At 69.2% G+C, this 53,712-nt stretch carries 57 protein-coding genes and 1 pseudogene (1 of these 58 only partly in view); 38 read left to right on the plus strand and 20 right to left on the minus strand.

What is annotated here, in order from left to right; translation table 11 throughout:
* Positions 1-849 precede the first annotated feature (849 nt).
* Entirely contained in the window at positions 850-1,557 is a 708-nt protein-coding gene (locus J5Y10_RS28915; protein ID WP_408901593.1) for a DNA-primase RepB domain-containing protein, read from the minus strand.
* Between J5Y10_RS28915 and J5Y10_RS28550 the strand changes: the two genes are divergently transcribed.
* Positions 1,507-1,638, plus strand: a complete 132-nt coding sequence (locus J5Y10_RS28550) for a hypothetical protein (protein ID WP_280855595.1) — start codon at positions 1,507-1,509, stop codon at positions 1,636-1,638. The genes J5Y10_RS28915 and J5Y10_RS28550 overlap by 51 nt on opposite strands.
* 190 nt (positions 1,639-1,828) lie before the next feature.
* Here the strand turns inward: J5Y10_RS28550 and J5Y10_RS19800 are convergent, their stop codons facing one another.
* Positions 1,829-2,323, minus strand: coding sequence for a hypothetical protein (locus J5Y10_RS19800; RefSeq protein ID WP_209375838.1), 495 nt, complete (start codon positions 2,321-2,323; stop codon positions 1,829-1,831).
* 319 nt (positions 2,324-2,642) lie between these two features.
* Entirely contained in the window at positions 2,643-2,906 is a 264-nt protein-coding gene (locus tag J5Y10_RS19805) for a helix-turn-helix domain-containing protein (protein ID WP_209375839.1), read from the minus strand.
* A gap of 126 nt (positions 2,907-3,032) precedes the next feature.
* Here J5Y10_RS19805 and J5Y10_RS19810 point away from each other — a divergent pair, with 126 nt between their 5' ends.
* On the plus strand, positions 3,033-3,497 hold the full coding sequence (locus J5Y10_RS19810) for a very short patch repair endonuclease (protein ID WP_209375840.1): 465 nt from the start codon (positions 3,033-3,035) through the stop codon (positions 3,495-3,497).
* Between the two features lie 74 nt (positions 3,498-3,571).
* Complete coding sequence (locus J5Y10_RS19815) at positions 3,572-4,075, plus strand: antitoxin Xre/MbcA/ParS toxin-binding domain-containing protein (protein ID WP_209375841.1); 504 nt, start codon at positions 3,572-3,574, stop codon at positions 4,073-4,075.
* Positions 4,076-5,043: 968 nt separating this feature from the next.
* On the opposite strand, the gene J5Y10_RS19820 is transcribed toward J5Y10_RS19815, so the two are convergent.
* The gene (locus tag J5Y10_RS19820) at positions 5,044-5,961 is read right to left on the minus strand and encodes a dihydrodipicolinate synthase family protein (RefSeq protein ID WP_209375842.1); all 918 of its coding nucleotides are present in this window, start codon (positions 5,959-5,961) and stop codon (positions 5,044-5,046) included.
* A 19-nt stretch (positions 5,962-5,980) separates the two neighbouring features.
* The gene (locus tag J5Y10_RS19825; protein ID WP_209375843.1) at positions 5,981-6,955 is read right to left on the minus strand and encodes a Bug family tripartite tricarboxylate transporter substrate binding protein; all 975 of its coding nucleotides are present in this window, start codon (positions 6,953-6,955) and stop codon (positions 5,981-5,983) included.
* Between the two features lie 130 nt (positions 6,956-7,085).
* On the opposite strand from J5Y10_RS19825, the gene J5Y10_RS19830 reads away from it, so the two are divergent.
* Positions 7,086-8,003: a LysR family transcriptional regulator gene (locus tag J5Y10_RS19830; protein ID WP_209375844.1), complete on the plus strand. Its 918-nt coding sequence runs from the start codon at positions 7,086-7,088 to the stop codon at positions 8,001-8,003.
* 195 nt (positions 8,004-8,198) lie between these two features.
* Here the strand turns inward: J5Y10_RS19830 and J5Y10_RS19835 are convergent, their stop codons facing one another.
* On the minus strand, positions 8,199-8,480 hold the full coding sequence (locus tag J5Y10_RS19835; protein ID WP_245214902.1) for a hypothetical protein: 282 nt from the start codon (positions 8,478-8,480) through the stop codon (positions 8,199-8,201).
* Between the two features lie 370 nt (positions 8,481-8,850).
* Between J5Y10_RS19835 and J5Y10_RS19840 the strand changes: the two genes are divergently transcribed.
* The 14 genes and pseudogenes from J5Y10_RS19840 to bdcA all read left to right on the plus strand — a co-directional run bounded on the left by J5Y10_RS19840 (position 8,851) and on the right by bdcA (position 22,149).
* Positions 8,851-9,225, plus strand: a complete 375-nt coding sequence (locus J5Y10_RS19840; protein WP_209375845.1) for a cupin domain-containing protein — start codon at positions 8,851-8,853, stop codon at positions 9,223-9,225.
* 651 nt (positions 9,226-9,876) lie between these two features.
* Entirely contained in the window at positions 9,877-10,482 is a 606-nt protein-coding gene (locus J5Y10_RS28790; RefSeq protein WP_209375846.1) for a GlxA family transcriptional regulator, read from the plus strand.
* A 212-nt stretch (positions 10,483-10,694) separates the two neighbouring features.
* Entirely contained in the window at positions 10,695-11,474 is a 780-nt protein-coding gene (locus J5Y10_RS19850) for a TetR/AcrR family transcriptional regulator (RefSeq protein ID WP_209375847.1), read from the plus strand.
* A 174-nt stretch (positions 11,475-11,648) separates the two neighbouring features.
* The gene (locus tag J5Y10_RS19855; RefSeq protein ID WP_209375848.1) at positions 11,649-12,431 is read left to right on the plus strand and encodes a cyclase family protein; all 783 of its coding nucleotides are present in this window, start codon (positions 11,649-11,651) and stop codon (positions 12,429-12,431) included.
* Positions 12,432-12,442: 11 nt separating this feature from the next.
* The gene (locus tag J5Y10_RS19860; RefSeq protein WP_209375849.1) at positions 12,443-13,225 is read left to right on the plus strand and encodes an enoyl-CoA hydratase/isomerase family protein; all 783 of its coding nucleotides are present in this window, start codon (positions 12,443-12,445) and stop codon (positions 13,223-13,225) included.
* 10 nt (positions 13,226-13,235) lie between these two features.
* Positions 13,236-14,225 (plus strand): Bug family tripartite tricarboxylate transporter substrate binding protein, encoded by a 990-nt coding sequence (locus tag J5Y10_RS19865; protein WP_209375850.1) that lies wholly within the window; start codon positions 13,236-13,238, stop codon positions 14,223-14,225.
* Between the two features lie 96 nt (positions 14,226-14,321).
* Complete coding sequence (locus J5Y10_RS19870) at positions 14,322-15,311, plus strand: Bug family tripartite tricarboxylate transporter substrate binding protein (RefSeq protein ID WP_209375851.1); 990 nt, start codon at positions 14,322-14,324, stop codon at positions 15,309-15,311.
* 44 nt (positions 15,312-15,355) lie between these two features.
* Positions 15,356-16,345 (plus strand): tripartite tricarboxylate transporter substrate binding protein, encoded by a 990-nt coding sequence (locus tag J5Y10_RS19875; RefSeq protein ID WP_209375852.1) that lies wholly within the window; start codon positions 15,356-15,358, stop codon positions 16,343-16,345.
* 5 nt (positions 16,346-16,350) lie between these two features.
* Entirely contained in the window at positions 16,351-18,732 is a 2,382-nt protein-coding gene (locus J5Y10_RS19880) for a xanthine dehydrogenase family protein molybdopterin-binding subunit (RefSeq protein WP_209375853.1), read from the plus strand.
* Complete coding sequence (locus tag J5Y10_RS19885; protein WP_209375854.1) at positions 18,729-19,562, plus strand: FAD binding domain-containing protein; 834 nt, start codon at positions 18,729-18,731, stop codon at positions 19,560-19,562. The genes J5Y10_RS19880 and J5Y10_RS19885 overlap by 4 nt, the downstream gene beginning before the upstream one ends.
* Positions 19,559-20,053: a (2Fe-2S)-binding protein gene (locus J5Y10_RS19890; RefSeq protein ID WP_209375855.1), complete on the plus strand. Its 495-nt coding sequence runs from the start codon at positions 19,559-19,561 to the stop codon at positions 20,051-20,053. Before J5Y10_RS19885 ends, J5Y10_RS19890 begins: the two co-directional genes overlap by 4 nt.
* A gap of 168 nt (positions 20,054-20,221) precedes the next feature.
* Positions 20,222-20,890 (plus strand): annotated as a pseudogene (locus J5Y10_RS19895) (transposase); the annotation flags it as partial.
* 163 nt (positions 20,891-21,053) lie between these two features.
* Positions 21,054-21,353, plus strand: a complete 300-nt coding sequence (locus J5Y10_RS19900; RefSeq protein ID WP_209375856.1) for an EthD domain-containing protein — start codon at positions 21,054-21,056, stop codon at positions 21,351-21,353.
* An 85-nt stretch (positions 21,354-21,438) separates the two neighbouring features.
* The gene (gene bdcA, locus J5Y10_RS19905; protein ID WP_209375857.1) at positions 21,439-22,149 is read left to right on the plus strand and encodes an SDR family oxidoreductase; all 711 of its coding nucleotides are present in this window, start codon (positions 21,439-21,441) and stop codon (positions 22,147-22,149) included.
* Positions 22,150-22,322: 173 nt separating this feature from the next.
* Here bdcA and J5Y10_RS19910 read toward each other — a convergent pair whose 3' ends face one another.
* Complete coding sequence (locus tag J5Y10_RS19910; RefSeq protein ID WP_432761259.1) at positions 22,323-23,279, minus strand: LysR family transcriptional regulator; 957 nt, start codon at positions 23,277-23,279, stop codon at positions 22,323-22,325.
* Positions 23,280-23,401: 122 nt separating this feature from the next.
* Here J5Y10_RS19910 and J5Y10_RS19915 point away from each other — a divergent pair, with 122 nt between their 5' ends.
* From J5Y10_RS19915 to J5Y10_RS19940, 6 genes are all read left to right on the plus strand, one after another.
* Positions 23,402-23,572 (plus strand): hypothetical protein, encoded by a 171-nt coding sequence (locus J5Y10_RS19915; RefSeq protein WP_209375858.1) that lies wholly within the window; start codon positions 23,402-23,404, stop codon positions 23,570-23,572.
* 3 nt (positions 23,573-23,575) lie between these two features.
* Entirely contained in the window at positions 23,576-24,475 is a 900-nt protein-coding gene (locus J5Y10_RS19920; protein WP_209375859.1) for an NAD(P)-dependent oxidoreductase, read from the plus strand.
* Positions 24,472-25,296 (plus strand): oxidoreductase, encoded by an 825-nt coding sequence (locus tag J5Y10_RS19925; protein ID WP_209375860.1) that lies wholly within the window; start codon positions 24,472-24,474, stop codon positions 25,294-25,296. The genes J5Y10_RS19920 and J5Y10_RS19925 overlap by 4 nt, the downstream gene beginning before the upstream one ends.
* Before the next feature lie 51 nt (positions 25,297-25,347).
* Positions 25,348-26,196: an alpha/beta fold hydrolase gene (locus J5Y10_RS19930; RefSeq protein WP_209375861.1), complete on the plus strand. Its 849-nt coding sequence runs from the start codon at positions 25,348-25,350 to the stop codon at positions 26,194-26,196.
* 60 nt (positions 26,197-26,256) lie between these two features.
* Positions 26,257-26,787, plus strand: coding sequence for a VOC family protein (locus J5Y10_RS19935; protein ID WP_209375862.1), 531 nt, complete (start codon positions 26,257-26,259; stop codon positions 26,785-26,787).
* 580 nt (positions 26,788-27,367) lie between these two features.
* Positions 27,368-27,586: an FAD-dependent oxidoreductase gene (locus tag J5Y10_RS19940; RefSeq protein ID WP_342452971.1), complete on the plus strand. Its 219-nt coding sequence runs from the start codon at positions 27,368-27,370 to the stop codon at positions 27,584-27,586.
* 147 nt (positions 27,587-27,733) lie between these two features.
* Here the strand turns inward: J5Y10_RS19940 and J5Y10_RS19945 are convergent, their stop codons facing one another.
* Positions 27,734-28,705, minus strand: a complete 972-nt coding sequence (locus tag J5Y10_RS19945; RefSeq protein WP_209375864.1) for a LysR family transcriptional regulator — start codon at positions 28,703-28,705, stop codon at positions 27,734-27,736.
* Between the two features lie 121 nt (positions 28,706-28,826).
* Here J5Y10_RS19945 and J5Y10_RS19950 point away from each other — a divergent pair, with 121 nt between their 5' ends.
* The 7 genes from J5Y10_RS19950 to J5Y10_RS19980 all read left to right on the plus strand — a co-directional run bounded on the left by J5Y10_RS19950 (position 28,827) and on the right by J5Y10_RS19980 (position 36,304).
* Positions 28,827-29,642 (plus strand): enoyl-CoA hydratase/isomerase family protein, encoded by an 816-nt coding sequence (locus J5Y10_RS19950; RefSeq protein WP_209375865.1) that lies wholly within the window; start codon positions 28,827-28,829, stop codon positions 29,640-29,642.
* Complete coding sequence (locus J5Y10_RS19955) at positions 29,635-31,779, plus strand: acetate--CoA ligase family protein (protein WP_209375866.1); 2,145 nt, start codon at positions 29,635-29,637, stop codon at positions 31,777-31,779. The genes J5Y10_RS19950 and J5Y10_RS19955 overlap by 8 nt, the downstream gene beginning before the upstream one ends.
* Positions 31,780-31,866: 87 nt before the next feature.
* Positions 31,867-32,841, plus strand: coding sequence for a Bug family tripartite tricarboxylate transporter substrate binding protein (locus J5Y10_RS19960; protein ID WP_209375867.1), 975 nt, complete (start codon positions 31,867-31,869; stop codon positions 32,839-32,841).
* Between the two features lie 22 nt (positions 32,842-32,863).
* Positions 32,864-33,265 carry a thioesterase family protein gene (locus tag J5Y10_RS19965; RefSeq protein ID WP_209375868.1) on the plus strand — a complete coding sequence of 134 codons (402 nt, stop codon included), beginning with the start codon at positions 32,864-32,866 and terminating at the stop codon, positions 33,263-33,265.
* A 23-nt stretch (positions 33,266-33,288) separates the two neighbouring features.
* The gene (locus tag J5Y10_RS19970; RefSeq protein WP_209375869.1) at positions 33,289-34,245 is read left to right on the plus strand and encodes a Bug family tripartite tricarboxylate transporter substrate binding protein; all 957 of its coding nucleotides are present in this window, start codon (positions 33,289-33,291) and stop codon (positions 34,243-34,245) included.
* A gap of 20 nt (positions 34,246-34,265) precedes the next feature.
* Positions 34,266-35,318, plus strand: coding sequence for an LLM class flavin-dependent oxidoreductase (locus tag J5Y10_RS19975; RefSeq protein WP_209375870.1), 1,053 nt, complete (start codon positions 34,266-34,268; stop codon positions 35,316-35,318).
* Between the two features lie 11 nt (positions 35,319-35,329).
* Positions 35,330-36,304 (plus strand): Bug family tripartite tricarboxylate transporter substrate binding protein, encoded by a 975-nt coding sequence (locus tag J5Y10_RS19980; protein ID WP_209375871.1) that lies wholly within the window; start codon positions 35,330-35,332, stop codon positions 36,302-36,304.
* Between the two features lie 155 nt (positions 36,305-36,459).
* Here the strand turns inward: J5Y10_RS19980 and J5Y10_RS19985 are convergent, their stop codons facing one another.
* The 5 genes from J5Y10_RS19985 to J5Y10_RS20005 form a co-directional block, all read right to left on the minus strand.
* A complete protein-coding gene (locus J5Y10_RS19985; RefSeq protein WP_209375872.1) occupies positions 36,460-37,842 on the minus strand; it encodes an FAD-containing oxidoreductase in 1,383 nt (460 codons plus the stop codon).
* Positions 37,843-38,046: 204 nt separating this feature from the next.
* Positions 38,047-38,634 carry a DUF308 domain-containing protein gene (locus J5Y10_RS19990; RefSeq protein WP_209375873.1) on the minus strand — a complete coding sequence of 196 codons (588 nt, stop codon included), beginning with the start codon at positions 38,632-38,634 and terminating at the stop codon, positions 38,047-38,049.
* Positions 38,635-39,104: 470 nt separating this feature from the next.
* Positions 39,105-40,064, minus strand: a complete 960-nt coding sequence (egtD, locus tag J5Y10_RS19995; protein ID WP_342452972.1) for an L-histidine N(alpha)-methyltransferase — start codon at positions 40,062-40,064, stop codon at positions 39,105-39,107.
* Entirely contained in the window at positions 40,061-41,278 is a 1,218-nt protein-coding gene (gene egtB, locus J5Y10_RS20000; RefSeq protein WP_209375874.1) for an ergothioneine biosynthesis protein EgtB, read from the minus strand. The genes egtD and egtB overlap by 4 nt, the downstream gene beginning before the upstream one ends.
* 284 nt (positions 41,279-41,562) lie before the next feature.
* Positions 41,563-42,252, minus strand: a complete 690-nt coding sequence (locus J5Y10_RS20005) for an alpha/beta fold hydrolase (protein ID WP_209375875.1) — start codon at positions 42,250-42,252, stop codon at positions 41,563-41,565.
* Between the two features lie 371 nt (positions 42,253-42,623).
* On the opposite strand from J5Y10_RS20005, the gene J5Y10_RS20010 reads away from it, so the two are divergent.
* Positions 42,624-43,193 carry a TetR/AcrR family transcriptional regulator gene (locus J5Y10_RS20010; protein ID WP_342452973.1) on the plus strand — a complete coding sequence of 190 codons (570 nt, stop codon included), beginning with the start codon at positions 42,624-42,626 and terminating at the stop codon, positions 43,191-43,193.
* Between the two features lie 30 nt (positions 43,194-43,223).
* The gene (locus J5Y10_RS20015; protein ID WP_209375876.1) at positions 43,224-43,925 is read left to right on the plus strand and encodes an aspartate/glutamate racemase family protein; all 702 of its coding nucleotides are present in this window, start codon (positions 43,224-43,226) and stop codon (positions 43,923-43,925) included.
* 115 nt (positions 43,926-44,040) lie between these two features.
* Here J5Y10_RS20015 and J5Y10_RS20020 read toward each other — a convergent pair whose 3' ends face one another.
* The 3 genes from J5Y10_RS20020 to J5Y10_RS20030 form a co-directional block, all read right to left on the minus strand.
* Entirely contained in the window at positions 44,041-44,787 is a 747-nt protein-coding gene (locus J5Y10_RS20020; protein ID WP_209375877.1) for a molybdopterin-dependent oxidoreductase, read from the minus strand.
* The gene (locus tag J5Y10_RS20025; protein WP_209375878.1) at positions 44,784-45,380 is read right to left on the minus strand and encodes a cytochrome b/b6 domain-containing protein; all 597 of its coding nucleotides are present in this window, start codon (positions 45,378-45,380) and stop codon (positions 44,784-44,786) included. The genes J5Y10_RS20020 and J5Y10_RS20025 overlap by 4 nt, the downstream gene beginning before the upstream one ends.
* A 122-nt stretch (positions 45,381-45,502) precedes the next feature.
* Positions 45,503-46,138: a hypothetical protein gene (locus tag J5Y10_RS20030; protein ID WP_209375879.1), complete on the minus strand. Its 636-nt coding sequence runs from the start codon at positions 46,136-46,138 to the stop codon at positions 45,503-45,505.
* Between the two features lie 138 nt (positions 46,139-46,276).
* Between J5Y10_RS20030 and J5Y10_RS20035 the strand changes: the two genes are divergently transcribed.
* Both J5Y10_RS20035 and J5Y10_RS20040 read left to right on the plus strand, forming a co-directional pair.
* Positions 46,277-46,783 (plus strand): RNA polymerase sigma factor, encoded by a 507-nt coding sequence (locus J5Y10_RS20035; protein WP_209375880.1) that lies wholly within the window; start codon positions 46,277-46,279, stop codon positions 46,781-46,783.
* A complete protein-coding gene (locus J5Y10_RS20040) occupies positions 46,780-47,553 on the plus strand; it encodes an anti-sigma factor family protein (RefSeq protein WP_209375881.1) in 774 nt (257 codons plus the stop codon). Before J5Y10_RS20035 ends, J5Y10_RS20040 begins: the two co-directional genes overlap by 4 nt.
* Positions 47,554-47,578: 25 nt before the next feature.
* On the opposite strand, the gene J5Y10_RS20045 is transcribed toward J5Y10_RS20040, so the two are convergent.
* Genes J5Y10_RS20045 through J5Y10_RS20055 form a run of 3 tightly spaced genes read right to left on the minus strand, consistent with a single transcriptional unit; the run spans position 47,579 to position 50,600 of the window.
* On the minus strand, positions 47,579-48,370 hold the full coding sequence (locus J5Y10_RS20045; protein ID WP_209375882.1) for an enoyl-CoA hydratase-related protein: 792 nt from the start codon (positions 48,368-48,370) through the stop codon (positions 47,579-47,581).
* Positions 48,367-49,596 carry a CaiB/BaiF CoA transferase family protein gene (locus J5Y10_RS20050; RefSeq protein WP_209375883.1) on the minus strand — a complete coding sequence of 410 codons (1,230 nt, stop codon included), beginning with the start codon at positions 49,594-49,596 and terminating at the stop codon, positions 48,367-48,369. The genes J5Y10_RS20045 and J5Y10_RS20050 overlap by 4 nt, the downstream gene beginning before the upstream one ends.
* Positions 49,593-50,600 (minus strand): Bug family tripartite tricarboxylate transporter substrate binding protein, encoded by a 1,008-nt coding sequence (locus J5Y10_RS20055; protein ID WP_245214903.1) that lies wholly within the window; start codon positions 50,598-50,600, stop codon positions 49,593-49,595. The genes J5Y10_RS20050 and J5Y10_RS20055 overlap by 4 nt, the downstream gene beginning before the upstream one ends.
* Positions 50,601-50,715: 115 nt before the next feature.
* Here J5Y10_RS20055 and J5Y10_RS20060 point away from each other — a divergent pair, with 115 nt between their 5' ends.
* Positions 50,716-51,675 carry a LysR family transcriptional regulator gene (locus J5Y10_RS20060; protein ID WP_209375884.1) on the plus strand — a complete coding sequence of 320 codons (960 nt, stop codon included), beginning with the start codon at positions 50,716-50,718 and terminating at the stop codon, positions 51,673-51,675.
* Between the two features lie 2 nt (positions 51,676-51,677).
* Positions 51,678-52,379, plus strand: coding sequence for an aspartate/glutamate racemase family protein (locus tag J5Y10_RS20065; protein WP_342452974.1), 702 nt, complete (start codon positions 51,678-51,680; stop codon positions 52,377-52,379).
* A gap of 94 nt (positions 52,380-52,473) precedes the next feature.
* Here the strand turns inward: J5Y10_RS20065 and J5Y10_RS20070 are convergent, their stop codons facing one another.
* Positions 52,474-53,109 (minus strand): TetR/AcrR family transcriptional regulator, encoded by a 636-nt coding sequence (locus tag J5Y10_RS20070; protein WP_209375885.1) that lies wholly within the window; start codon positions 53,107-53,109, stop codon positions 52,474-52,476.
* Between the two features lie 54 nt (positions 53,110-53,163).
* On the opposite strand from J5Y10_RS20070, the gene J5Y10_RS20075 reads away from it, so the two are divergent.
* Positions 53,164-53,712 carry the 5' portion of an oxidoreductase gene (locus J5Y10_RS20075; protein WP_209375886.1) on the plus strand. Its footprint extends 297 nt past the window's final position, so the window shows 549 of its 846 coding nt (coding positions 1-549); it begins with the start codon at positions 53,164-53,166; its stop codon lies beyond the right edge, outside the window.

The following is a 53,712-nucleotide window of genomic DNA, read 5'->3' on the forward strand; positions in this document are numbered from 1 at the left end:
CGTCGAGACCGGCAACGACAGCTGGCGGTTCAAGAACCGCGTCTGACTACCCCCTCAGCACGCCTCGCCAGAGGGGTCCCTATTGCGCGCCGATCCGGGGTCCCGATTCCGTGCCGATTGACAGGCATGCGACAGGTGGAGGCGGCCGGGGCTGAGCAGTTGTGATTGTTTGCCAAGTGCGCCGCACACGCCCCCTGTCCCGGCCAACATGGAAAGATGAATTGGCGGGAGAGAGGGATGCTCCTGCGCTTCTGGAAACCGGCAGGACTCATCTGAGTTGCCGTGGCAAACGGCCCGCCTCAGGTAGGGGGCTGACGTGAAGAACCTTCCCACGACTGCCGCCTCAAGGAGCGTCAGTGTCGTCCTGTCCAGCCCAGTTCAGCATCAACCGGTCATAAACAGGCCTCTGGATGAAGTCGACATCGGCGTGGCCGTGCATCAGGCGAGGACGTCCACCCCTCATGCACGGCAGGAGCATGACGACGGGCTCGCGGCAACAAGCCTCGCTCCGCCGCAAGGGCGCGGTGATAAGATCGGCAAGGCTCAGAGCCGGCCGTGTTCTTCATCGCGCCGGACTAGGCCCGTAGGCATGTTCTAGGACTGTGATGGTGACGTCGGGGTCTGGATCCAGCCTGCAGCCTTCGGAGAAGATCCCGATCCGGCGGCCAGGATGTTGCGGCTTCGGCGAGGCAGGTCGCGAGCCGCGAGCGGCCGCCGTGGTTCGGTGCTTTCATGATCTGACTCGCCCTCGGACTGCCGTTGGACGCTGACTCCCTCCGGGGCTGACCACTCCGGTCGGTCCCTCTCTTGAATCACCGCCAACCCGGGCGGGATCCGAATCAATACCTGTCACTTCGACGAACCGTCATTTACCGCCCTCCAAGCTGCCCGGGCGGTTCGTTGCGCATAGTCCTGGGCTGCCCCGGGTACCATGCTGCTCGCCCGCTCCCCGCTGAGGACGACGAGTACGATCTGTTCGATGGATGCGCCTCTGGAAGCCAGCCGGCGCGCGATGGCAAAGTCCACGCGGCTGCGGTCGAGCGTTCCCCCCGCTGGAAGGATAGACATTAGTCGTTCCATCCCGGCCGCATGCTCCGCGGCTGGGGAACGGCCTGACGACGAGGCCAGTTGTTTGCCGATAAGCCGGGTGGGCTCAGGCCGCCTCCCGTCTTGAATTACGCTCGCCTCCTGCAGCAGCGCGGCGCCTCCTGGGCAGAAAATCGGTCCATCGGCGCAAATCAAGCGGGAGTAGGGCCAGAGGCCTGTCTCCCTCGAGAGGTGTCGAGGCTTTCGGTTCGTGAAGCCAGGTATGCGGCCTAGCTGGGAGGCCCGCGCCGCACAGAGGTCACCGCCGTATCGTCGGGCCAGCACCTTGGCGGCCGCGTCGGCCAGGGCGGGGTCGACCGGAGTCTCGGAAATTGTGATCCAGGCCTGGAGGGAGCCCGGCGAGGACGCGACGACGGCGGCCGGGCGGTGATGGCGGCGGAGGGCGGATAGGGCGTCGGGGTGAAGGTCATCGATGAGGACGTGACGCGGATCAACCGGACGGCCGATGATGTGGTGACCAACTGTATTCAAGCGCCGGAGCCAGGGAATGGCGCGGAGGAGCTGATCCAAGTCCCAGGAGCGCCGGTGTGAGGCTGGGCCGGTAGCAGGATCGGCCGGAACGGCGGTGATCGCGTAACTGGCAGCGGGAAGGCTGCGGGCCCATCGCGAGACGGACTCGCGCGTGAGGTCCTCTCCGCGGCGCGCGGAGCTGGTGGTCGGGGACATTTAGAGTGGATCCTGAATAGGGGAGGCGGCCGGCGGTGAACCGGCCGCCAGGGTGTCAGGCGGCGCGGTGGGTGGGGCTGCGGGCCTCGTGGAGGGCGCCGACCCATCCGCCGGGCGGCGGTTGCAGCACGAGAGGTTCCCGTGAGCCTGCCGGCAGGGCGTCGCAAAGGAGGGTCTGGACACGCTCGCGGGAGGGGCAGCTACCATCGGGAAGCAGCGCGAAGGCCAGGATCACCTCGATCGGCGGTGAGTCGGCGACCAGTGCAGTGAGCACCCGGTCCGCCGCGCGCGACCAGGATCCCCCGGGCGCGGCGAAGGTGGCCGTGTGGACGGCGTGCGGCTTCAGCGCCGCCAGCGCGATGGCCTGCAGCGGCCCGTCGACGAGGACGAGGCGGGGACGGCAGGGGCCAGGGGTGTGGAAAAGGCTGCGCGTGCCCCCGCGAGTGAAGGCATGGCCACCGCCAGAACCTGCCTTGATTAGCTCCGAACCGGTCTCCTGGCCGGAGGCGTCACGGTGGCGGCACCAGAGACCGCCGGGGCTGCGGGACACCGCGTCGCCGAAGGGATGAAGATCAACACGTTGGAGCGGGATGTGCTCGAAGCCAGGCAGAAGCGAGAAGGCGTGAGTCGCGGGCGACGGGGGGCGAGGTTTACGTGAAGTGGAAGGGGTCAAGGCGCGTCTCCGAAAAACCGGCCGCGGGACCCCCCCGGTATCCAGGTCCGAATGGGCGAAGGCGGGGGGCGGCCGCGAGCGGCCCGCCCCCGCTGGCGCCATCCGGACCTGCACCTGATTTCTCGGGGCCGGCGGCCCCGTCGATCTCGATTCCGCCCGCTGGTCCTGTCCGTGCTCAATGCCGGCGAGGACGGGGTTAGGCGCCTGCGGGTAGGCTGAGCGAGACGCCGATGACGCGACCTTTCCGGCTCATCGTCACTCCCGAACCTGACAGGGCGCCTACGAGGCACTCGATCGTGGCAGCCCGCCCCCGGATTGGCTGCAAATCGGGCGAGAGCTCGACGGCCTTGATTGTTCTCAAGGACACGCCGGAGGCGGCGGCCAAGTCGGCCTGACTCCATCCGAGCAGGGCGCGCGCCGCCCGGAGATGGGCCGGCGTTGGGTTGTCGCTCGCAACCATCGGGCGCCCTCTTGATATCCGAACGGATTGCCGCACTTATAGTGCAGATTTCCGGCACGCCCCAGCTCGCCCGATCGGCTGCGGCCCGCCCCTTTTCCCACGACATCCTCCATCCGGAGACTACCCATGCCCCCACGCATGGCGCGGATTCCTGTCCGCGACACAAAGCCGGAGCGCTTGCTCCGCGCTGTTCTTGGCCGCATCGGCGTTGCCGATCTTGAATACAACGCGGCTCATCTGCCGGGCCAGCCGGACGTGGTCCTGCTGGCGTCACGCGTCGCCGCCTTCGCTCATGGCTGCTTCTGGCACCATCACCAGGGCTGCCAGCACGGGCGGGTGCCGGCCACGGAATATCCATGGGCGTCGAAATTCAAGTGCACCCGTGCCCGGGACGCCGCCACCCGATCCGCCCTTGTCGCGGCGGGCTGGCGTGTATTGACCGTGTGGGAGTGCGCTCTCTGCGGCCCCGATGCCCTTCCGGCCGGCGATCTCGACGGAGCCGTGGCGGGTTTCCTCGGCGGCACGACTGCGACCCTGGAACTGGAAGGGCACGGCGTCTCGCCGCTCGTCCGCCAGCCGCGGGCTGCCTGACCAGACGAGGGCCGGCAGCCTGGCACGGCCGGTCCTCAAGACCGATTAGGATCATCGACAAGGAGCAGGGCGCCATGGCGCGGAGGATGGACAAGGGAGCTTGTGTCCCTATCCCACAGGAGATGGCCGAGGCGCTCGGCCTGAGCGAGGGTAGCGAGCTGGATGTGAGGGTGAGTGGCCGGCACATCGTTATTACGCGGGCGGAGGATGAGGATAGGCCGTTCATCGGGTGGGGAACGCCGGACGTCCAATTTGCGGCGGCCGTTGCGTCGTTCGCGAACGACGACCTTCCAGGCCTCACCGCATCGATCGACGAGGGCATCGCCGAGATGGAGCTCGGATTTGTCGAGGGGCTCCGCCAAGGACTGGCCGGGCACCCCGTGGTTCTGGCGCGGTTGGAGCGGGTCATCGCGGCCACCATGGAGACGTTTCGCGATCCGAAGGTGTCAAGGGCGTGGGTTCTGCGTCCGCACCCCTGGCTGGAGTGGCGCTCCCCGATCGCCACCGCGATGACGGAGGAGGGTGCCCTCGTGGTGGAGGGGGTGCTCAGTCAAATCCTGTCTGGCCGAACGGTGTAGCTGGTGCGACCGATGCTGGAGCCCCCGACATTCATCGACGTGGAGGCGAGCGGGCTCGGACCTGCCGGCTACCCTATCGAGGTCGGAGTCGCGGTGCCCCGACAGGCAATTGGGGGAGGGTGGGAGGTAACGCTCTGGAGTGCACTGGTCAGTCCCCCTCCGGATTGGCTCGCGGGAGACGGAGGATGGGATCCTGAGGCGGAGCAATTGCACGGCATCTCCCAGGAGATGCTGGCGCAGAAGGGGCTGCCGCCTGCCGAAGTGGCCCGGCAACTCGACGCCGTCCTAAGCGGCCGGGTGGTGGTCTCAGACACGGGCGCCGACGGAAGGGATGGCGGCTGGATTGCCGAACTGGGGCGCGCTGCAGGGTGTGTGAGGTGGCCGCACTCGTGGACACTGGCGCCGGAGCAATCCGATGCCCTGATCCGGCAGCAAGCCCGGGTGGCTGGGGCGGGTGCCCGCCTGCTCGCCATCGTGGAGGCCACTCCGCCGCTGACCCACGCTGCTGCGGAGGATGCGTTCCACCACGCATGGCTCTGGTGCTCCGTCGCGGAGCGGGGAAACGGAGTTGTCGCAATCAGTCCCGCAAGTCGGTATCGACCCCGATGGCAGCGACGGGAGCTGGCCTGATAATGTCTGAAGATGAGGCCTGGCGGGCTGAAGCCAGTGCGTGGGATGGATTGCGTCGGACTACCCCGACCGAACGGCTAAACCAGCTGAGCAGGAAGGTGGCTGCCGGCTATCACCTACCCCCACCCGCCGCGTTGAGGAACAGCGGTAGGCGGAGAACGCCAGAGAAGATCGCACTCCTCGAGCGAATCGCGACATGTGTAGCGCCAGGGGATGCCAAGGCGCCCTAGATCCTCGACGACCTGCCAAGCCCCGGATCACTCCTTTGGGTTTGGCAGGTCGATCTCCAGGTCAACTTCTCGCCCCGGACACCGTCCGTTCACGAAGCACCGAGCGTGTCAGGCGGCTTCTTCGACCGTCTCATCCTGCAGGGCCTCGACTGCGGCGCGGATGGCGGCTTGCTGGGCCGGTGTCGCGGGCTTGGTGGGGCGGCGGCAGGTGCCGACCTCCATACCCTGGAGGGAGAGGGCGTACTTCGCCGTGGCGATGCGGTTGTCGGCGAAGATGGCGTTCCAGAGACGCAGCATCCTGCGGTGCAAGACCTGGGCCCGGGCGGTGTCGCCGGCCTGCACCGCATTCCACATCTCCAGGCACTGGCGCGGGGCGGCGGAGGCCAGCATGGAGATGACCCCGTGCGCGCCGAGCGACATGGAGGGGTAGAGCAGCGCGTCGATGGCGGCGTAGATGCGGTCGTTCGGGCCGGCCTCAAGGAGGAGGTCGGCGAGCATCTTCAGGTCGCCCGCGCTCTGCTTCACACCGATCACCCCGGGCTCCTCGCGCATCATGCGGAGGATGAGCTTCGGGGAGAGGTAGTTCCAGGGGATGACGTTGTAGACGATGATGGGAACGCCCGCCGCGTCGTAGACCTCGCGGAAGTGGCGGATCATCTCCTCCTCGTCGGTCCTGTAGATGTAGTGGACCGGGGTGAGCTGGAGGGCGGAGACGCCGAGGTCGGCGACGGCGCGGGCCTTCTCAATGGCGTCGCGCGTGCTGTTGGCGATGACGCCGGCGATCAGCGGGCGGGTGCCGTCCATCTCCTCGGCGACGGTCGCGGTCAGGCGGCGCAGCTCGTCGGTGGAGAGGTTGAAGCCCTCGCCGGAGCTGCCGCCGACCACCAGGCCGTGCACGCCCTGGCGCAGCATGAAGCGGGCGGCGGCGCGGAGCGCCCTCTCGTCGATGCTCTCGTCCTCGGCCAGCGGGGTGACGAGCGGGGGAAGGATGCCGGTGATCTCGGCGGGATGGAAAAGCTTGGGCATGGGATGCCTCCTGCTGGGCTCAGTTGGGCTCGACGCCGGCGATGCGGGCGAGCTCGGCGAAGTGGGTGATCTGCGCGTCGACGTAGCGGGCGAACTCGGCCGGGGAGGAGAAGGCGACCTCCAGGCCGAGCTGGTTCAGGCGGGAGGCGATCTCGGGGTCGGCCAGGGCCTTGCGGAGGGTCTCGCTGAGCGTCGCCACCACCTCGGGCGAAAGTCCAGCCGGACCGACCACGCCGTTCCAGGTGAGCACCTCGTAGCCGGGCAGGCGCTCGGCGATGGCGGGCACGTCGGGGAGCAGGGCGGAGCGGCTGAGGCTGGTGACGCCGAGCGGCCGGACGGTGCCGGCGGCGATCAGGGGCATGACCTCGAGGATGGGGTTGATCACAGTCTGCACCTGGCCGGCGACGAGGTCGTTCAGGGCCGGGAGGCCGCCGCGGTAGGCGACGGGCTCCATCCGCACCTGGGCCATGGAGCCCAGCATGGCGCCGGCGAGGTGGGGAGAGGAACCCTGGCCGGCGGTGCCGTAGTTCACCGCGCCGGGCTTCTCGCGGACGCGAGCGATGAAGGCGTCCAGGCTCTGCGCGGGGTAGTTCGGAGCGACGACGAGGACGCTGGGGCTGGTGGTGACGCGGGCGACGGGAGTGAAGTCCCGCCGCGGGTCGTAGGGCAGGCTGCGGGTGAGGCTGACGTTGGCGGCGAGCGGGCCGCTGCTGAGGAAGCCGAGGGTGTAGCCGTCCGGCTTGGAAGCCGCGACGGCGGCTGTGCCGATCGCGCCGCCGGCGCCGGTTCGGTTCTCGACCACGACGGGCTGGCCAAGGAGTTCTCCGAGCTTGCGGGCGACGATGCGGCCGGAGACGTCGTTGTTGCCCCCCGCGGCGAAGGGCACGACGAGGGTGACGGGACGGTTGGGATAGGGGGCCTCGGCCATGGCGGGTGTGGCCTGGAGGCTGAGCAGGCCGAGGAAGGCGCCCCTGACCCATCCTGAAGGTGACATCGTCCCTCTCCCTGTAAACCGGCCTTGAACGCCGTTCTTGTGTTGGGGGAGGTTAGGGAGCGGGAACTCGGCCCGTCTATTCGATTGTCAGACCCGCGTGTAAACCAGCAGGAAACACCGGGGGTCGCCCATGCTCCAGCATTTGCGCTTCCGCCAGCTCGAGATGGTGCGACTGCTGCTGGAGACTGGGAGCGTGCGGGCGGCGGCTCGGGCGATGAACATGACGCCGCCGGCGCTCAGCAAGAGCCTGCGCGAGGTGGAGGCGATCGTCGGCGCGGTGTTGTTCGAGCGCACGGCGCGCGGGATCGTGGCGACGGCGGCCGGCCATGACTTCGTGCGGCACGCGCGGGTGTTGCTGCAGGGCTTGGAGGAACTGCGGGACTGTGGCCGGGCCGTGGGCGGACGGGCACGGCCGGTGCTGCGGGTTGGGGCGGCGCCCTTCATCAACTGGCGCATCATGCCCGGAGTGCTGCGGCAACTGGCGCAGGCCGATGAGCGGCCGCGTATCCAGCTGATCGAAGGGCGGATCATCCCCCTCGCGGACCAGCTGGTGAACGGGGAACTGGACGCAATCCTGACGCTGTTCACGCCGGAGGCGCTGCAGGTGCTGGAGCAGGACGCGTTAGTGCTGGACCAGATCTACGCGGAGCGGATGCTCGTCGTGGCGGGCCCGGACCACTCGCTCGGCGGAGGGGAGGTTGGCTGGGCGAGGCTGGCCGAGGAGGACTGGATCCTGCCGCCGCCGACCTTCTCACAGCGGCTGATTGTTCAGCGCGGCTGCCTGGAGGCTGGGGTCCTGCCGCCCGAGCCGGCGATAGAGACGAGCAACATCCCGGCGATGCTGCGGATGGTGATGGCGGGGCTGGGCCTCGCCGTCACTTTCGGGTCCACAGTGCGGGAGGACCTCGCCGAGGGACGACTTCAGTTGGTGCGGACCGACGGGGAACTGCCCCCGGTGCCCATCGGGCTGGCGAGCCGGCGGACGCGGGCGGATCCACGACCGCTTCAGGCTCTGCGGGAGGCTATCCGGGCCTATGCAGCGCGGTAGTGCCCCTGGTGCCATGGCCAATCTGAGGTCGAACCGAAGGCCACGATCAGCCCTTCTTTTCCCAGGGCGGAGCCTAGTGGCGTGTGATCAGGACGCGCCTCAAGGGCGCGCCGACGGTTTGAATGGTTCTGGTATCAAGAATGCGTTCTCTTCCGATCCTGCAGCCGAACCGGTCAGGAAAACGCGCGTGACCCGTTAGTCTGAACCCAAGAGCCCGCGCGGCACCGACCCCTTCCGCGCCAGTAGGCGCTCGCCGAAGTCATCGTCCTCAAGGACCACCTTCGCCAGGGCATAGGTCACCAGTTCCGCGGGATCAGTGATGCCAGTCGACCTCATAGCGGCATCAACGAGCGGCTGTGGAAACTCGCCACCGAGAACGCGGAACTTCGGCCCATTCAGAAGGCCGGCGTCGGAGGCCATTTGCGACAAATCCGCCTGCTCAGGCGCGGTGCCGGGGCACGATACCGGTTCAGTCATGTTGCCCTCCGAGCGGCATCAGCTTGATTGGTGATCCTACGGGGTATGTAGTCAGACCATGAGGAGCAAGAGTCCATAAAAGATTGGACGCGGCGGCGGAACGCGTCCCGGCAAATCAAAGAAGAAGACCGGGATCTCGTCGGGTCCCAAACGGATCCGCACATAGGATGCCGTAGCTTGGCCGGAAGCGGAACGGCCGCTTCGGAAAGGGGATACGGAAAAGCGGCCGTCGGCGATGGCCGCCCTTGCCGACCACGTAAACCGCCGCCTAGACCACCTCCAGTAGCAGTTCGTCTGTTCGGCGAAGCCGGATCATCCCTGCAAACTCGCGCCGGCCCGGGCTTGGCTCTCTTCATCCTCGGAGGCTCAGATGCTGTCCCCCACCACGCTCGCTGCCGCTTTTGACCGGGTCACCGAACACTGGTCGCCGAAGGTAATCGGCCGGGTCAACGATCAGCTACTCAAGGTTGCGAAGCTGAAGGGCGAGCTTGTCTGGCACGCGCATGATGGCCAGGACGAGCTTTTCTACATCGTGAAGGGATCGTTACGTATCGAGTTTGGGGATGGTCCGGTCGATCTGGAAAAGGGCGACTTCCTCACTGTTCCAAGCGGCGTCCGCCATAATCCGGTCGCTGATGAGGAATGTTGGGTGCTGCTAATTGAGCCGGCTTCCACCAAGCATACCGGCGACGAGGTGACGCCGCGTACCCGCAGCCTTGAGGAGCAGCTTAGTTCGACCGATTGACGTCTGCTTTTGCAGCTCACCTCGGAGAACATCTGCTGGTTACGACCGCTTCCAGGGAACGGTGAGGCTATGGCGACGGCTGATTTGGGCGCAAAGCGGCCGTCCGCTTGGTTGAGCCCTCTTTTCCCTGGCGCAGCCACCAAGCCCCGGCCTGTGATCAGGAAGCGCGCCCTTAAGCGCGCCCGTCCGTCCAGGTCCGAGCCGACGCTGGAAGTTCCCCGATCCCGAAGGGCTCCCGATGACCCATCTCCATCCCGCAGCATCCGGTAGGCTGCGCGAGCGCTTCGTCGCCGACATGACCGTGCGCGGACTTACTGAGAAGACCCGCAGGAACTATCTCCGCACCGTCTAGGGCTTTGCCGCCTTTCTGGAATGCTCGCCCGGTACGGCTACGGCCGAGGACATCCGCCAGTTCCAGATCCGGCAGTCCGAGTAGGGCCTGCAGGCACCGTTGGGCTCAGGCCAGAACTACGGCCTCGTTGTACTTCTCCGAACCGAGCCGGAACCCGTATCGCCGTACCGCGTCGATGACGCCCGCCATCCGCTCCGGTGCTGGAGGCGCACCGCCCGACACCGTTACCGACTCCCCGATCTTAGCGAAGAACCGTCCCATTCCTGCGCGAGTAGGCCGGGCTGCTGGAGGTGCGTCGCGTGACGACGGACTGGGCCGTGCCGGAGGCGCTCGCCGGTCGCTGTCCCGCGGCGCGGGTCGAGCCAGATGCCATCCTAAACTTTGACGGGCCGCTCCGGACGGCCGCCGGGGTGACGGCGGGCCTCGACCTCGCCCTGGCGCTGATGGAAGAGAATTGGGGAGAGCTCGCGCGGCAGGCCGCGGCGCAGTTCGTCATGTTCTTCGGGCACGGCGGCGGGCAGATGCAGTTGAGCCGGCACGGCCTCGGCGCGCCGGTCGGGCGTTCCGCCTTGCAGGAGGTCCAGCGCTGGGTCGCCGCACATCCCGCCGAGGACCACGGCGTCGAGCGCCTTCCAGCCCGGACCGGGATGAGCCCGCGGCACTTCGTGCGCCTGTTCCAGGTCGAGACGGGGCTGATGCTGGCCACCTATGTCGAGGGCGTGCGGATCGAGGCCACGCGGCGGCTTCTCGAGAGCAGAGGCATGGCCACGAAGCAGGTCGCGGGCGCCTGCGGATTCAGGGACGCCGGCACTCTTTGGCGTGCCTTCGCCAGGCGGGCCGGCACGACGCCGGTGGAGTACCGGCGTTGCCAGGGCGGGACCGGCTTATGCCCATGGGGCGGGTAGGTGCCCTCAGCGACCGGCCGCTTCCTGGATGAGCCCGGCGACCGCCCGAGGATGGGAGATCAGGGCGACATGGCTGGACCGGAGCTTCACGGTCCGGGCGCTCATGGCGTCCCATTTTCCCCGCTGCGAGGCGGGTGGCCGCGACTGTAAACTTACCCGGGGACATGCCACGGCTTGATTGATCGATCAGTCGCCATGTGATCTAAGGAGCAATGACGAGCCGAGGCTTTTCGCTCGGCAGCCTGGCCGTTCTTGCCAGGTCCGTCCCTGGGCCGGCCGAGCTGCCGGGTCATGAGGAGGCAGCGATCAGCACACAGGACGTAATTTTGAATGCAGCCGAGAAGATCTTCGGCGAGCACGGCTTCGACGGCGCCAGCATGCGCGAGATTGCCCATTGCGCCGGCGTCGCCCAGGCGCTGCTGCACTACCACTTCCGCAACAAAGAGGCGTTGTACGAGGCTGTCTTCGAGCGCAGGGCGACCACCATCCGCGGCGTGCGCCGACAGCGCCTCGATGAGCTCTTCTCGAGCGGTCGCGCCGTCGCGATCGAGGAGGTGCTCGAAACCCTCTTCATGTCGCTGGAGGACCTCCTGGGCGAGCAGCGCGGCAACCTGCGGTACTACGTGCAGATGCTGGCCGAGGTGACCGTCTCGCCCGATGAGCGCTCAAGCAGGATCATGAAGCAGTTCTACGATCCGTCCGCGGAGCATTTCATCGCTGCTTTCCGCCGAGTGCTTCCGGACCTTTCCATGGAAGGCGCGGTCTGGGCCTATCTCTTTGCGATCGGCGCACGGATGCAGGCGCACTCACCGAGCGACCGGGCGGGGCGCCTCGGCGCCGGTTCCGATCCTGGGACACCTTACCGCCTCCTAGTGCCGTTCGTGGCAGCCGGGATCCGAACCACCTGCGCGCTTTCCGCGCTGCCTAATGGCCAGACGAGGGCCGCCCCGCCCCGCCCCGCCCGCCGCCGCCAAGTCCGCTCACCCGGGTAGTTCCGGGCGCCTCGGTCCTAACAAACCGTCCTTGGCGGCCATGCGGGCAATAGCCGCCGGGCCGCGCCGGAAATGAAATAGTCCAGCTCCCGGGCCTAACCCTCACACGAAATTCGAGTTGACTGATCAGTCAGTCAGCAAGTAGGTGTTGGCGAAGACACGGCGGGAGGGAACATGCGGCGCTTCATCGATATCTCCATGTCGATCGAGAACGGGGTCCCGTCCGATCCGCCGGGCTACGAGTTCAAGGTCGACTATGTCAGCCACGCCGACACGGTTCCGATGCTGCAGGGCCGCTACCCAGGCCTACAGGCGGAGGAGCTGATCGGCGGCGAGGCTTTCGCGCTGGAGAGCGTGCACCTTTCGACCCATAACGGCACCCATGTGGACGCGCCCTGGCACTACGCCTCCACCATGTCCGACGGCAGGCCCAGCCGGACCATCGACGAGATGCCGCTGGACTGGTTCATGCGCCCGGCCGTCAGGCTGGATTTCCGCGGGTTCGAGGACGGCTACATCGTCACTCCCAGCGACATCGACCGCGAGCTGGACCAGATCGGCTATACGTTGCGCCCCTACGACATCGTCGTCGTGAACACCTCAGCAGGGGCGCGCTTCGGCACGCCTGCATACCCGCAGAGCGGCTGCGGCATCGGTCGTGAAGCGACGCTTCACCTCACCGGAAAAGGGGTGCGTGTCGTCGGCACCGATGCCTGGAGCTGGGATGCGCCCTTCCGCTACGTGGCCGAGCGGTACGCGCGGGACCGCGACGCCTCCATCATCTGGGAGGGCCACAAGGCCGGGCGGGAGGCGGAGTACTGCCAGATCGAGAAGCTGCGGCACCTCGACCAGCTTCCGCCCCACGGGTTCCAGATCGCCTGCTTCCCCGTGAAGATCCACGCTGCCTCGGCTGGCTGGACCCGGGCCGTGGCCATCCTCGATGACGACAACGGTTGAGGGCGCAAGCCATGAGCATGACCCATATCGAGCGCGCGGCGACTACCTACGACAGCTACCGCGACCGCTTCCGCACGATCGCGATGACCCGCGAGGACGGCATCCTGGAGATGCGCTTCCACACGGATGGCGGCCCCCTGCAATGGAGCCTCCTCGCCCATAACGAGTTCGAAAGCGCCTTCCTGGAGGTAGGACGCGACCGCGGCAACGAGGTGGTCATCATGACCGGCACGGGCGACGAGTTCTGCGGCCCTGCCATCAAGCCGGGCAGCCATCCCAACCGAAACACGATGACGCCGGAGACCTACGACCCGATCTTCTGGGAGAGCAAGCAGCTTCTGCCGCACCTGCTCTCGATCGAGGTGCCGGTCATCGCGGCGATCAACGGGCCGGCCGTGCGCCACGCCGAGATCCCGCTCCTCTCGGACGTGGTGCTGGCCGCGGACGACACCTACTTTCAGGATACGGCGCATTTCCCGGGCGGCATGGTCCCCGGCGACGGGATGCACATCGTCATGCCGCTGCTGATGGGCGCCAACCGCGGCCGCTACTTCCTCCTGACCGGCCAGAAGATCGACGCACCGGAAGCCCAGCGCATCGGCCTCGTTAACGAGGTGATGCCGCGCGCGGCGCTGCTGGACCGCGCGCGCGAGCTGGCGCGCGAGTTCCTCAAGCAGCCGCGGATCGTCCGCCGCTACACCCGCACAGTGATGACGGAGGACCTGAAGGGCCGAATGCACGGCCTTCTGGCCTACGGCCTTGCCCTTGAGGGCATGGCGCGGATGAAGTCGTAGAGGCGGTGCCGTGATCCTCACCCGCCGCATGGCTCTCGCGGGCGCCGCCGGCCTGGCAGGTAGCCTTGTGCCCCGCGCCGGGGCGGCGGAGGAGATGGCGGGGTTCCCCTCCCGCACCGCCTTCATCGTCGTGCCTTTTCCGCCCGGCGGCGGGACCGACGTGTTCGGACGCCTCCTTGCCATGCACTTCGGCGCGGCGTGGCGGCAGAACGTGGTGGTCGAGAACCGCAGCGGCGCCGGCGGCCGTATCGGCACGCAGGCAGTCCAGCGCGCGCCGGCGGATGGTCACACCCTCCTCATCGGGACGACCGGGACGCTGCTGGCCATGGCCGGTCCTGGCGGTGACCCTCCCTTCGTGTCCCGGGACGAGCTCACGCCGATCACGCTCATCACAGCGCCGGGCTACGTCGTCACGGTCGCACCTTCCCTCGGGGTGCGCACGGTGGCGGAGCTGATCTCCGAAGGGCGGCGCCGTCCCGGCGGCCTTGCTTTCGGCAGTTCCGGCGCGGGGGCGGTAAGCCATCTCGCGGGCGAGCTCTTCGCCGCCATGGCCGGCATCCAGACGCTGCACGTGCCTTATCGCGGCACCGGCCCGGCGGTGGCGGACCTGCAGGGTGGGCGGATCCAGGTGATGTTCGCACCGCCGCAGACGGTGGCGGGCCCGGTGGCCGCAGGGCAGCTCCGCAACATCGCCATCACGTCGGAGCGGCGTTCCGCGCTGACTCCGGACCTGCCAACGGTGGCCGAGTCCGGCCTGCCGGGCTACGCCGCCGTGGGATGGTTCGGGCTTTTCGGCCCGCGCGGCATGCCTGGCGCCGTCGCCTCCCGCATCCACAGGGACGCGGCCCGCGCGCTGGAGCGGCCGGAGAACCGGGAGCGCCTGGCGGCACTCGGTGCGGAGCCCGAGCCAATGGAACCGGACGCCTTCGCCAGCCACGTGGACGGCGATGTCGCGCGCTGGCAGCGCCTTGTCCGGGAGCGCCGGATCCAACTCGAGTGAACCGCTGCCGGCCGTTCGTCGGCAGGCGCTGCAGCAACCTACCCGCGAATGGCCGGCACGCACCGGCCCGGGGCCATGCAGGGAGGATTCAGGATCATGTCCGCGATGATGTCCGCGCCAATGGCTCCGACCCGCCGAGCGCTCCTGGGCGCCGCAAGCCACGCTCTCGCGGCGCCTGCACTGGCGCAGGGTGGCTGGCGACCCCGCCGGCCGGTCCGGATCATCGTCCCTTTCGCGCCGGGCGGCTCCACGGACATCGTGGCGCGGCAGCTCGCAGGGCGCGTGGGCAATGCACTCGGCCAGCCCCTCGTCGTGGAGAACAGGCCGGGCGGCAACGGCATCATCGGCACCCAGGCGTTGCTCGCAGCTCCCCCGGATGGCCATGCCCTCATCATGGGCACAGCCGATACCCACACCATCCCGGCCATCGCCAACCCGCGCCTGCCCTATGACCTCGCCGCCTTCGTCCCGGTGACCGCTGTTGCCGGCACGGTCGCCGCGCTGGTGACCCGGATGGGGCTCGGCGCGACGGATGTCGCCACGCTGGCCGCCCTGGCCCGCCGGGCATCCCCGACGCTCACCTACGCCTCCTACGGCATCGGCAGCGTCTCCCATGTTGCGGGCGAGATGTTCGGGGCGGCGATCGGGGCGGAGATGACCCATGTCCCCTATCAGGGCTCGGGTCCCGCGGTGATCGCGCTGACGGCGGATCAGGTGGACCTGGCGCTGCTGCCGATGGCGGCGGTGCATCCGCAGCGCGAGCGGCTGCGGGTCCTCGCCGTCGCCTCGGCGGAGCGCTTCGGCATGGCGCCCGAGCTGCCGACCCTCACGGAGTCCGGGGTGCCCGTGGTGGCGGTGGGCTGGATCGGCCTCCTTGCCGCGCCGCGCACGCCGCGCGAGGTGGCCGACAGCCTGCACGCGGCGATGCACGAGGCCCTGAGCGCGGAGGATGTGGCGCATCGGCTCCGCACCTCCGGCTTCAGTCCCATGGACTACGGTCCCGACCGGTTTGCCGGGTTCCTGCACGCGGAGACGGAGCGCCTGGCGCCGGCCGTGCGGGCCGCCGGCATCACGGCCGACGGCTGACCCTTTTCGGGACAACACCAACAACAAGCCCATCGAGGAACGTCATGACCGGTATGCCATACACCAGCCGCGGCCCGGTGCGCCGCGCCCTCCTCTGCGCCGCCGCGCTCGCCCTTGCGGCCCCCGCCCTGGCGCAGGGGTCCTGGCGGCCTCGACGGCCGATCCGGATCGTCGTCCCGTTCTCGCCCGGTGGCGCCACCGACATCCTGGCGCGGCAGATCGCCCAGAAGGTGGGGAACGGGCTCGGCCAGCCGTTCATCGTCGAGAACCGGCCCGGCGGCAACGGCGTGGTGGGCACGCAGGTGCTGCTGACCTCGCCGCCCGACGGCCACAACCTCATCATGGCCTCCGCAGATACCCACACCGTGCTGCCATTCGCCAACCCGCGCCTGCCCTATGACGTGTCGACCTTCGTCCCGGTGAACGGCGCCGCCTATACCGTGTTCGGCCTCGTCGCGCGGTCGGGCCTTCCGGCGGCGGATGTCGGCGAGGTCGTCGCCCTGGCGAAGCGGGCTTCGCCGCCGCTCACCTACGCCTCCTACGGGATCGCCTCCACCTCCCATGTGGCGGGAGAGATGTTCAAGATGCTGACCGGGGTGGACATGACGCATGTCCCCTACCAGGGCTCGGGTCCCGCCACGATGGCCGTCGCCGCCGGCGAGGTGGATGTCGGCCTGGTTCCGATCGCCATCGCCCACCCGCAGCGCGACCGGCTGCGGCTGCTGGGCGTTGCGACCGGGGAGCGCTTCGCCATGGTGCCGGAGCTGCCAACGCTGGCCGAGCAGGGTGTGCGGCTCGTGGCGGATGCCTGGATCGGCCTGCTGGCCGCCCCGGGTACCCCGCGGGAGATCGCCGAAACCATCAATGCCGCCGTTTCCGAAGTGCTGGGCACACCCGAGATGCGGGCCTCGCTCCAGGCCGCGGGCTTCAGCGTCATGTCGCTCGGGCCGGACCGCTTCGCCGCCTTCCTGGCGGAGGAGTCCGGGCGATGGGGTAGCGTCGTCCGCGCCGCGCACATCTCCATCGCGGGCTAGCGCGGATGGACACCGACAGGGAGGCGGCGGGGAGCTGGGTCGGACGCTCCGTCCCCCGGCTTGATGGCGGGCGCTTCGTCGCGGGGGAGGTGCGCTACGCCGCCGACCTCATTCCTCCTGATGCGTTCCATGTCGCGCTCGTCCGCTCGCCCCATGCCCGCGCGCGCATCCTCGCGGTGGAGACGGAGGAGGCGCGCGGCATGGAGGGCGTGGTGGCGGTGGTGGACGGCGTCCAGGCGGAGTCGCTCGCCGTGCCGATGCCGATGGTCCTTCCCTTCCTCGGCCCGGGGGCGGGGCGCCCGATCCTCGGGCGGGCGCTCGCTGCCCGCCTCGTCAGCTTCGCCGGCCAGCCTGTGGCTGCCGTAGTGGCCGAGAGCCCGCATGCGGCCGATGCGGCGGCCCGGCGCGTCATCGTGCGCTACGAAGCGCTGGAGACGGTGCAGGACACCGAGGCCGCCCTCGCCGAGGGGGCGCCGGTCGTGCACGAGGGCTGGACGTCGAACCTGGTCGCCACGGACCACGTGCGGGCGGGCGAGGCCGCGGCGGTGCTGCGCGGGGCGCCACATGTCGTGCGCGGGGAGCTGCACCTCCGTCCCTCCACCGCGGCGCCCATGGAGCCCCTCTGCTATATCGGCGACTGGGAAACCCGCACCGGGCGCCTGACGCTGACCGGCACCTTCCAGAACCCGCATGCGAGCCGCTGGCTGGTTGCGACGGCCCTGGGGCTCCGGGAATCCGATCTGCGCGTGGTCGCGCCGGCCATGGGCGGCACCTTCGGTTACAAGATGTCCGGGCACACGGAGGAGGCGCTGGTGGGCCTTCTCTCGCGCCTGCTCGGCCGTCCCGTTGCCTATGTCGAGAGCCGGCGCGACTGCTTCCTCGGCCATTGCCGCGAGCAGCACCACCGCTTCGAGATCGCGGCCGACGGGGAGGGCCGGATTCTCGCATTCCGCGACACCTTCGTCGCCGATGTCGGCACGATAGGGCCCGGGAACGGCTGGACCATGCCGCTCGTCGCCGCGACGGTTTTCCCCACTCTCTACGACGTCCCGAATGTCGAGGTTTCCTGCACCCTCGTTGCCACGAACAAGGCGCCGTGGCAGCCGGTGCGCGGCTACGGCAAGGAGGTCGCCAACCTCGTCATGGAACGCGCGGTGGACCTGCTGGCAGCCGAGCTTCGCCTTGATCCCGCCGAGCTGCGAGCGCGCAACCTTCTGCGCCGCGCGGACCTGCCGCGCCGCCTGCCCTCCGGCCTCAACCTCGACAGCGGCGATTATCCGGAGGCACTGACGAGGCTGAAGGCGCTGTTCGGCTACGATGCCTGGCGTGCGCGCCAGGCGGCGGCGGCCGATGGCCGGCGCATCGGCATCGGCATCGGCTGCGAGCTGACGCCGGAAGGCGGCGCGCGCCCAGGGGCTTTCCCGAGCGGGTTCGAGACGGCGAGCATCCGCATGTCGCCCACCGGCGACGTGCAGGTCGCGGTGGGCGTCACATCCCCGGGCAGCGGCAACGAGACCGGGATCGCGCAGCTCGTCGGCGGGGTGCTGGGCCTGACGCCCGCAGCAATCCGGGTGGTGCAGGGCGACACCGACGCCGTGCCGGTCGGCACCGGCAATGCCAGCAGCCGCGCCATCCTCTACGGTGGCGCCGCGGCACATCTCGCGGCGGTGGATCTCCGCGCCAAGCTCGCGGCCTGTGCGGCGAACCTGCTGCAGGCGCCGGCCGATGAGATCACCTTCGCGGAGGGGAGGGCATGCGCGCCAAGTGGTGCCAGCGTCACCCTCGCGGCGCTGGCGCTCGGGGCACACACCCACCCCTTCACCGTGGCCGATGGCGTGGAACTGCCGCTGGAGGCCACCCGGTCCTACCGCGCGCGGAACATCCGCGTGACGCCCGACGCGAACGGGCGCATCGCGACCTACTCCTCCTTTCCCTATTCCATGCATGCCGTGGCGGTCGAGCTGGACCCCGGCACGGGGCGGGTGACGGTGCTGGACGTCGCGGCGGTGCACGACTGCGGCGTGATGATCAACCCGGCCCTCGTCACGGGGCAGCTCAAGGGCGCGATCGTCATGGGCCTGGGCGCCGCGCTCTGGGAGGAGCTGACGCAGGACGGGGAGGGCCGGCTGGTGAGCGACCGGTTCAAGACCTACCTCCTGCCGCGCGCCACGGACCTGCCGACCATCCGCGTCGACCATATGGCGACACCGAGCCCGTTCCACCCGCTTGGGATGAAAGGCGCGGGGGAGTCCGGCCTGGGCGGCGCGCTGGCGGCCGCGACCAACGCGGTCGCCGATGCGCTCGGCGCCCTGTCACCGGGCCTGACCACCGTGCCGGCGACGCCGCCCCGGTTGATGGCGCTGCTTGCCAGGGGAGCTGCGCGGTGATCGGCGCCCGCTTCCGCTTCACGCGCCCCGAGACGCTGGAGGAGGCGCTGGATCTCCTCGCCGGTGCCGGTGGGCTGGGCCGGGTGATCGGCGGCGGCTCGGTGCTCGTGCCCGCCCTGGTGGCGGGGCAGGACGCGCCGGCCCTCGTGGTGGATATCGGGCGGCTCGGACTAGGGAGCGTGCGCGAGGAGGACAGCGACGTGGTTATCGGAGCCGCTGCAACGTATGCGACACTGCTCGCGAGCGAGGTGGTGCGCCGGCGGTTGCCGTTGCTGGCGGCCATGCTGCGCGAGGTGACGGGCGGCCCCGGGCTGTGGAACCTCGCCACGCCAGGCGGTGCCGCCTGCTACGCCAACCCTGCCTCCGACGTGCCCGGCTGTCTTGTCGCCCTCGGCGCGGCCTTCCGCTTGGCCTCAAGACGAGGAGAGCGGTTGGTCGCGGCCGAGAACTTCTTCCGTGGCGCCTTCGAGACAGAGCGGTCGCCTGACGAGATGCTCACCGCCCTCGTACTGCCGGCGCCGGAGCCAGGGCGGCACGCCTATTACAAGCTGAAGCATGCTGCGAGCTCCTGGCCCATCGTCACGGCCTCCTGCCTTTCCATAGATGGGAGGATACGCCTCTGCCTTGGTGCAGCCGCTCCGGTGCCTCTGCTCTTGGACTGGCCCACGCCGTCCACCACCGAGGCCGTCGCGGCCATGGCCGAGCAAGTACAGGCCGCCATCGCCACGGAATGGACCGATGAACTGGCCGGCCCAGGCTATCGTCGGGCCGTCGTCCCGGCCGTCGCCGCGCGCGCAATCCGCGCCGTATTGGAAGAGAGAACATCATGAGCGAGGCGGTGACCCTCCGCTGCAACGTGAACGGCAGCGACGTGGATCGCGAGGTGGACGCGCGCCTGCTTCTGGTAGAGTTCGTTCGCGATGTGCTCGGGCTGAAGGCCACACGCGTGGGCTGCCATACCGGTGACTGCGGCGCGTGCACGCTTCTCCTGGACGGCGCCGTGGTAAAGTCGTGCTTGGTCCTTGCCCTCTCGGCTGAGGAGCGAGCGGTGGTTACCATTGAGGGCTCAAACAACTTGGCCGAGATCCAAGCCGCGTTTGTGGCCGAGAACGGCTTCCAGTGCGGCTACTGCACCACGGGCATGATTCTCACGGCCGCTGAACTCCTCCGTAAGAGCCCGCATCCGAGTGACATGGAAATCCGGCACGCGCTTGTAGGGAATCTCTGCCGCTGCACGGGTTACGACGCCATCATCGCAGCCATTCACCGCGCGGCAGAGCGTCGGGGAGCAGTAGGGTACGCCGTCGGTAGCCGGCAGTAAACCGTGTACCGCCAAGACGCAAACTAGTGCCTGGCGACAAGTGGCACATGGATGCGATGCTCATCGCATTCGCGGGAAACAGCACATTAGTAGGCGTGTGGTGGATCATGAGGGCAACGTGCCCACGTTTCTTGGGCCTTGTTGCATGAACCTTGCAGGTAGGCCTGCATGAGCAAGGCACTGGCACAAGGTGGACGCCTGAAGGAAGGCTACCCGACGCGGAGCTGGCGGGAGTACGGTCGGGGGCTGATCTCCCGCGGAAATCTGACGGTGTGGATCTCGCCGGACCTGGCCTGGCAGGCCGCCGAGGGGTCGGGAAAGCGCGGTCGGCCGCAGGTCTTTTCACGGATGCGGCGATCCAGGCGGTGCTGACGCTGAAGGTGTTGTGAGCCGCCCCTGTTGCGGGCGGCCCAGGGCATGACGGGAAACCTGATCCGACTGGCTGGGCTGGATTGGCGCACATCTCACTACAGCACCCTCTCCCGGCGAGAGAAGGACCGCACCGTCGTCATTCCCTACCGTCCCGCGGGGCAGGCCGCTGCACCTCGTGATCGACAGCACTGGGTTGGTGGTGCTCGGCGAGGGCGAACCCTGAAAGGTAGGCACGACCGGCGGGCCGAGCGCAACGAGAACCTCCGTGCCATCAAGCGCCTCGGCTGACGGCTCTGGAAGAGGTGGAGCGGATATCACCGGCGCAGCCTGGCTGAGACGGCCATGGCACGTCCAAAACACCTGGGCGAGCGTCTCTCGGCACGCGATCCCGCTCGTCAGGTCGCCGAAGTTCAGGTTCGCTGCGCTATGCTCAACACCTTCAACGCCCTTGGTATGCCCGACACCGTCACCCGCGCCTCATCAGGACATCAAAGACCTAGCCGCGTCCTCACGCCGATTTCCACAACAGAGTCCCCGCAAACGGCCGGTGAACCACTTACGATTTTGAACAGAGAGAATTCAGTCCTGTGAGTTCACGATCAATGTCAATCGGTCCAGATGCTAGCCGATGGCACATGCAACACTGATCGTCACATGCAGTGGCGGCACCCACTTCGATCGCGACCATTACGTCGACGTTCACCTACCCTTGGTGCTTGCCTGCTGGCAGCGGCACGGGCTGGAGAGCGCCTCCGCCTTCTTCCCGCGTGACGCCAACGCGGCGGATGTTTCCGTGGGCATTTACCGGTTCCGCGACGAGGACGCGCTGCACGCCGCGCTCGCATCGGCCGAGATGGAGACCGTGATGGCCGACGTTCCCCGCTTCACGGATGCAACCGTGTCCCGGAGCATGGGCACTCCCCTCTGATCGCACCGGGCTTTGCCTGGACGGAGCCGAGTGAGCACGGCACTCGCCAACCAACTTCCTCTTCCCCAATCTGAGGGCAAGCACGATGACATTCTCTGGTCGCAAGGTGTTTGTCGTCGGCGGCAGCCGCGGCATCGGCGCAGCGATCGTGCGGCGCTTCGCCGCTGCCGGCGCAACGGTGGTATTCACCTATGCCGCCTCGGTCGGCGCGGCCGACCATCTCGTCGCCGAGACCGGTGCACAGGCGCTCCAGATCGATGCAGGGGCGCGCGACGAACTGATCGCGGCAGTCCGTGACGCCGGCCCGATCGACATCTTTGTCTACAACGCCGGTCTGCTGGTGTTCGGCGACCCGCTGACGCTCAACGCCGACGATGTCGACCGCATGATCGACGTGAATGTGCGGGGTGCCTATTTCGGTAGCGTGGAGGCGTCACGCCTCATGCCGGGAGGCGGGCGGATCCTCGTCATCGGATCCGACACCGCCGACAGCATGCCGTTTCCCGGGCTTGCCGCATATGTGCTGACTAAAGCGGCAATGCAGGGTATGGCCCGCGGCTTGGCACGCGATCTGGGGCCGCGAAACATCACGATCAATGTGATCCAGCCGGGCCCTACCGATACCGACATGAACCCGGCCAATGGTCCGCGCGCAGCCGGCATGCTCGGGCCCATGGCTATCAAGCGCTACGGCACCGCCGACGAGGTCGCCGGCCTGGCGCTCTACCTCGCCGGAGCGCAGGCACGCGGCATCACGGGCGCCATGCATACGATCGACGGCGGCTTCGCCGCTTGACTTTCGGCATTCACCCGGGCGGTCAGGCAGAGAATGTGGACATGGATGACAGCGTCAGCTTCCGTGTCCCCCATCAGGCATGACCGAAATCTGCGTCGACAAGGGCACAGGATCCCGAAGGAGCGACCGGCGAGACGCGTGGGGCGATCTTGGATTCTCTCGGCCGATACTGTTCATCTCTGAGCCGCACCTCGTGCGGTCTCATTCGCGAGGTGGTCCGATAAGGTTGCGATAAACGCACGAAGACGTTGAAGACCCCGTAGATCCCGGTGGTATCCCATCCAGATGTCTCGCGCTGGCGGCGGCGTCGGCAGTTCCAGTCTGCGGATGCCCGAGATCTGGTTGCCGACGACGCGGGGCAGGACGGCGATACCGACGCCTTGCCTGCACATGCGCCCCTGGACGTTGCGGTTGTTCGATTGCAGGACCGGCCTTGCGTTAGGGAAACTCTCGATGAGCCACGCGATGTCAGGGAAGTGGCGCTTGGATGGGGTGATCAGCCGAAAACCAGTTCCATCGCCATATTTGGGATCAGACGCCTCCTCGGCGATGTAGACGCCATATTCGAGCCTGAAAAGCCGCCGCTGAACGATATCGGCAGTCTCGAATGGAACGGTACGAAATGCGACATCGGCTTCCCGCTGGGCGAGGCTGAACCGGCGCGTGCCGGTGAGGATTTCGACGTCGACATTGGGGTAAGCGTTGGCGAAGTCCGCCAGGATGGGAGGCAGGACATAGGCCCCAAACCAGTCCGTTGTTGAAATGCGCAGACTGCCTTCGAGATTCCGCTCCTGTCCCGCAAGCCGGCGCTCCATTGCCAGCGCGCCTTCTTCCATTTGCTCGGCCAGCGCGACGATCCCGTGGCCCTCATCGGTCAGGACAAAACCGTCCGCTGTGCGCTGGAAGAGGGTGTGACCCATCGCCTCCTCAAGTGCGCGGAGACGCCTTCCAACGGTCGGATGACTCGTCTGAAGAGAGCGCGCGGCGCCGCCGAGTGTGCCGCTTCGCGCAACAGCAAGAAAGATTCTGACGTCACTCCAGTCCATCGCGACCACCCAAACAGATCTGAACGGTGAGGATACAGTTATGTCTGTTGGAGAACAAATCTGAGCACCTATTCTCCCGCACATCGTTAGGAAGCGCGAGTGACCGTGACTGATCCCAAGGGAGGCTCCTCAGGACTGAGCAGAGTGACCTCCCGGATCAGGGCAGAACACGGCGGCCTGCGCCTCAATCCCAAATGAGAACTTCGATGATGATCACGATGCTGGTGACCTACGCGGGCGATGAGCAGGCGCTATTGGACCGCGACCTCCGCGTCATCGTCACCAGCCAATTCGACGAGGCGGGTCTCGGCCTGGCGATCTCCCGGCAGCCCGCGTCCGATCCCGCGCACAGCTCTCATCCGAGCAGCAGGAAATAGAACATGCATATCGGATTTATCGGCCTCGGCAGCATGGGCTCAGCGATGGCCGTGAACTTGGTGAAGGCTGGCCATGACGTCCGAGCCTGGAACCGCAGCAAGGTCGCCCACGAAAGCGTTCCCGGAGTGACGCTGGTCAGACACGCGGCGGATGCATTCGAGGGTGATGCAGTCTTCACGATGCTGTCCGACGACCCTGCCATTCGCGAAGTGATCCTCGATGCCGGCTTACTCGCAAGCGCGCGACGAGGGCTGATCCACGTTGTCACATCCACGATCTCGGTGGCCTTCGGGCGCGAACTGGATCTGCTGCACGAAGAGGCTGGCCTTGGCTATGTGTCCGCACCGGTTCTCGGCAGACCCAACGTAGCGGCGCTTGGCCAGCTCAACATGTTGGCGGCCGGGAAGGCCGACGCAGTTGCCGCGATCGAGCCGCTGCTCGCCCCCCTCAGCAAGGAGGTCTGGAAGTTGGGGGACAACCCCGCTCGGGCCAATGCGGCAAAGCTCGCCTGCAACATGATGATCGCCATGGCCATCGAGGCAATGGCCGAGGGTGTGGTGCTGACCGAGAGCGTCGGCCTCGACCGTGCGGATTTCTTTGAGCTCATCCTGGGCACCCTTTTCTCGGGCCGCGTCTATGAGAGCTACAGCGCGCAAATCACGGAGCAATCATTCGAGCCCGGGTTCAAAGCCAGGCTTGCGCTCAAGGACATGCTTCTGGCGACCCAGGCCGGCGAGGAGATTGGACGCAGGCTCCCGATGCTTGAGTCTGTTCGCGAGGGCCTCAGCAAAGCTGTCTCGGCAGGCTTAGGGGAGAAGGACTGGTCGATCATGGCCGATATGACGGTCCGCGGCGGCGACCGCGTGGCGTCGTCCAGAAGCAACTCGGAGAAGAAGGCATGAAAACCTGGCTCATCACAGGCTCCTCAAGCGGATTCGGCCAGCGACTCGCGCTCGCTGCAGTACGGCGGGGCGATCAGGTCATCGCGACAGCCCGCAACGTCAAGGCGATCGAGGCAATGGCTGAGCCTTTCGGTGGGCGGATGATTACCCTGCCACTCGACGTGACCGCCGCCGCAACAGCCAAGGCTGCGGTGGCGAGGGCCGTCGAGGCATTCGGCGGGTTCGACGTGCTCGTGAACAATGCGGGCTACGGACTATTCGGCGCGATTGAGGAAGGCACGCCCGAGGAGTATCGGCCGATGTTTGAGGTGAACGTCTTCGGTCTGATCGAAACCACCAGAGCAGCTCTGCCCGTCCTGCGACGTTCGGGCGGAACGATCGTCAACATGTCGTCCGGCGCCGGCATCGCGGGCAGTGGCGGAGGAGGCTATTACAACGCTGCTAAGTTTGCCGTGGAAGGGATTTCCGAGGCGCTCGCCGGCGAACTGGAGCCCTTCGGCATTCGTGTGCTGATCGTCGAGCCTGGGCCGTTCCGCACCGACTTCCTTGGCCGTTCGATCACGCTGGCGGCCAATGAGATGCCGGAATATGCCGCGAGTTCGCGGAAGCGCTATCGCGAAACTAACGACGGCAACCAGGCGGGCGATCCCGACAAGGCGATCGCGGTCATCCTGCAGGCAGTCGACGCCGATGATGCCCCGCTTCATCTGCCGCTCGGCCCGGTCGCGCACGCAATCGCCGAACGAAAGATGGCTGCATTCCGTAGGGACATCGAAGCCTGGCGTAGCGTCTCGATCGCCACCGATTTCGATCAGCCCTGAGCGCTGGCCGCAAGCTCTGTCTCAACGTCAATTATCGGCTGGAAGGCAATCATGACTGCGACTTTGAAGGGGTTCACCCAGCAGCTGGTGCCGGTAAATGGCATCAAGATCAACGCTGCCATGGGAGGCTCAGGCCCGCCAATCCTTCTGCTTCACGGCTGGCCGGAAACATGGTGGGAATGGCACCATGTGATGCCGCTGCTGGCCGAGCATTTCAGCGTGGTGGCCATGGATCTGCGCGGTGCGGGCTTTTCCGACTGCCCACTCGACGGCTATGACAAGGCGACGATGGCGCGTGACGCGCACGAGGTTATGGTCGCCCTTGGGCATGAACGCTACGCCGTGTGTGGACATGATATCGGTGGAATGGTCGCCTTGCCGCAGGCCACCATCTATCGCGAGGCTGTTACCCACCTGGCCGTCCTCGACGTTCCGCTTCCCGGTTGGACCGGATGGGAGGCGACGACCGCAAGGCTCTGGCACTTCAGCTTCCATATGAACCGGGATCTGCCCGAGCGCCTGATCCATGGTCGTGAATACGACTACGTTTCGACCTTCATGGCAGAACGGTTCTACGATCACAGCACTTTTGATCCGGCGGACATCGAGATCTACGCCAAGGCGATGGCTCTTCCGGGCCGCACGCGCGGCGGCATGGAATGGTATCGCACCCTCGCCGCCGATCACGCGGCTGCGCTCGAGTACAAGAAGCAGCCGCTCGACATACCCGTCCTTGGTCTAGGTGGGGACCAGCGCTTCGGCGCGCAGATGGTGCCGATGCTTAGGGAGTTCGCCGCTAATGTGTCAGGTGGCCCAATCGCGCGATGCAGTCACTATGTCGCGGACGAGCGGCCGGATGAAGTCGCGGGCGCTCTGATCACGTTCCTCAGAGCCAATTGAAATCCTGCGCCTGCGCCGTCTTGGGCCGGGCGGATCGACAACTTCAGAATGGAGACAATCATGACCGCATCCGTTGTCCGCGGCGTCAATCATGTCGGCATCACGGTGCCCGACATCGAAGCAGCGAAATCGTTTCTGGTGGAAGCTTTCGGCGGCCAGGTGATCTACCAGTCTTTCGGACCGCAAGATCCGCCGCGGCAGGGGCCCGAGTTCGAGCGAGCCGTCGGCGCTTTCCCCGGGACCGTCGTGCGTGCGCAGGCGATGGTCAAGATCGGAACCGGACCCGACATTGAGCTCTTCGAAATGCACGGCCCCGAGCAAGCCCAACCGGTCCGGGCGAGCGACTTCGGCATCACGCATTTCGGTGTTTACACCGACGACATCGACGCATCGGTTGAGCGCTTCGAAAGGGCTGGCGGCACTCCCCTCACCGCGCCACGTGCAATCCCCTATGCAACCGAGAAAGGCTCTGGAAATAAGGTCTGCTATTGCCGCATGCCCTGGGGCACGACGGTGGAGTTCATAACCACGCCGGACCGAATGGCCTATCGTGACCAGACGGATTTGCGCAGGTGGCAGGACGAGGACTGAGCAGGGCGCGAAGAGGGATCCGCATTGCTCAAGTTGCGGTGACGCTGACGCGGTATGCCACCGGCCCTTGCCCTTGCCCTTGCCCTTGCCCTTGCCCTGGCCCTGGCCCTGGCCCTGGCCCTGGCCCTGGCCCTGGCCCTGGCGACGGCTCCGGCTGCGCCGCGTTCACCGTGATCCCACGGGGCCCGAAGCCCGCGCCAGCCCGTGCGCCATCCCCTACATTGCGGACTTCGTCGTTGAGTGGACCACGATGCCGGGGTGCCCGACGTGGCCCCCAACATTGGAGCCGATCACGGCGATCCGTCAGCCCTGGGGTATCCGGTGGGGCGCGTGGACGCTGATGCGGATGGTCCGGTCGCCCTCATCCGCATCCTGCTAGAGCGGATTGAGGAAGATCAGTACGCCCGCGTTCGCCCCCCCAGGTCCAGTGCCCCACTCTCCCGCAACCGACCGGCCACGGCGTCCTGGTCCGCGCTGTCCGACATCTCCGCCCTCGCGCCCGTTGCCCCTCGCCAGCCGCTCCACAATAGCCTCCCAGCTGAAGGTGACGAGTTTGATAGATTCTTATTGCGGTTCTCACATGAACTCTTCTTCTGGAGGTGAGGAGGCATCCCGAGCACGATTGGCCGAATGTGAGATTCTGATTATCGGGGCCGGGATTGCCGGTGCTGCAGTGGCTTATGATACCGCGGCGAGCGCCTCTGTCGTGATCCTCGAACGTGAGGCGCAGCCCGGCTATCACAGCACCGGGCGATCGGCCGCGCTGTTCTCGGAGACATACGGCAATGCGGTTCACTAACAGCGCTACTATCCCGACGATATTCTCCGATCGCTCCGCGTCGGGCCGGAACCGGCCTCGGCGCTCGTTGCCAAGGTTCTGGCCGTTCAGGGCCAACGGCCAGAACCTTGGCATCATTCCGGAGCGCTGAAGCGAATACAGGGGCATTCATGGGCGGATGAGTGCGACCTGGGCCCGGAGGTGCCGCAAGAGGTCTTGAGCTGCCGGAGAGAGGCGCCTTCCCCGTCTGGTCACAAGATGAGCTTCCGATCCCTCCAGGAAGGGCTCACCCGCCTCCAGCGCCACAAGCCTGCCGTCTCGCAGCTCTTGGTCCACGGCGAACTCGGTCGTGATGATCACCCCGTCCCACTCCTCCGCGAACCGCAGCAGGGCGCGCGACGAATTCGTGGTCAGCCGGGGGACAAGCCGCACGCGGTGGCGGTGCTCGGCTGAGAGCAGGACCTGCCGGACCCCGTAGCTGCCCGGAAGCAGGCCCAGGGCGTGGTGCCGCAAGTCATCCACCTCGATCGGCCGTCCCAGCCGCCGCAGCGGATGGGTTGGGTTCACGATGATCCGCATCGCATGCCGGCGTGAGGCGTGGGACTGCAGCTTGGGCTCCGGCGGCAAGTTGTAGAGCAGTGCCATCTGAATCGTGTCGTCAAGAAGGCGCGCCACGAGGTGGTCCGTGCTGCCCACCTGCACGTCCAGGCGGAGATCCGGATGCGCGAGGGCGAAGGCGCGGAGCGGCGGGCCCATGACCGCGCCCAGGAAGCCTTCTCCCATTCCCACCGAGACCTGCCCCCCACGCGCCTCCACCAGCTCCTGCAGCTGCGCGATGACGCCGTCCAGCCTTCCCCGCTGGTCGGTGAAGTAACTGTCCAGCAGGTCCCCAGCCTCGGTCGGCCGGACACCGCGACCGTGCCGCTCCAGCAGCGCGATGCCGAGATCAGTCTCCATCTTTGCGATTTGCCGGCTGAGCGCGGAAGGGCTGACCCCAAGCCGCTCCGCCCCGCCCCGGACGGATCCCGCCGATGTCGCTTCGTGTAGGTATAGCAGCCTGCGCTGGTCCAGCCCGGCGATCCGGTTGGCCAGGGAGAGGCGCTGCTTCTCGGAGAGGACGCCACGGCGTGCACCGGCCATCAGGGCAGATCCGTTGCTGTTTCGGCAACATTTAAGCCGAGAATAGGTACACTGTCCCGTCTCCGATCTGACACAGTTCCGCACCGAGGCGGGCCGAGGACGCCCGCCGCAGGAGCGCCGCATGACCGACGAGCCGACCGTCCTCTACGAGGTGCAGGACAAGGTCTGCACCATCACACTGAACCGCCCGCGCGTGCTGAACGCCATCAGCCGCGCGATGAAGGCCGAGTTCGTGGAGGCCTTCGACCGCGCGGAGGCCGACCCGGAGGTGAGCGTGATCCTGCTGCGCGGTGCCGGCCGCGCCTTCTGCGCCGGGGTGGACCTGAAGGAGGCGGCGGCCAACCCTTGGGAGAACAGCGTCACGGGCTGGCGCTGGCACCTCACCACGCTGCTGGCGATGTGCCTGCGCATGTGGAACTCCTCCAAGCCCGTCATCGCCGCCGTGCGCGGCCACGCGCTGGGCTCCGGCTGCGACCTGGCGCTTTCCGCCGACCTCACCGTCGCCGCGTCGGACGCGAATTTCGGGGAGCCGGAGATCCGCGGCACCTCGGGCCCGCCGGGGCTGATGATGCCCTGGGTGGTGGGCCTGAAGCGCGCGAAGGAGCTGCTGCTGTTCGGGGACAGCGTGAACGCGGAGCAGGCCGAGCGCTACGGCATGTGCACGCGGGTCTTCCCGCTGGAAAGCTTCGACGAGGAGGTGGAGCGCTACGCGCGCCGCCTGGCCGCCATCCCCGCCGTCGCGCTCTCGCTCAACAAGCGCTCCATCAACAAGAGCTTCGAGATGATGGGCCTGCGCAACGCGCTGGACTTCAACACGGAGATGATGATCTCCACCAACATGTCCAAGCCCGCCGAGCAGCGCGAGGCGCGGCGCGCGCAGATCGCGGCCGGCGGGCTGAAGGAGATGCTGGCGAAGCGGGACGAAGGCCTTGCCTGACGCGCCCTTCCCGCCCGCGGTCGCCGACCTCTCCGCCTTCCTGGAGCCCGCCTCCGTCGCCATCATCGGTGCCTCGGCGGATCCGGGAAAGATCGGGGCGCGCCCGCTGCGCTACCTCCGCAAGTTCGGCTTCGCCGGCGCCATCCATCCCGTGAACCCGCGCGGGGGCGAGATCGGCGGGCTGACCTGCCACCGGGACGTGGCCGACATCCCCGGCCCGGTGGACCTCGCCATCGTCGTCACGGCGGCCGAGCACGTCATGGCCGCCCTCCGCGCCTGCGCCGCTAAAGGCGTGCGCGGCGCGGTGGTGATCAGCGCGGGCTTCGGCGAGACGGGCGAGGCGGGGCGCGCGGCGGAGGCCGAGATGGCGGGCTTCGCCGCGCGGGGGATGCGCGTGCTCGGCCCCAACAACCAGGGCACGGTGAACCTGATCACCGGCGCGGTGATGGGCTTCAACCCGCTGCTGGAATGGGTGGAGCGCTTCCGCCCCGGCCGGATCGGGCTGGTGAGCCAGAGCTCCGGCATCGGCTTCGGCCTGCTCGGCCTCGGGCTGGAGCGCGGCATGGGCTTCGCGCACCTCGTTACGACAGGCAACGAGGCCGACCTCTCCTTCGCCGACAGCGCGCTCGCCCTGCTGGAGAGGGAGGAGGTGCGCGTCGTCGCCGGGGCCCTGGAGGGGGTGAAGGACGTCGCCGCCCTGCGCCGCCTCGCGGAGCGCTCCCACGCCCTGGGCAAGCCGGTGGTGGTGATGAAGGGCGCGACCAGCCGGGCCGGCGGCCGCGCCGCCGCTTCCCACACCGGGTCGCTTGCCGGCGGCAGCGCGGTCTTCTCCGGCTTCTGCCGCCAGCACGGCTTGGTAGAGGCGGCGGGGATGGATGAGCTGCTGGACCTCGCCGGGGCCTTCACGGGCCTCGGCCTGCCGCGCCCCGGCCGGCGCGTGGCGATCGCCACGGGCACGGGCGGCACGGCGGTGCTGATGGCCGACGCGCTGGAGCGGGCGGGGTTCGAGATGCCCGCTCCCTCGGCGGGAACGGAGGCGGCGCTGCGGCGGACCCTCCCGGCCATCGCGAGCTTCGGCAACCCGATCGACATGACCACCGCCAATCTCGGCAACCGCAGCCTCTTCCTGGAGACGGCGCAGATCCTGGGCAGCGACGGCGGCTACGACTCCCTCGTCACCGTCGTCGGCCCGGCCGTGACGAAGAGCGGCGTGGACTATGCCCGTCAGATCGTGGCGGCGGCGGAGGCCGTGCCGGCAGTGTTCGTCTCCTGGAGCGCGCCGGACGGCGAGGGGCAGGCGATGCTGCGCGATGCCGGCATCCCCGTCGTGCCCTCCCCGCAGCGTCTGGCGCCGCTGATGGCGTCGGCCGCCGCGCGCGCGGCCTTTCAGGACCGCGGCGCGCCCGCCCGCCCCGCACTGCCCGGGCGGGAGGCGCGGCTGGAGAAGGCCCAAGCCATCCTGGCCGGGGCGCGCGGCCTGCAACTGGCCGAACATCAGGCCAAGGCCCTCTGCGCGCTCTGGGATTTACCGGTGACGCGGGAGATCCTGGCCCCCGATGCACCGGCCGCGGTCGCCGCGGCGGAACGGCTCGGCTACCCCGTGGCCCTGAAGCTGCAATCCGCGGAGATCGGCCACAAGACCGAGATCGGCGGCGTCCTGCTGAACCTGGCCGACGCCACTTCGGTCGCCGAGGGCACCGCCCGGCTGATGGAGGCCGCGCGCCGGCACGCGCCCGGCGCGGTGATCGACGGCGTCCTCGTGCAGGAGATGGTGCGCGGCGCCGGGGAGGTGATCGTGGGGGTGGTGGACGATCCCTCGCTCGGCACCGCCGTCATGGCGGGCCCGGGCGGCATCCTGGCCGAGATCGTGGAGGACGTGGCCTTCCGCCTCGTCCCCTTCGATACGGCCGAAGCGGCCCGGCTGCGCGGGGAGACCCGGCTCTCCCGCATGACCGGCGGCGTTCGTGGCGGCCTGGCCTGGGATGCGGAGGCACTCGACGCCCTGCTCGCCCGCGTCTCCGTGATGGCGGACGAGCTGCGGGGCCTGGTGAGCGAGATCGACCTGAACCCCGTGATCATCCGTCCGCAGGGCGAGGGCGCGGTGATCGTCGACGCCCTGGTGGTCAGGAAGAGCTGAGGCGCGACGCGCATGAGGGCCGGACCGGCGGAAAGCCGGCCGGGAGACGGGGAACGGAGTGCACGGCCAACATGGAAGGACAGTCCGATGACTCTCTCCCGCCGTAGCACCCTCCTCGCCGCGCCGGCGCTGCTGGCGCCCCTGGCTGCCCGCGCCCAGGGGCCCTACCCGGACCGGCCGATCCGCTTCATCATCCCCTTCGCCGCGGGCGGCGGCACCTCCGTCATCGCGCGCATCGTGACGGAGCCGATGGCGGCGGATCTCGGCAAGAGCTTCGTCATCGACAACCGACCTGGCGCCGGCGGTAACGTGGCGGCCGAGGTCGTCGCCAAGTCCCCGCCGGACGGCTACACGCTGTTTTACGGCTCGCTCGGCATCCTCGCGATCAACCCCTCCCTCTACCGCTCCGTGCCGTTCGACCCAATCCGGGATTTCACGCCGATCTCGCGCATGACGACGGCGCCGAACGTGCTGGTGGTGCACCCCGACGTTCCCGCGACGAACCTGCAGGAGTTCCTGGCGCTGGCCCGCGCAAGGCCGGGCGGGATCAACTACGGCTCCGGCGGCAGCGGCACCACCACGCACCTGTCCGGCGAGATGCTGAAGGCGATGACGGGGGTGGAGATCACCCACGTGCCCTATCGCGGCGACGGCCCCGCGGTGGTGGACCTGCTGGCGAACCGCGTGCAGTGCATGTTCGGCAACCTGAACGGCATGGCCGCCCTGATCCGCCAGAACCAGGTGCGCCCGATCGCCATCACCAGCCTCGGCCGCTGGCCCGCCGCGCCGGACATCCCGACCTTCGACGAGCAGGGGGTGAAGGGCTACGAGATCTCCGGCTGGAGCGGCATCGTGGCGCCCGCCGGGACGCCGCCCGCCATCATCGCGCGGCTGCGCGATTCCATGGTGGCGGCGCTGAAGGTGCCGGCCACGCGGGCGCGGCTGGAGGAGCTCGGCCTGGAGCCCATCGGCGACACGCCCGAGGAGTTCGCCGCCGTACTGCGGCAGGACTTGGCGAAGTGGCGCGAGGTGGTCCGCGCCTCCGGCGCCACGGCCGATTGAACACCGGGAGGAGGAGATCCGCATGCCGATCGAGACAGGGCTGACGCACGAGATGAAGGTCGCGGTGACGGAGGATCTGACCGCGGAGCACTACGGGAACCCGGGCTTCCCCGTCCTCGCCACGCCCGCGCTCTGCGGGCTGGCGGAGCGGTGCTGCATCGCGGCGCTGGCCCCGCACCTGGAGTCCGGCCAGGGCTCGGTCGGCACCTCCCTCTCCATCGAGCACCTGGCGGCCACGCCGCCGGGCTTCACCGTGACCCTGCGCTGCACCTTGCAGGCGGTGGAACGGAGTATGCTGGACTTCGTCGTGGAGGCGACGGACGGCGTGGACACGATCGCCCGCATCACCCATCGCCGCGCGGTGGTGGGAATGGAGCGCTTCCGCCAACGCGTGGAGGCCAAGGCCGCGAGGGCCGCGGCCTGAGGCACCTCTCCGGGAGGACATCCATGATCCGTCGGCGCCATCTCCTGGCGATGCCCCTCCTCGCGGCTCCCGGCACCGCGCGGGCGCAGGGCTGGCCCACCCGCCCGGTCACCGTGGTGGTGCCCTATCTCGCCGGCGGCCCCTCCGACGTCTTCGGGCGGGTCGTGGCGGCGCCGATGCTCCAGCGGCTCGGCCAGCCCGGCGTGGTGGAGAACCGGGCCGGCGCCAATGGCGGCATCGCCGCCGGCCTCGTAGCCCGGGCGGCGCCGGACGGGCACACGCTGCTCGTCGTCGCGGGCGGCATCATGACCATCAACCCGCTGCTGATGCCGAACCCCGGCTACGACCCCGTGCGGGACTTCGCCCCGGTCACCATCGGCATCCGCGCGCCGAACGTGCTGGTCGTCCCGGCCGCCTCCGCCGCCACCACCCTGGACGCCTTCCTCGCCGGCGCGAAGTCGGGCGGCGTCACTTACGGCACGCCGGGCATCGGCTCCTCCGAGCACCTGACCATGGCCATGCTGGTCCAGCGGGCCGGGGTGGAAATGACCCATGTCCCCTATCCCGGCGTGGCCCAGACGATCACGGACCTGCTGGGCGGCACGCTGCAATCCGGCTTCCTCGGCCTCGGCGCGACGCTCGCCCATATCCGCGCGGGGCGGCTGCGGCCGCTCGCGGTCTCCTCCACCGAGCGCAGCCCTGCGCTGCCCGATGTGCCCGCCGCGGCCGAGCGCTACCCCGGCTTCCTGGCGCATAGCTGGCAGGGGTTGGTGGCGCCCCGCGCGACGCCTGAGCCCGTGCTGGAGGGCCTGCACGCCCTGACGGACGAGGCCCTGGCCGCGCCCGAGGCCCGGGCACGGCTGGAGGCGCTCGGCTTCACGGTCGTCGCCAGCAGCCGGGCCGAGATGGCGGAGGTGGTCGCGGGCGAGACGGAGCGCTGGCGCGGCGTGATCCGGGACGCGCGGATCACGCTCGGCTGACACGACAGGGAGGAAAAGCGATGACCCACCCGCTTCGCATCGGGATCTGGGCACTGGTGCACGGCAACCGCGCCGCGCTGAACGACCCGGAGGAGCCCTACGACGCCTCCTGGCGGCGCAACCGCGGGCTGGTGCTGGAGGCGGAGTCGCTGGGCTACGACTGCGTGCTGGTGGCCCAGCACACGATGAACCCGCACCGCACGGACCTCGGCCAGCTGGAGGCCTGGACCGCCTCCGCCGCGCTGGCGGCGGAGACGAGCCGGATCGAGATCATCGCGGCCATCAAGCCCATGCTCTACCACCCCGTCGTGCTCGCGAAGATGGCGCTGCAGATCGAGGAGATCAGCGGCGGGCGCTTCGCCATCAACCTCGTGAATGCCTGGAACCGCAAGGAGATCGAGGATGCCGGCCTCGTCTTCCGCGAGCACGACGAGCGCTACGCATACGGCGCCGAGTGGCTGGAGGTGGTGGAGCGCCTCATGCGCGGCGAGGAGGTGCAGCACCAGGGCCGCTACTTCCAGGTGAAGGACTACGTCCTGCGGCCCGCCGCGCGGGGGCGGGCGCGGCCGCGCATCTATGTCGGCGGCGAATCCCCGCCGGCGCGGGACCTGGTCGCGGCCCGGGCCGATGTCTGGTTCATCAACGGCCAGCCGCTAGAGGACGTGCAGGCGCTGATCGCCGATGTCCGCGCCCGCCCGCGGCAGGGGGAGCCGGTGCGCTTCGGCCTCTCCACCTTCGTCATCGCGCGGGAGACGGAGGAGGAGGCGCAGGCGGAGTACCGGCGCCTGCTGGACCTCGCCGCGCAGGACGCGGAGATCAAGGCCTACGTGAAGGCCAACACCGATCCCGCCGTGGCGATGCGCAAGACCCAGGCGAAGTTCCAGAGCGTGGGCACCAATGGCGGCACCGCCGCCGGCACGGTGGGCAGCTACGATCAGGTGGCCGCGCGCCTCGCGGCCTTCCACGCGGCGGGGATCGACACGCTCCTCACCCAGTTCCAGCCTTTCGAGCGGGAGATGCGGCGCTTCGCGGAGAACGTCATGCCGCGCCTCGCCCATCTGCGCGCCGCCTGAGGGAGACGCCGATGCGCCCCCGCCGCCCCCTGCTTGCCGCCGCCCTGGCAACCCCGTTCCTGCCGGGGGCCGCGCTGGCGCAGGCGGAGTGGCCGAGCCGGCCGATCCGCCTGATCGTGCCTTTTCCGCCCGGCGGCGCCTCGGACCTGCTCGGGCGGCTGATGGCGGAGGGGCTGACCGCGCAGCTGCGCCAGCCGGTGGTGGTGGAGAACCGCGGCGGCGCGGGCGGGCTGACGGCGGCCGAGTACGCCTCCAAGCAGCCCGGGGACGGCTACACCCTCCTGCTCGGCACGCAGCCGACCCAGGTGTTCAACAAGTACCTCTACGCGCACCTGCCCTACGACCCCGACCGCGACTTCACGCCGGTCAGTACGGTGGCCGCGGTGGCCTACGTGCTGGTGGTGAACCCGAACGTGCCCGCGAAGGACCTGCCGGAGCTGATCGCCTATGCCCGGGCCAATCCCGGCCGGCTGAACTACGGCTCCTCCGGCACGGGCGGCGGCATGCACCTGGCCACCCACCTCTTCGCCGAGCGCGCCGGGGGCAACATGGTGCACGTGCCCTATCGCGGCGCCGCCCCGGCCGTGACGGCCCTCGTGCAGGGCGAGGTGCAGCTGATGGTGGACCTGGTCCCGAACAGCCTGCCGCTGATCCGCTCCGGCGCGCTGAAGGCCTTCGCCGTCGGCCTGCCGGAGCCCTCGCCGCTGCTGCCCGGCGTGCCCACCTTCCGGGGGTTCGGGATCACGGATTTCGACGTGCCCTCCTGGTTCGTGCTCGTCGCCTCGGGACAGGTGCCGCCGGCGGTGGAGGAGCGGCTGCGCGCGGCGGCCGAGGCCACCGTGGCCGACCCGGGCTTCGCCACCCGGCTGGAGGCCGTCTCGGCGCGCCCGCTGCCGATCTCCGGCCCCGCGCTCCGGGCCTTCCTGGCCGAGCAGAGCGCGCGGTGGGAGCCCATCATCCGGAGCGCGAACGTGCGGCTCGACTGACGGGGCTGGGCGGGATGACTGGGCCCTCCTCTGCACGGCGGACTTCATGGCCGAGCCCGGCACCCTCATGCAGCCGATCGAGGCGGATACCCTCCGTCACTCAACCGACATCACGATGCGCAGGATGCTCCGGACGAGCATCGCGCCCGTACTCCTCACGTGGCTGGTCGCAGGTCGAGCAGCAAGGTCGGGATCAGTTCCGAAACCGTGGGGTGGATGGGCACCGCCCAGCGCAGCGCGTCGAGGGGCTGATCGGCGTTCATCATGTCGAGGATGCCGTGGATCGCCTCGTCCCCGCCGGTGCCCAGGATGGCCGCCCCCAGAATGCGCCGCGTGTCCGCGTCGGCAAGGACCTTCATGAAGCCTTGCGTCTCGGCCTTCTCGACGGCACGGCCGACGCGGGTCATGGCGCGCTTCGCGTGAAGCAGCCGGCGACCGCTCCGCGCCGCCTCTGCTTCCGTCATCCCGATCCGCCCGAGCGGCGGATCGATATAGAGCGCGTAGCCGGTCAGCCTTTGGGTGACACGGCGGTCCTCTCCGTCGAGCAGGTTGGCGGCGACGATCTCGAAATCGTTGTAGGCCGTGTGGGTAAAGGCCCCTCGCCCGTTGCAGTCGCCGAGCGCATAGACACCCGGCACACTCGTCTGCAGGCGGTCGTCGACCGTGATGTAGCCGCGCGCATCGACATCGATGCCGGCCGCATCGAGCCCCAGATCGTCCGTGTTGGGCCGCCGTCCGACGGCCATGAGCACATGACTGCCGATGACCGGCGCGCTGTTCCCATCGCAATGCACCGACACGGAGATCTCGTCGCCGTTTCGGGCGAAGCCGATGCAGTCCGCCCCAGTGCGGACGGCGATGCCTTCGCGTTCCAGGATCGTCCGGACCTCCGCCGAGACATCCGGATCCTCGCGCGCGATCAGCCGATCCGACCGCTCGACGATCGTGACCTCCGCGCCGAACCGGCGGTACATCTGGGCGAATTCGAGGCCGATGTAGCTGCCGCCGACGACGACGAGGTGGCGCGGCAGGACCTCCAGGGCAACCATGTCGGTGTTGGTGAGCACCGTCACGTCGCCCAAGCCCGGCATGTCCGGGACAACGGCGCGGCCGCCAACATTGATGAAGATGCGCGGCGCGGTCAGTTGCTCGCCGGCAACCTCCACCGTGTTCGGCCCGGCAAAGCGGGCATGGCCGCGGATGAGCTCGGCGTTGGTCATACCGGCGAGCCAGGTCTCGTTGCCCGCCCGCGAGTCCAGGATCACCTTCCGGGCCCGTGCCGCCACGGCCGGCATGTCGATCTGGATCGGCCCGTCGACGGCGAACCCGTAGTCTCCGCCGCGCCGCGCCGTGTGGACGGCATAAGCGCTGGCGACCAGCGTCTTGGTCGGCTTGCATCCGGTGTTGACGCAGGTGCCACCGACCAGATGGCGCTCGATGATCGCCACCCTCATGCCGGCATCGTTCAGCCTCCCGGCGAGCGACGGGCCCGCTTGGCCGGCGCCGATGATGATCGCGTCGAAGGCGCGCGCGCTCATCGGCGGGTGCCCGATGCGGCGGACGGGGTGGTGCAGCAAGGCATCATGTTGGGGTCCAATCCGTTCAGGCATGCGGCCGGAGGTCGTCCGGGTCCGGAAGGATGCGCTGCCGCCCGGGGATCGAGCGGCAGCACGGTTGTGGCGGCCTGGGGGGCTTGGCGCAGCGGGCCGGGCGTGCTGCCCGGAGCCTACTGGTCCCTCCCGTCACCCGGCGGCGCGAAGCCCGCCCCGACGGGCGTCGCCCACCGTCAGCCAGAGTGCCGATACGAGGAAGTAGAAGGCGCCGAAGGCCGCGTAGGGGGCCACCGTGGCGATGCCCACCGGTTCCGGGCCACCGGCCATCCGAACGAAGAACAACCCGGCCAGGGCGGACTGGGCGCCGCTGAGGATCATCGCCCATTGAGCGCCATAGGACCTCCACCGGCGGACGGCGGTGGCGAGCTGCAGCAATCCGGCGAAGCCGGCCCAGATGCCGAACACCACGATGACGCTGTTCATGCTGACGCCGAGCGCGACGGCCACGGCAGCGGCCGTGATGGTGCTGACGATGACGTTCAGCAGCTGCGTCCTGTTGCTGCCGAGACCACCATTACGCTGGGCATCGATCAGGTTGGCGACGGCGTCCCATGCCGGATAGCCGACCAGCAGGATAGCCGCCAGCTGCGGCGCGCTCCTCGCGACGCTGAAGGCTGCCGCCACCCAGGCCGCCGAGAAGGCGAAGCGGGCGAAGTAGTAGCGCTTGAGCCACCCCGAGGCAGGCGGCGCGGGATGGTCGATGATCTGAGTGGGCATTTCGAGCCTCCAATCCGAGTACCAACCTACTAGAAGGTAGATATACGGGTGTCAACGCTCTCTCGCCGATGTCCGTTTCGATCCTGCCGGCGCCCGCTCTCCAGACACGGGGACCCGCCCGGCAGGCCCGGGATACGGGCGCCCGGCCCTTGAGGTCCTCGAAGGCGAGAGGCGTGCACCAACGACCCCCAAAGCAAAACGACGAAAGAAACATCCCCGCAGGAGGTGCTGCTGGACCGAGACTAGCTGCAGCGATGGGCCGGGCGGGACGGGCACTACGACGAGATCTTCGCCGCGATGAACCCGCGCCGAGCCTGTCGCCTCACAAGAGCCCGGATAGGGCCGGGTCGGGGCAGGTTGGGAAAGGAAGGACGAGCTCGCGGGCATTCGCTCCGTGTGCCCTGGAGACCGGCACGGAATTCCAGGCAGATCGCGGCGTTAAGAATTTGGGGGAGCGCTACGCAGCGCGCTCACCCCTCCAGCAGCCAGACCGAGAAGAGCCCCTCCGCATCGGTCCACATCGCCTCGGCCCGCCAGCCGGCCGCCCGGACCAGCTCCCGCAGGCGCTCGGGGCGGTACTTGTGGCTGCTCTCGGTGTGGATGCTCTCGCCCCCGGCGAAGCGGAACACGCGGCCGGCGAGGCGGACGGACTGCGCCGTTTGCGAGACGAGGTGCATCTCGATCCGCTCCTCCGCGGCGTTCCACCGGGCCTCGTGCCGGAAGGCGCCGAGGTCGAAATCGGCGCCGGCCTCGCGGTTCAGCCGAGACAGCAGGTTCAGGTCGAAGGCGGCCGTCACCCCCGCGGCGTCGTCATAGGCCGCCTGCAGCACCGGGATGCTCTTCACCAGGTCCGCGCCCAGCAGCATGCGCCCGCCCGGACGCAGCGTGGCGCGGGCGCGGCGCAGGAAGGCCACCGCCTCCTCCGCCTCGAAGTTGCCGATCGTCGAGCCCGGGAAGAAGCCGAGATGCGTCGCGCTGCCCTCCGCCCGCCCGGCGAGATCAAAGGGCCGGGTGAAATCCGCGACCACGGGCCGGACAGGAAGCCCGGGGCAGGCCGCCCGCACCCGCGCCGCCGCCGCCTCCAGCCATTCCGGCGCGATGTCCACGGGCAGGTAGGCCGCGGGGGCCCGGAGCGCCCGCAGCAGCTGCACGGCCTTGGCGCCGTCGCCCGGCCCGAACTCGACCACGGCCGCGCCCGGGCCGACCGCCCGGGCGATGTCGGGCCCGGACTCCTCCAGGATCCGCATCTCCGTGCGGGTCGGGTAGTACTCCGGCAGGCGGGTGATCGCCTCGAAGAGGCGCGCGCCCTCCGCGTCGTAGAGCCACTTGCAGGGCAGCGTCTTGCGGGGTGCCGAGAGGCCCGCGACGGCGTCGGCGACCAGGGCGGCCCGCTGCAGCTCGGCGGGATCGCGGGAGATGGCGCCGCTCACGCCGCGTCCTCCGCCAGGCGGAGCCCGCTGAACTGCCAGCGCGCCCCGGGCGGGAAGAAGTTGCGGTAGCTGGCGCGCGCATGGCCCGGCGGCGTCGCCGCGGAGCCGCCGCGCAGCACCATCTGGTTGACCATGAACTTGCCGTTGTACTCGCCCACCGCGCCGGCCCAGGGGCGGAAGCCCGGATAAGGGCGATAGGCGCTGCCCGTCCACTGCCAGGCCAGGCCCTCGGCATCGCGGAAGCCGGGCAGGGCCGCGGCGGCCTCCCATTCCCCCTCCGTCGGCAGGCGCCGCCCGGCCCAGCGCGCGAAGGCGTCGGCCTCGTACCAGGAGACGTGGCGCACGGGGCGCGCGGGATCGAGCGGGCGCAGGCCACCCGGGCCGAACTCCGTCCAGGCCCCGTCCCGGCTCTCCCAGTGCAGCGGCGCCTCCCAGCCCTCGGCCTGCCGCGCGGCCCAGCCGTCGCTCATCCACAGCAGCGGGTCGCCGTAGCCGCCGTCCTCCATGAAGGCCAGCCACTCGCCGTTGGTCACCAGCCCGCTGGCGATGCGGTAGGGCGCCAGCCAGGTCGCGTGGCGCGGCGTCTCGTTGTCGAAGGCGAAGCCCCGCCCGTCATGGCCGACCTCCACAGGGCCCGCCGGCCCCTCCAGCATCGTCACGGGCGCCGAGGCGGCCGGCTCCCGCCAACCGGGATCGCAGGCGGGGCGGAGCGGGTTGAGGCTGAGGGCGTGCAGGATATCCGTCAGCAGCAGCTCCTGGTGCTGCTCCTCGTGCTGCAGCCCGAGCACGACGAGCTCCGCCGCCTCCGCCGGCAGGTCCCGCAGCAGGGCCTCCATCGCCTCGTCCACGGCGGCCCGGTACCCGGCGATCTCCTCGCAGGAGGGGCGCGTCAGCATTCCCCGCCGCGGCCGCGCGTGGCGGGGGCCGGCGGCCTCGTAATAGGAGTTGAAGAGGAAGGCGTACTCCTCCCGCACCGGGCGGTACCCCGGCAGGTAGGGCCGGAGCAGGAAGGTCTCGAAGAACCAGGTCGTGTGGGCCCGGTGCCACTTGGTCGGGCTGGCATCCGGCATGGACTGCACGACCTGGTCCTCGGGCGAGAGCGGGGCGGCCAGGGCCTCCGTCCGGGACCGCACGGCGCGGTACCGCGCGAGGAGGTCCAGCGGCACGGTGCCTGCCGGGCCGGTGCCGGCGAGGCCGGGTTGGATCACGTTCATGCGTCTCTCACCCTCTGCGCGCCGCGCCGATGCCCCAGGAAGATAGGTGCGCCAATCCGCGGTCACAGCCACCAGGCGCGCCTGTCACCCATGTCCGATCAGCCGCCGTACCAACAGGCCGAGCACCGATCTAATCGGCCGTGCGGTGCCGCCTTCCCGCACCACCCGGCGCGCAACGGGTCCTGCGGGCCGACACCGGCGCTAGGGCGCTTCGGCCGCCGGCGGGTCCGGATGGCGGGCCGCCGCGCAGGCGCACCAGACCGGCGGCGGCCATGCGGCCGCCCTCAACGGGCAGCCGCATCCAGGATCAGCCCGGCGATCTCCTGAGGATGAGAGATCAGGGCCAGATGGCTCGCCCGGACCTCGACCGTGCGGGCCGCCATGCGGGCTGCCATGTAGCGCTGCAGGTCCGGGTTAATGGTCCGGTCCTCCGTGGAGACGGCGTAGAAGCTGGGCCTGGATCGCCACGCGGCCTGGTTGGGACGCCCGCTCAGGAGTGCTCTCCGGAAGGGCTGCTGCACCGCGTAGAGCGCTCGGGCCCGTTCCGCCGGCAGGTCGCCGGCGAAGTCCCGCAGGAAGGCTTCTTCGGTGAGCCGGCCCTCGTCCCCGTCATAGACGATTCCCGCCGATGCGGGCGGGGCAGGGAAGCGGGAGGCCAGGGCCGCATAGTCCTCGCCAGCATCCGCCGCCCGGGCCGCCACGTAGACGAGCGCCGAGACCTTCGGGTGCGTGCCGGCCTCCGTCACGATGGTGCCGCCGAACGAGTGTCCGGCCAGCACCGTCGGTCCGTCCTGCCGGTCCAGGACCTTGCGGCAGGCCGCGACGGCTTCCTCCAGCGTCGTCAGAGGGTTCTGGACGGAGGTCACCTCGAGGCCCCTTGCCTGAAGGAGCGGATTGACCTCCGACCAACTCGACCCATCGGCAAACAGGCCGTGGACGAGAACGACGTTCTTCGCCGGCTGCGACGAAGCCATTCCCTGAGCTCTCGTCTCCCTCGGGAGAACCGTTGCTGTGACGCCTGCCGAGAGAAAGCGGGCAAGGGACCTTCTGTTCATCACGACGCCATTCTCCAAAATGGGGGTTCTTCGAGCCGAGCAGTCAGGTCACGGCGCTAGGCCCGTCGGGATGGTTGCGGGCGTATCTCAGGGCGCGTCGGCGGTCCGCAGGACGGCGCTCCGCGCTGATTTGTCTCCTGCGCTTAGGGCATCACCCGTTGAATTTCGACGCGGTGAGGAGTGGAAACGAGCTGGACCGAGCTTCCTGGCCGAGGCCGCGATCCGAACTTGCAACCGGGCCGACTCCGCCTATAAGTACCTACCAGAAGGTAGGTAAAGTGGGTGTGATCGTGAGTGAGACGGCGGGCAAGCTGGTCGGCGGTGCCGCCCAGCTGATCATGCGGGGCGGATACAACGGGTTCAGCTATGCCGACCTCGCGGAGCGCTTCGCTATCCGCAAGGCCAGCATCCACCATCACTTCCCCTCGAAGGTCGATCTCGTGGTCGCCGTGGTGGAGCGGGGACGCACGGTCATCCAGGGGCAGATCGCCGCGCTCGAGGCCGGCTCGCCCGTGGCGATGGACCAGTTGCTCATGTACACGGACTATTGGAAGAGGTGCATCAAGGACCAGACCGCGCCCTTCTGCCTGGCGGCCGTCCTGGCCGCAGAGCTTCCCAGCCTGCCATCCGAGGTCGCGCTCGCCGTCCGCGGGCATTTTACCGACCTCGCGAGATGGCTGGAGCGGGTTCTGTCGCTCGGCGTGAAGCAGGGTACGATGCAGCTCGAAGCATCCCCCGCGCTCGAGGCGGAGGCCTTCATGGCCGCGGTCTACGGGGCAATGCTCGCCGCGCGCGCCTTTGACGATCCCGGGCGGTTCGACACCATTGTCGAGAGCTCTATCCAGCGCATCCGCGCCTGAGACCCTGCCGGCCACCGTAAGGAGAACACCATGCCGCAGAAGGTCATCGGCCTCATCGGCGGGATGAGCTGGGAAAGCTCGGCCGAGTACTACCGGATCATCAACCAGGCCGTGCGTGCCCGGCTCGGCGGCCTTCACTCGGCCCGATGCCTGATGTGGTCCTTCGATTTCGGAGAGATCGAGGCGCTGCAGCACGCCGGCCGGTGGGATGACGCGACCACCGAGATGATCGACGCCGCCTCGCGCCTGGAGCGGGGCGGGGCGGATTTTGTGGTGATTTGCACAAACACGATGCACCGCATGGCGGAGGAGGTCGAGGCGGCCATTGGCGTGCCGCTGCTGCACATCGCCGACCCGACGGCGGAGCGCATCCGGTCGGCCGGGCTGCGGCGGGTGGGGCTGATCGGCACGGCCTTCACCATGGAACAAGAGTTCTACAAGGGACGGCTCGCCGACCGGCATGGGCTGCAGGTGCTGGTGCCCAGTGACGAGGATCGCGCCCTCGTGCACCGGGTGATTTACGAGGAACTGGTCCAGGGGCGCGTCGAGGCTGCCTCGCGGCAGGCCTATCGTGAGGTGATCGCGCGCTTGGTGGAGCGCGGCGCCGAGGCGGTGATCCTGGGCTGCACGGAGATCATGCTGCTGGTGCAGCCGGAGGACAGCAGCGTTCCCCTTTTCGACACCACGACCATTCATGCCGAAGCCGCTGTGGCCTCGGCCCTGTCGGGCTAAAGGGGTTGTTCGGGATGCTGGTAGCGCAGTGGCTTCACCGCGTCGCACGCACCTCGCGCTCCCGCATGGCGATGTCATGTCTGGACAACTATGAATTGGCCGGCGTTGTTCACCATTAGGATCCGCTGAACCAGTTGTAGCCCTGATCCTCCCAGTAGCCGCCGGGATTGTCGTTGGTCACGGTGATGGCCGCGATGTGCTTGGGGTTCTTAAAGCCGAGCTTCGTGGGGACGCGCAGCTTCAGGGGGAACCCGTTGGCCACCGGCAGGGGCGATCCGGCGAAGTCCAGCGCCAGGATGGTCTGCGGATGCAGCGCCGTCGCCATGTCCAGGCTGCTGGTGTAGCGGTCGGCGCACTTGAACCCGACATAGCGCGCCCTGGTGTCCGCGCCGATCCGTTCCAGAAAGTGGCGGAACGGCACGCCGCCCCACTGGCCGATGGCGCTCCACCCCTCGATGCAGATATGGCGCGTGATCTGGCTCACCTGCGGCAGCGCGCGCAGCCGTGCGAGCGGCCAGGGCGAGCGGTCCTGCACCAGCCCCGAGACCTCCAGTGCGTAGTCGCCCGCATCGACCTCGGGGGCATCGTCCAGCGGGTAGAAGGCGTTGAAGGGGAACGGATTGGTGATGTCGGACTCAGTGTATTCCGGCGCCAAGCGGTGGGGGTTGAACAGCGCCGCCTGCACCTTGTCGTTCCAGCGCGACATGGCCCAGAGCACCTTGTCCACCACGTCCCCGTCCTGCAGGTTGCAGCCGGTGAGCATGGTCAGCGATCCGACCGACAGGCCGCCGCGCAGCAGCATCCGGCGGTCCAGCCGGCGCAGGGCGGGGCCGTGGTCACGAAGGTCGGGACGGTTCTTCATGGGGCCTCCTCGGGCAGCGCGCCGCCGGTGATCATGCCCGGCAAGGTGCGGGGAACCAGCGCCACCATGACCAGGTGCAGAAGGGTGAAGCCGACGATCCCCGCCATAGCCAGGAAATGGACCCGCCGCGCGGCCTCGTAGCCACCCAGCAGCCCGGCCAGCCCGTGCAGCTGCACCGGCTTCCACAGCGCCAAGCCAGAGGCGAGGATCAGGATGCCCAGCAGCAGCACGCCGACATAGGTCGCCCGCTGCACGGCATTGTAGGTTCCTGCCCGATGCGCCAAGCGCAGGCGGAGGGCGGCGACGATGTCGGCCAGCATCTCGCGAGGCCGCAAGGGCAGCAGCCGCCGGCGGAAGTGCCCGCCGAGAGCGCCGTAGAGCCCGTAGACAAGGCCGTTGCCGACCAGCAGCCACATGACGGCCAGGTGCCAGGCGATGCTGCCGCCGAGCCAGCCGCCCAGCGTCGCCCATTGCGGAAAGCGGAAGCCGAAGAGAGGCGACGCGTTGTAAATGCCCCAGCCGCTCATGATCATGCAGACCATGGCGAAGGCGTTGATCCAGTGGGTGATCCGCACCAGCAGCGGATGTCGCATTCGGCGATCTCCTTCGGCCCGGCCACGGAGGGGCCAGGACCGAACAGGTCCGTTCTTCGTGTGGAGGAGGCGGGTTGCCCCCCGGGTTGCCGGGTTGTCCGGCAACCCGGGGGTGACGCCGATCACATCGGCGGCGTCAGGCCGTCCTTGCCGACCAGAATGGTGGCGGCGGTCACCGCGCCGCCGGCCTCCCGCTGGCCGTTCACCACGATCCTCGTGCCCGGCTTCAGCGCGGCACGGTCCGCAGGCTCGACGCTGACGATGGGCACGTCGTCCGGGATCACGATGCGCTTCTCGCCGCTGCCGTAGTTCACCACCATGGTCCGGCCGCTAGTGCCGACGAGGCTGCCGACCGTCCCGTTCGTCATGCTGCTGCCCTCACCCAGATCCCACGCGAAGTGGCCCTGGCCGGTGCCGCGCATCTCCGGCGGGAAGACGGAGACCTCCAGCGCCCTGAGGGAGCCGTCCGGCTGCGGTGCGGTGGCCGCGGTGCCGATGTAGCTGTTGGGCCGGATGTCCTCGATCTTCGCGGCCACGACCAGCGCCACGCGCAGCTGCGGCGACAGCGCGACGGTCACGTGGGCGCCAGCGCGGGTGGTCATGGCGATGCCCGTCTCCGTCACGCCCTCGAGCGTGCCGCGCAGCCGGGCCGGACCGGCGGCCGCGCGGGGGGAACTCTGCGCCTGGGCGGTGGCACCGGCCAGCGCGCCGCCGACCAGCATGGCGCAGGCCGCCGCCATCAGCATCCGTCGTTGCATAGATCTATCCTCGATCAGTGTGTCGCCGGGCCCATGCACGCCGCCGCGAGCACTTTATTCCCACTTTTTTCCGACGCACCGCCGGAATAAGAAGGCAGCCCCTGCGTTGATGCGGCCATGAGGGGTTTGCCACACCGGATGTCGACGCTGGCCGAGATCGAAGCCCAAGTGCCGGCGCTGCGGCGCTACGCTTGGAGCCTCGTGCGCCACGACCAGGATGCCGATGACCTCGTGCAGGACTGCCTTGTCCGCGCCCTGGCCAGTCTTCCCGAGATCGAGGGCAACGGGATCACACCGCTCCGTCCCTGGCTGTTCACCATCCTGCACAACTTGGCGGTGAGCCGCTGGCGGAGCCTGCGTCGGCGCGGTCAGACAGTGGAGCCCGAGAGCGCCAACCTGACCGTGGCCCCCAGCCAGGAATGGACGAGTTCCGCGCGCGAGATGGTGGACGCGCTCGCGCGGCTGCCGCCCGACCAGCGCCAAGTGCTGATGCTGGTGAGCGTGGAAGGGTTTGAGTACCGCGAGGCGGCCGGCATCCTGGGCATCCCCATGGGAACCGTCATGTCGCGGCTGAGCCGCGCGCGGGATGCCCTGCGCGCGCAGATGGAAGGACGCGGGCGCCTGGCGCTGCGGCTGGTGCAATGACAGAGTCTTCGATCCCGGACGAGATGCTGCACGCCTATGTCGATGACCGCCTTGATGCCGGGCAGCGCGCCGAGATGGAGCGCCGGCTGGCGGCCGACCCCGAGCTGCGCCGGCGCGTGAACGACTGGCAGGCCCAGGATGCCGTGCTGCGCGACGCCCTGTCCTTTAAGCTACGGGAGCCGGTGCCGCCATCGCTGAGTGTCGCCGCCCTGGCCGAAGCGCGGATGCGCACGGCCACGCGCCCCGTCGCGCGCTGGCGTATGGCCGCCGGCTTTGTGCTGGCACTCGGGCTGGGCGCCGCCGGCGGCTGGTTCGGCCATCGGATGATGCCGTTTGACGAGATCGCGCTGCTGGGGATGGAATCCGCCTCGGCCTATCGCGTTTTCGCCAACGACCCGGCACGCGCCATCGAGGTCAGCTCGTCCAACAGGGCTGAAATGGCAGCTTGGATGACCCAGAAGCTGGGCCGGCGCGTGGTACTGCCCGACCTGTCGTCGGTGGGTTACAGCCTGCTGGGCGGGCGGGTTCTGTCGACCCTATCCGGGGCCGCAGCAATGCTGATCTACGAGAGCGCGGGCGGCGATCGGCTGACCGTCTATGTCCGCCCGATGGGAATCGGGCGCGAGGCGGAGATGCAGCCGCTCGACGTGAAGACGCTGGAGGGTTACGGCTGGATCAACCGGCAGATCGGCTACAGCGTGATGTCCGACGGTGATCGCGAGCTGCTGCGGCCCGTGGCGCACCTCATCCGGGATGAGCTGCGGCTGTGATTGGCCGCATGCCCAGGGGCGCAGGTCATCTCCTGTCCCTTTCCGCGAGGAACCGGTCGACAGCGGCGTGGTGCTCTGGGGTCTGATGCGCGATGGCCTGGAGCGCAGCTGTCAGGTCCAGGCTGCTCCTCAGGTCCGACCCCTCGCTTCTGCGAAGCAGGCGCTTGCAGAACCGGAGAGCAGGTCCGGGATGCTGCGCGATCTCCTCGGCGAGTTCCAGGGCGCGGGGCATCAGCCGGTCGGCCGCCAGGACCTCCGACACCAGGCCGTACTCCAGGGCCTGCGCCGCGTCGAACACCCTGGCCGTGAAGCTGAGCTCGGCGGCACGTGACGCCCCAACCACCCGGGGGAGGAACCAAGCGCCGCCGATACCGGATATCAGACCCAGCCGGACGAAGGTCTCCGAGAAGCGCGCCCGGTCCGAGGCGAGCCGGATGTCGCACATGCAGGCGAGGTCGAGCCCCGCGCCGAAGGCCGGGCCGTTGACGGCGGCGATGACGGGAACCTGCACTTCGTACAGGGAGAGCGCGAGCTGCTGCAGGGAGGCCCGGTAGCCCTCCGCCACCTCCTCCACCCGCCCGGCCATGAAGCCCTCGAGCGAGCGCATGTGCTTGACGTTGCCGCCCGAGCAGAAGGCCGGATCCCGCCCGCTGAGGATGACGGCCTTGATATCCTGGTCCGCGTTGATCCGGCGGCAGGCCTCGACGAACTCCTTACACTGCCGGGCTGAGGAGAGCGCGTTGCGGTCCTCCGGGCTGTCCATCATCAGCACGAGCACGGCGCCGCGCCGCTCCTCGCGAAGGAAAGGTTCCGTCATGCCTGTACAGCCTCCAGGACGACCCCTTCCCGGATCAGCGCGTCGATTTCCGAGGGGGTGAAGCCGAACTCCCCGAGCACGTCCCGCGAGTGCTCCCCGAGCCGCGGGGGCGGGCGCCTCGGGCGGGCAGGCCGGGGCGATCCGGCGGCGAAGCCGGGCATCCGGACCGTGCCGGCGGCGGGGTGCTCGAAGGCCACCTCGATGCCGCTGGCCGCGTACTGCTCGGATCGCGTGACATCCCCGTAGTCCGCGACAGGCGCTGCCATGATGTCCTCGCGGGCGAGAAGGTCCTGCCAGTGCGCGGTGGGATGGGCGCGGAAGATCGGGAACAGGACGTCCCGGAGCGCCGGGCGGTTGGCGACGCGGTCCGCATTCGTCAGGAAGCGGGGATCGTCGGTAAGCCCGGGGCGTCCCATGGCCCGGCAGAGCCCGGCCCAGCGTTTCGGCTGGTAGGCCGCGACCATGATCCAGCCATCCGCGGTGGGCAGGGCCTCGTTCGGGGCCGCATAAGGGGCCGCGCTCCCCGTCGGTGCCGGCATCTCGCCGGAGCTGAGGAAGGCGGCGAGGCCCATCTGCTGGATCAGCAGCATCGCGTTGTAGAGGCTCACGTCCAGCTTCGCCCCCGCGCCCTCCCGGTCGCGCCGCCGGAGCGCGGCGAGGATGGCGATCGTGGCGAAGAGCGCGCCCGCCATGTCCGCGAGCGGGAGGGGCGCCTTGCCCGGCTCGGCACCGGGCGCGCCGATGCCGCTCATCAGGCCCGTCACGGCCTGCATGATGCCGTCCACGCCCGGCCGGTTCCGCCACGGCCCGTCCTGGCCGTAGGCTGAGACGGAGCAGTGGATCAGGTCGGGCTTCCACCGCCGCAGGGTGGCCTCGTCGATGCCGAGCCGCGCGGCGACGCCCGGCCGGAAGTTCTCCAGGACCACATCCGTCCGCCGCACTAGGCGCTCCACCACCGCGGGCGCGCCGGGCCGCTTGAGGTCGATCGAGAGGCCCAGCTTGTTGCGGTTGGCCGAGAGGGCCGCGATGCTCTCCCCGTTCTGCCAGGGAGGGCCGAGCTGCCGGCCCAGTTCCCCCTCCGGCGGCTCCACCTTGATCACGGTCGCGCCCATGTCGGCCAGCCACATGCCGCAGACCGGGCCCGCGACGAGCTGGCCGAAATCCAGCACCACGATGCCTTCCAGGGCCGTGTCGATCGGCCCTGGAGGGCTGCCGGCGGGGATCATTCCTTCTCGATCCCCGCCGCCTCGACCAGCTCGCGCCAGACGTTCAACTGCTGCAGCACGAAGCGGCCCAGATCCTCCGGCGTGCCGGAGAGGACGCCGTAGCCGATCTCGGCGAAGCGGGCCCGCGCCTCCGGCCTCTCGATGCTGCCGCGGATGGTGGCGTTGAGGGCGGCGACCACCGGCGCGGGGGTCCGGGCGGGCGCGAAGACGCCGCTCCAGGAGATCAGGTCGAAGCCATGCAGGTCACCGGCCTCCGCAAGCGGCGGCACGCCGGGAAGCAGTGGCGACGGCGCCTCCGTGCTGAGAGCCAGGACGCGCAGCTGGCCGCCCCGGACGTTGCCGAGCCCCGCCGCGATGTCGACGAACATGCAGTCCACCCGCCCGGCAATCACATCCGTCATGGCCGGCGGGGTGGAGCGGTAGGGAACGTGGAGCATCTCCGTTCCGGCCCGCCGCGCCATGGTCGCGCCCGCGACGATGCCGGTGCTGTTGCCGCTCGCATAGGACATCCTCCCGCGGCGCCGGCGGGCCGCGTCCAGCAGCTCCCGCGCGGTGTGGAAGGGCGAGGTCCTGCCGACGGTGAGCATGAATGGCACGTCACCGATGCGGGCCACCGGGGCGAAGTCGGCCACCGGGTCGTAGTCCAGCCGTCGCAGCAGCGCCGGATTGGCGGAATGTGTGGTGTTGGTGGTCACCAGCAGCGTGTGCCCGTCCGGCTCGGCCCGGGCCACCAGTTGCGCGCCGATCACGCCGTTCGCCCCGGCCCGGTTGTCCACCACCACCGGCACGCCGCCGAACGCCTCGCCCATCAGCTGGGCGAGGATGCGCGCGACGGCATCCGTGGCCGAGCCGCCGGCGAAGGGAACGACAAACGTCAGAGGCCGCGTCGGCCTCCAGCCCTCGGCGCCCGCAGCCCGCATCCGCGACGCCGCGCCGAGAAAGCCGAGGGCGCCGGCCATGCAGGCCCGGCGCGGGATGGCCCGGGGATGCTGCGTGGTTTTCATCGGACTTCCTCCTCCCGGGCGGACCGTTCCGGCCCTGCCATCCTGTCCGGCAGCGATGCCCCCGGGCCTGGGATAGGACAATTGAAAAACTGTCGCCGACCTATAATGCTTCGATATGGATATTAGCCTGAGAAGCCTGCAGGCCTTCGTCGCCGTCGCGCGCCACCGGTCGTTCAGCCGGGCGGCGGGCCTGCTGCACCGGACGCAACCCGGGCTCACCGTGCAGGTCCGCCGGCTGGAGGAGGCCCTCGGCCTGCGCCTGCTGGACCGGCTGCCGCGCGGGGTTGAGCCGACGGCTGCCGGGGCGGAGCTGGCGCGAGCGCTGGAGCCGCTGCTGCGGGATGTGGAACACGCGCTGGAGGTGGCGCGCGGCACGGCTTCGCGGCGCGCGGGGACGGTTCGGCTGGCGGCGGTGCCTTCGGTCGCCTCCGGGCTCCTGCCCGCCGCCATCGCGCTGCTGCAGGAGCGACACCCCACCCTTCAGGTGCGGCTGCAGGAGGCGGTCACCGGGCGGGTGCAGGCGATGGTCCGCGGGGACATCGTGGAGATCGGCATTGCCAGCCAGCCCGAGGATAGCGCGGACCTAGAGGCCGAGCCGCTGTTCCGGGACCGCATGCTGGCCGTCATGCCGCAGGGCCATCGCCTCGCCACCGGCTCGGTGACGCTGGAGAGGGTGGCGGCGGAGCCCCTCCTGCTGATGGAGACGGACACGTCGGTGGATCGCCTGCTCTCCGACGCCTTTGCCGCGAGGCGGCTGCCGCTGGTCGCCCGGCAGCGGGCCGTGCACGCGGCCACGCTCATCAACATGGCATGTGCCGGGCTGGGCGTCGCGCTGCTGCCCTCGACAGTGGCTGAATTACAGATCGCGCCGGAGCTGGTCACGCGACGCCTCTCGCCGGATATCGTCCGCGAGGTGGTTGTCATCCGCCGGGCTGGGCGCTCCTACTCCCCCGCCGCAGAGGCCCTGGTGGCCGCCCTGCGGAAGAGCGTGCCCCGCGGCGCGACGGGACCGACGCCGGAATCTGCCGGAACGCCTCCCCGCCGCGCTCCACAGGCCCGCCGAGAGGAGAGCTAAAGGTGTCGCAGAAGGTGATCGGCCTGATCGGCGGGATGAGCTGGGAGAGCTCGGCGGAGTACTACCGGATCATCAATCAGTCGGTGCGGGCCCGGCTGGGTGGCCTCCGCTCTGCCCGGTGCCTGATGTGGTCGTTCGACTTCGGCGAGATCGAGGCCCTGCAGCACGCTGGGCGATGGGACGACGCGACCGCCGAGATGGTCGCCGCCGCGTCGCGTCTGGAGCGGGGCGGCGCGGATTTCGTGGTGATCTGCACCAACACCATGCACCGCATGGCCGACCAGGTTGAGGCCGCCATCGGCCTGCCGCTGCTGCATATTGCCGATCCGACCGCGGAGCGCATCGTGGCGGCCGGGCACCGCAGGATCGGGCTGCTCGGCACGGCCTTCACCATGGAGCAGGACTTCTACAAGGGGCGGCTCACTGGCCGGCACGGGCTCGAGGTGCTGGTGCCCGGCGAGGAGGACCGCGCCGTCGTGCATCAGGTGATTTACGACGAACTGGTCCAGGGACGCGTCGAGGCCGCCTCACGCCAGGCCTATCGGGAGGTGATCGCGCGCCTGGTGGAGCGCGGCGCCGAGGCGATCATCCTCGGCTGCACGGAGATCATGCTCCTCGTCGGGCCGGACGACAGCACCGTCCCCCTCTACGACACCACGACCATCCACGCCGAAGCCGCCGTCGAACTGGCCTTGTCCGCCTGATGGGCTGATCCCGGGGCCCGGTGTGCGGGCCCTGGACGCAGCGAAGGCCAGGGCTACCGGCCCTTGCCGGGCGCTCTTCCCGTCTCCCGGACCCTTACGCGCGCAACAGGCGGATCAGCCCGTCGCGTCGGCCGTCCTCGACGAAGCCGAGCAACGCCGTCGCTGCCCCGGCGCGGGCGCGCGGGGCCAGGGCCTCGTCACCGATCTCGCCCGCCGTCCAGAACGACAGCACGCCGCGGAAGGCGATGGCCAGCTGGTCCGGCAGCGTCCGGCAGGCCAGGTCGGCCAGGGCCGGCGCCAGCCCCTCGCCCTTGCCCAAGGCAAGGGCCCAGAGAGCCCGCGACCGTGCGGAGACCTGCCCCGGCTCCGGCCCTTGCGTGCCGAGCGAGCCCATGACCGCGCGGCTCACCGCCGGTTGCTCCAGCATCACGGCGACGGCGATGTCCACGGCCGCCAGCACGCGGTCGGAGGCATCGCCCGCCGGCGCGGCGGCCGCGAGGCGTGCCGCCATCGCGTCGATCCGCTGGGCCGAGAGGGCCTGCATGATCGCCGCCTTGCTACCGAACTGGTTGAACGGCGTGGCGAAGCTGACGCCAGCTGCGGCCGCCAGATCCCGCATCGAGAACTCGGCGCTTCCCTCCCGCATGAGGCGTTCGGCCGCCTCCAGCACGCGCTGGCGGGTCGCATCGCCGCGCGGGGTGTTCGAAGGAGAGGACTTGTTCGCGGTCATGGCCCAAACTATATCATGATATAAATGCAGCGGCAGGGAAGCCGGAGAGACAGAATGACCGTACCAGACGCAAGAACCTTCCTCATCACCGGGGTCAGCTCGGGCCTCGGCCGGGCCTTCGCGTCCGGCGCTCTGGCGGCAGGGCACCGCGTGATCGGCACGGTGCGCCGCGCGGAGGACGCCGAGGCCTTCGCCGGAGCCGCGCCGGGCCGCGCGCACCCGATGGTCCTGGACGTGACCGACTACGACGCCATCCCCGCTGCCGTCGCTGCGGCGGAGAGGGAGGCCGGGCCGGTGGACGTCCTCGTTAACAACGCCGGCTACGGGCACGAGGGGGCGCTGGAGGAATCCTCTATGGAGGACCTGCAGCGGCAGTTCGCGGCCAACGTCTTCGGCCCGGTGGCGATGTCTAAGGCGGTGCTGCCAGGGATGCGGGCGCGCCGGCGTGGGCACATCGTCAACGTCACCTCCATGGGCGGCTTCATCACCATGCCCGGGATCACCTTCTACTGCGGCAGCAAGTTCGCGCTGGAGGGCATCTCGGAGGCGCTGGGCAAGGAAGTGGCGAGCTTCGGCATCCGCGTCACGGCCCTGGCGCCGGGC

This window comes from Roseomonas indoligenes (assembly GCF_017813365.1).
GTDB lineage: Bacteria > Pseudomonadota > Alphaproteobacteria > Acetobacterales > Acetobacteraceae > Roseomonas > Roseomonas indoligenes.

Bases quoted from the DNA above. Each gene is read 5' to 3' on its own strand.
- J5Y10_RS19805 (WP_209375839.1), bottom strand. From the start codon at position 2,906: ATGGTTGCGAGCGACAACCCAACGCCGGCCCATCTCCGGGCGGCGCGC.
- J5Y10_RS19925 (WP_209375860.1), top strand. From the start codon at position 24,472: ATGAAAACCTGGCTCATCACAGGCTCCTCAAGCGGATTCGGCCAGCGA.
- J5Y10_RS19970 (WP_209375869.1), top strand. From the start codon at position 33,289: ATGATCCGTCGGCGCCATCTCCTGGCGATGCCCCTCCTCGCGGCTCCC.
- J5Y10_RS19940 (WP_342452971.1), top strand. From the start codon at position 27,368: ATGAACTCTTCTTCTGGAGGTGAGGAGGCATCCCGAGCACGATTGGCC.
- J5Y10_RS20060 (WP_209375884.1), top strand. From the start codon at position 50,716: ATGGATATTAGCCTGAGAAGCCTGCAGGCCTTCGTCGCCGTCGCGCGC.
- J5Y10_RS19935 (WP_209375862.1), top strand. From the start codon at position 26,257: ATGACCGCATCCGTTGTCCGCGGCGTCAATCATGTCGGCATCACGGTG.
- J5Y10_RS19825 (WP_209375843.1), bottom strand. From the start codon at position 6,955: ATGTCACCTTCAGGATGGGTCAGGGGCGCCTTCCTCGGCCTGCTCAGC.
- J5Y10_RS19815 (WP_209375841.1), top strand. From the start codon at position 3,572: ATGGCGCGGAGGATGGACAAGGGAGCTTGTGTCCCTATCCCACAGGAG.
- J5Y10_RS19820 (WP_209375842.1), bottom strand. From the start codon at position 5,961: ATGCCCAAGCTTTTCCATCCCGCCGAGATCACCGGCATCCTTCCCCCG.
- J5Y10_RS19945 (WP_209375864.1), bottom strand. From the start codon at position 28,705: ATGGCCGGTGCACGCCGTGGCGTCCTCTCCGAGAAGCAGCGCCTCTCC.
- J5Y10_RS19890 (WP_209375855.1), top strand. From the start codon at position 19,559: ATGAGCGAGGCGGTGACCCTCCGCTGCAACGTGAACGGCAGCGACGTG.
- J5Y10_RS19855 (WP_209375848.1), top strand. From the start codon at position 11,649: ATGCGGCGCTTCATCGATATCTCCATGTCGATCGAGAACGGGGTCCCG.
- J5Y10_RS19980 (WP_209375871.1), top strand. From the start codon at position 35,330: ATGCGCCCCCGCCGCCCCCTGCTTGCCGCCGCCCTGGCAACCCCGTTC.
- J5Y10_RS19960 (WP_209375867.1), top strand. From the start codon at position 31,867: ATGACTCTCTCCCGCCGTAGCACCCTCCTCGCCGCGCCGGCGCTGCTG.
- J5Y10_RS20035 (WP_209375880.1), top strand. From the start codon at position 46,277: ATGTCGACGCTGGCCGAGATCGAAGCCCAAGTGCCGGCGCTGCGGCGC.
- J5Y10_RS20005 (WP_209375875.1), bottom strand. From the start codon at position 42,252: ATGGCTTCGTCGCAGCCGGCGAAGAACGTCGTTCTCGTCCACGGCCTG.
- J5Y10_RS19870 (WP_209375851.1), top strand. From the start codon at position 14,322: ATGTCCGCGATGATGTCCGCGCCAATGGCTCCGACCCGCCGAGCGCTC.
- J5Y10_RS19900 (WP_209375856.1), top strand. From the start codon at position 21,054: ATGGCACATGCAACACTGATCGTCACATGCAGTGGCGGCACCCACTTC.
- J5Y10_RS19835 (WP_245214902.1), bottom strand. From the start codon at position 8,480: ATGACTGAACCGGTATCGTGCCCCGGCACCGCGCCTGAGCAGGCGGAT.
- J5Y10_RS19920 (WP_209375859.1), top strand. From the start codon at position 23,576: ATGCATATCGGATTTATCGGCCTCGGCAGCATGGGCTCAGCGATGGCC.
- J5Y10_RS20030 (WP_209375879.1), bottom strand. From the start codon at position 46,138: ATGCAACGACGGATGCTGATGGCGGCGGCCTGCGCCATGCTGGTCGGC.
- J5Y10_RS20070 (WP_209375885.1), bottom strand. From the start codon at position 53,109: ATGACCGCGAACAAGTCCTCTCCTTCGAACACCCCGCGCGGCGATGCG.
- J5Y10_RS20040 (WP_209375881.1), top strand. From the start codon at position 46,780: ATGACAGAGTCTTCGATCCCGGACGAGATGCTGCACGCCTATGTCGAT.
- J5Y10_RS19910 (WP_432761259.1), bottom strand. From the start codon at position 23,279: ATGTGCGGGAGAATAGGTGCTCAGATTTGTTCTCCAACAGACATAACT.
- J5Y10_RS19810 (WP_209375840.1), top strand. From the start codon at position 3,033: ATGCCCCCACGCATGGCGCGGATTCCTGTCCGCGACACAAAGCCGGAG.
- egtB (WP_209375874.1), bottom strand. From the start codon at position 41,278: ATGAACGTGATCCAACCCGGCCTCGCCGGCACCGGCCCGGCAGGCACC.
- J5Y10_RS19830 (WP_209375844.1), top strand. From the start codon at position 7,086: ATGCTCCAGCATTTGCGCTTCCGCCAGCTCGAGATGGTGCGACTGCTG.
- J5Y10_RS19965 (WP_209375868.1), top strand. From the start codon at position 32,864: ATGCCGATCGAGACAGGGCTGACGCACGAGATGAAGGTCGCGGTGACG.
- J5Y10_RS19950 (WP_209375865.1), top strand. From the start codon at position 28,827: ATGACCGACGAGCCGACCGTCCTCTACGAGGTGCAGGACAAGGTCTGC.
- J5Y10_RS19880 (WP_209375853.1), top strand. From the start codon at position 16,351: ATGGACACCGACAGGGAGGCGGCGGGGAGCTGGGTCGGACGCTCCGTC.
- J5Y10_RS19860 (WP_209375849.1), top strand. From the start codon at position 12,443: ATGAGCATGACCCATATCGAGCGCGCGGCGACTACCTACGACAGCTAC.
- J5Y10_RS19915 (WP_209375858.1), top strand. From the start codon at position 23,402: ATGATGATCACGATGCTGGTGACCTACGCGGGCGATGAGCAGGCGCTA.
- J5Y10_RS19975 (WP_209375870.1), top strand. From the start codon at position 34,266: ATGACCCACCCGCTTCGCATCGGGATCTGGGCACTGGTGCACGGCAAC.
- J5Y10_RS20015 (WP_209375876.1), top strand. From the start codon at position 43,224: ATGCCGCAGAAGGTCATCGGCCTCATCGGCGGGATGAGCTGGGAAAGC.
- J5Y10_RS19930 (WP_209375861.1), top strand. From the start codon at position 25,348: ATGACTGCGACTTTGAAGGGGTTCACCCAGCAGCTGGTGCCGGTAAAT.
- J5Y10_RS20045 (WP_209375882.1), bottom strand. From the start codon at position 48,370: ATGACGGAACCTTTCCTTCGCGAGGAGCGGCGCGGCGCCGTGCTCGTG.
- J5Y10_RS20020 (WP_209375877.1), bottom strand. From the start codon at position 44,787: ATGAAGAACCGTCCCGACCTTCGTGACCACGGCCCCGCCCTGCGCCGG.
- J5Y10_RS19840 (WP_209375845.1), top strand. From the start codon at position 8,851: ATGCTGTCCCCCACCACGCTCGCTGCCGCTTTTGACCGGGTCACCGAA.
- J5Y10_RS19875 (WP_209375852.1), top strand. From the start codon at position 15,356: ATGACCGGTATGCCATACACCAGCCGCGGCCCGGTGCGCCGCGCCCTC.
- J5Y10_RS20055 (WP_245214903.1), bottom strand. From the start codon at position 50,600: ATGAAAACCACGCAGCATCCCCGGGCCATCCCGCGCCGGGCCTGCATG.
- J5Y10_RS20025 (WP_209375878.1), bottom strand. From the start codon at position 45,380: ATGCGACATCCGCTGCTGGTGCGGATCACCCACTGGATCAACGCCTTC.
- J5Y10_RS19990 (WP_209375873.1), bottom strand. From the start codon at position 38,634: ATGCCCACTCAGATCATCGACCATCCCGCGCCGCCTGCCTCGGGGTGG.
- J5Y10_RS19850 (WP_209375847.1), top strand. From the start codon at position 10,695: ATGACGAGCCGAGGCTTTTCGCTCGGCAGCCTGGCCGTTCTTGCCAGG.
- J5Y10_RS19985 (WP_209375872.1), bottom strand. From the start codon at position 37,842: ATGAGCGCGCGCGCCTTCGACGCGATCATCATCGGCGCCGGCCAAGCG.
- bdcA (WP_209375857.1), top strand. From the start codon at position 21,439: ATGACATTCTCTGGTCGCAAGGTGTTTGTCGTCGGCGGCAGCCGCGGC.
- J5Y10_RS20050 (WP_209375883.1), bottom strand. From the start codon at position 49,596: ATGATCCCCGCCGGCAGCCCTCCAGGGCCGATCGACACGGCCCTGGAA.